At 70.3% G+C, this 52,456-nt stretch carries 48 protein-coding genes and 1 tRNA gene (1 of these 49 only partly in view); 27 read left to right on the forward strand and 22 right to left on the reverse strand.

Going from position 1 to position 52,456, the window contains the following annotated elements; translation table 11 throughout:
• The 20 genes from D7X30_RS37155 to D7X30_RS37250 form a co-directional block, all read right to left on the reverse strand.
• A protein-coding gene (locus tag D7X30_RS37155) for a chemotaxis protein CheW (RefSeq protein WP_120567719.1) crosses the window boundary here: on the reverse strand, positions 1–455 show its 5' portion. The gene continues 73 nt to the left of window position 1, outside the view; 455 of the gene's 528 nt are visible here — the first part of the coding sequence; its start codon is at positions 453–455; its stop codon lies off the left edge, out of view.
• Positions 452–1,015 (reverse strand): chemotaxis protein CheW, encoded by a 564-nt coding sequence (locus tag D7X30_RS37160; protein ID WP_120567720.1) that lies wholly within the window; start codon positions 1,013–1,015, stop codon positions 452–454. Before D7X30_RS37160 ends, D7X30_RS37155 begins: the two co-directional genes overlap by 4 nt.
• 34 nt (positions 1,016–1,049) lie before the next feature.
• Entirely contained in the window at positions 1,050–3,299 is a 2,250-nt protein-coding gene (locus D7X30_RS37165) for a chemotaxis protein CheA (RefSeq protein ID WP_120567721.1), read from the reverse strand.
• Positions 3,296–3,670 carry a response regulator gene (locus D7X30_RS37170; protein ID WP_120567722.1) on the reverse strand — a complete coding sequence of 125 codons (375 nt, stop codon included), beginning with the start codon at positions 3,668–3,670 and terminating at the stop codon, positions 3,296–3,298. The genes D7X30_RS37165 and D7X30_RS37170 overlap by 4 nt, the downstream gene beginning before the upstream one ends.
• 54 nt (positions 3,671–3,724) lie before the next feature.
• Positions 3,725–4,216, reverse strand: coding sequence for a M17 family peptidase N-terminal domain-containing protein (locus tag D7X30_RS37175; protein WP_120567723.1), 492 nt, complete (start codon positions 4,214–4,216; stop codon positions 3,725–3,727).
• On the reverse strand, positions 4,213–4,638 hold the full coding sequence (gene nusB, locus D7X30_RS37180) for a transcription antitermination factor NusB (RefSeq protein ID WP_120567724.1): 426 nt from the start codon (positions 4,636–4,638) through the stop codon (positions 4,213–4,215). Before nusB ends, D7X30_RS37175 begins: the two co-directional genes overlap by 4 nt.
• A 5-nt stretch (positions 4,639–4,643) precedes the next feature.
• Complete coding sequence (gene ribE, locus D7X30_RS37185; protein ID WP_120567725.1) at positions 4,644–5,144, reverse strand: 6,7-dimethyl-8-ribityllumazine synthase; 501 nt, start codon at positions 5,142–5,144, stop codon at positions 4,644–4,646.
• A 27-nt stretch (positions 5,145–5,171) separates the two neighbouring features.
• On the reverse strand, positions 5,172–5,837 hold the full coding sequence (locus D7X30_RS37190) for a riboflavin synthase (protein ID WP_120567726.1): 666 nt from the start codon (positions 5,835–5,837) through the stop codon (positions 5,172–5,174).
• Between the two features lie 40 nt (positions 5,838–5,877).
• A complete protein-coding gene (gene ribD / locus D7X30_RS37195) occupies positions 5,878–7,041 on the reverse strand; it encodes a bifunctional diaminohydroxyphosphoribosylaminopyrimidine deaminase/5-amino-6-(5-phosphoribosylamino)uracil reductase RibD (RefSeq protein ID WP_120567727.1) in 1,164 nt (387 codons plus the stop codon).
• 10 nt (positions 7,042–7,051) lie between these two features.
• Positions 7,052–7,555: a transcriptional regulator NrdR gene (gene nrdR, locus D7X30_RS37200; RefSeq protein WP_120556172.1), complete on the reverse strand. Its 504-nt coding sequence runs from the start codon at positions 7,553–7,555 to the stop codon at positions 7,052–7,054.
• Between the two features lie 9 nt (positions 7,556–7,564).
• Positions 7,565–8,821: a serine hydroxymethyltransferase gene (glyA, locus tag D7X30_RS37205; protein ID WP_120567728.1), complete on the reverse strand. Its 1,257-nt coding sequence runs from the start codon at positions 8,819–8,821 to the stop codon at positions 7,565–7,567.
• Between the two features lie 59 nt (positions 8,822–8,880).
• Positions 8,881–9,327, reverse strand: coding sequence for a ribose 5-phosphate isomerase B (gene rpiB, locus D7X30_RS37210; protein ID WP_120567729.1), 447 nt, complete (start codon positions 9,325–9,327; stop codon positions 8,881–8,883).
• Positions 9,328–9,430: 103 nt separating this feature from the next.
• Positions 9,431–10,687: a beta-ketoacyl-ACP synthase II gene (gene fabF, locus D7X30_RS37215; RefSeq protein ID WP_120567730.1), complete on the reverse strand. Its 1,257-nt coding sequence runs from the start codon at positions 10,685–10,687 to the stop codon at positions 9,431–9,433.
• 86 nt (positions 10,688–10,773) lie between these two features.
• Positions 10,774–11,022, reverse strand: coding sequence for an acyl carrier protein (gene acpP / locus D7X30_RS37220; RefSeq protein ID WP_014395452.1), 249 nt, complete (start codon positions 11,020–11,022; stop codon positions 10,774–10,776).
• Between the two features lie 106 nt (positions 11,023–11,128).
• Positions 11,129–11,878 (reverse strand): 3-oxoacyl-[acyl-carrier-protein] reductase, encoded by a 750-nt coding sequence (gene fabG, locus D7X30_RS37225; protein WP_120567731.1) that lies wholly within the window; start codon positions 11,876–11,878, stop codon positions 11,129–11,131.
• Positions 11,875–12,813: an ACP S-malonyltransferase gene (gene fabD, locus D7X30_RS37230; RefSeq protein ID WP_120567732.1), complete on the reverse strand. Its 939-nt coding sequence runs from the start codon at positions 12,811–12,813 to the stop codon at positions 11,875–11,877. The genes fabG and fabD overlap by 4 nt, the downstream gene beginning before the upstream one ends.
• Positions 12,814–12,841: 28 nt before the next feature.
• Positions 12,842–13,876 (reverse strand): beta-ketoacyl-ACP synthase III, encoded by a 1,035-nt coding sequence (locus tag D7X30_RS37235; protein WP_199724658.1) that lies wholly within the window; start codon positions 13,874–13,876, stop codon positions 12,842–12,844.
• A gap of 12 nt (positions 13,877–13,888) precedes the next feature.
• On the reverse strand, positions 13,889–14,950 hold the full coding sequence (gene plsX, locus D7X30_RS37240; RefSeq protein WP_120567734.1) for a phosphate acyltransferase PlsX: 1,062 nt from the start codon (positions 14,948–14,950) through the stop codon (positions 13,889–13,891).
• A 20-nt stretch (positions 14,951–14,970) separates the two neighbouring features.
• Positions 14,971–15,159, reverse strand: a complete 189-nt coding sequence (gene rpmF / locus D7X30_RS37245) for a 50S ribosomal protein L32 (protein ID WP_014395447.1) — start codon at positions 15,157–15,159, stop codon at positions 14,971–14,973.
• A gap of 58 nt (positions 15,160–15,217) precedes the next feature.
• Positions 15,218–15,817 (reverse strand): DUF177 domain-containing protein, encoded by a 600-nt coding sequence (locus D7X30_RS37250; protein ID WP_120567735.1) that lies wholly within the window; start codon positions 15,815–15,817, stop codon positions 15,218–15,220.
• Positions 15,818–15,945: 128 nt separating this feature from the next.
• On the opposite strand from D7X30_RS37250, the gene D7X30_RS37255 reads away from it, so the two are divergent.
• The 24 genes from D7X30_RS37255 (at position 15,946) to D7X30_RS37370 (ending at position 38,461) form a co-directional block, all read left to right on the forward strand.
• Entirely contained in the window at positions 15,946–16,875 is a 930-nt protein-coding gene (locus tag D7X30_RS37255; RefSeq protein ID WP_120567736.1) for a hypothetical protein, read from the forward strand.
• Entirely contained in the window at positions 16,872–17,360 is a 489-nt protein-coding gene (locus tag D7X30_RS37260; RefSeq protein WP_120567737.1) for a hypothetical protein, read from the forward strand. The genes D7X30_RS37255 and D7X30_RS37260 overlap by 4 nt, the downstream gene beginning before the upstream one ends.
• Positions 17,361–17,493: 133 nt before the next feature.
• Positions 17,494–18,174 (forward strand): winged helix-turn-helix domain-containing protein, encoded by a 681-nt coding sequence (locus D7X30_RS37265; RefSeq protein ID WP_120567738.1) that lies wholly within the window; start codon positions 17,494–17,496, stop codon positions 18,172–18,174.
• A 7-nt stretch (positions 18,175–18,181) separates the two neighbouring features.
• Positions 18,182–19,543 (forward strand): cell wall metabolism sensor histidine kinase WalK, encoded by a 1,362-nt coding sequence (locus tag D7X30_RS37270; protein WP_120567739.1) that lies wholly within the window; start codon positions 18,182–18,184, stop codon positions 19,541–19,543.
• A 13-nt stretch (positions 19,544–19,556) separates the two neighbouring features.
• Positions 19,557–20,507, forward strand: a complete 951-nt coding sequence (locus D7X30_RS37275) for a metallophosphoesterase (protein ID WP_120567740.1) — start codon at positions 19,557–19,559, stop codon at positions 20,505–20,507.
• 180 nt (positions 20,508–20,687) lie between these two features.
• The gene (locus D7X30_RS37280) at positions 20,688–22,283 is read left to right on the forward strand and encodes a S1C family serine protease (RefSeq protein ID WP_120567741.1); all 1,596 of its coding nucleotides are present in this window, start codon (positions 20,688–20,690) and stop codon (positions 22,281–22,283) included.
• A gap of 101 nt (positions 22,284–22,384) precedes the next feature.
• Positions 22,385–24,151 carry a chloride channel protein gene (locus D7X30_RS37285; RefSeq protein WP_120567763.1) on the forward strand — a complete coding sequence of 589 codons (1,767 nt, stop codon included), beginning with the start codon at positions 22,385–22,387 and terminating at the stop codon, positions 24,149–24,151.
• Positions 24,152–24,406: a hypothetical protein gene (locus D7X30_RS37290; protein ID WP_120567742.1), complete on the forward strand. Its 255-nt coding sequence runs from the start codon at positions 24,152–24,154 to the stop codon at positions 24,404–24,406. It abuts the gene before it with no gap.
• A gap of 96 nt (positions 24,407–24,502) precedes the next feature.
• Positions 24,503–25,366, forward strand: coding sequence for a sulfite exporter TauE/SafE family protein (locus tag D7X30_RS37295; protein ID WP_120567743.1), 864 nt, complete (start codon positions 24,503–24,505; stop codon positions 25,364–25,366).
• Positions 25,363–25,818 carry a DUF1634 domain-containing protein gene (locus D7X30_RS37300; protein ID WP_120567744.1) on the forward strand — a complete coding sequence of 152 codons (456 nt, stop codon included), beginning with the start codon at positions 25,363–25,365 and terminating at the stop codon, positions 25,816–25,818. The genes D7X30_RS37295 and D7X30_RS37300 overlap by 4 nt, the downstream gene beginning before the upstream one ends.
• A gap of 65 nt (positions 25,819–25,883) precedes the next feature.
• The gene (locus D7X30_RS37305) at positions 25,884–26,363 is read left to right on the forward strand and encodes a histidine phosphatase family protein (protein ID WP_120567745.1); all 480 of its coding nucleotides are present in this window, start codon (positions 25,884–25,886) and stop codon (positions 26,361–26,363) included.
• A gap of 195 nt (positions 26,364–26,558) precedes the next feature.
• The gene (locus tag D7X30_RS37310) at positions 26,559–26,945 is read left to right on the forward strand and encodes a hypothetical protein (protein ID WP_147443412.1); all 387 of its coding nucleotides are present in this window, start codon (positions 26,559–26,561) and stop codon (positions 26,943–26,945) included.
• A gap of 299 nt (positions 26,946–27,244) precedes the next feature.
• Positions 27,245–27,934 (forward strand): response regulator, encoded by a 690-nt coding sequence (locus D7X30_RS37315; RefSeq protein WP_120567764.1) that lies wholly within the window; start codon positions 27,245–27,247, stop codon positions 27,932–27,934.
• 109 nt (positions 27,935–28,043) lie between these two features.
• Complete coding sequence (locus D7X30_RS37320; protein ID WP_120567747.1) at positions 28,044–28,868, forward strand: phosphate ABC transporter substrate-binding protein; 825 nt, start codon at positions 28,044–28,046, stop codon at positions 28,866–28,868.
• Between the two features lie 58 nt (positions 28,869–28,926).
• Positions 28,927–29,922 carry a phosphate ABC transporter permease subunit PstC gene (gene pstC, locus D7X30_RS37325; protein ID WP_199724659.1) on the forward strand — a complete coding sequence of 332 codons (996 nt, stop codon included), beginning with the start codon at positions 28,927–28,929 and terminating at the stop codon, positions 29,920–29,922.
• A complete protein-coding gene (gene pstA / locus D7X30_RS37330) occupies positions 29,919–30,830 on the forward strand; it encodes a phosphate ABC transporter permease PstA (RefSeq protein ID WP_120567748.1) in 912 nt (303 codons plus the stop codon). Before pstC ends, pstA begins: the two co-directional genes overlap by 4 nt.
• Before the next feature lie 43 nt (positions 30,831–30,873).
• A complete protein-coding gene (gene pstB / locus D7X30_RS37335; RefSeq protein WP_233592040.1) occupies positions 30,874–31,617 on the forward strand; it encodes a phosphate ABC transporter ATP-binding protein PstB in 744 nt (247 codons plus the stop codon).
• A gap of 29 nt (positions 31,618–31,646) precedes the next feature.
• On the forward strand, positions 31,647–32,330 hold the full coding sequence (phoU, locus tag D7X30_RS37340; protein WP_120567750.1) for a phosphate signaling complex protein PhoU: 684 nt from the start codon (positions 31,647–31,649) through the stop codon (positions 32,328–32,330).
• Positions 32,331–32,417: 87 nt separating this feature from the next.
• Positions 32,418–33,605 carry a ceramide glucosyltransferase gene (locus D7X30_RS37345; RefSeq protein ID WP_120567751.1) on the forward strand — a complete coding sequence of 396 codons (1,188 nt, stop codon included), beginning with the start codon at positions 32,418–32,420 and terminating at the stop codon, positions 33,603–33,605.
• Between the two features lie 61 nt (positions 33,606–33,666).
• Entirely contained in the window at positions 33,667–34,518 is an 852-nt protein-coding gene (locus D7X30_RS37350) for a metallophosphoesterase (RefSeq protein WP_120567752.1), read from the forward strand.
• Between the two features lie 95 nt (positions 34,519–34,613).
• The gene (locus tag D7X30_RS37355; RefSeq protein WP_120567753.1) at positions 34,614–34,997 is read left to right on the forward strand and encodes a response regulator; all 384 of its coding nucleotides are present in this window, start codon (positions 34,614–34,616) and stop codon (positions 34,995–34,997) included.
• An 84-nt stretch (positions 34,998–35,081) separates the two neighbouring features.
• Positions 35,082–36,365 carry a hemolysin family protein gene (locus D7X30_RS37360; RefSeq protein ID WP_120567766.1) on the forward strand — a complete coding sequence of 428 codons (1,284 nt, stop codon included), beginning with the start codon at positions 35,082–35,084 and terminating at the stop codon, positions 36,363–36,365.
• 121 nt (positions 36,366–36,486) lie between these two features.
• Complete coding sequence (locus D7X30_RS37365) at positions 36,487–37,584, forward strand: glycosyltransferase family 4 protein (RefSeq protein WP_120567754.1); 1,098 nt, start codon at positions 36,487–36,489, stop codon at positions 37,582–37,584.
• Positions 37,585–37,591: 7 nt separating this feature from the next.
• The gene (locus D7X30_RS37370; protein ID WP_120567755.1) at positions 37,592–38,461 is read left to right on the forward strand and encodes a DUF3626 domain-containing protein; all 870 of its coding nucleotides are present in this window, start codon (positions 37,592–37,594) and stop codon (positions 38,459–38,461) included.
• Positions 38,462–38,477: 16 nt separating this feature from the next.
• Here the strand turns inward: D7X30_RS37370 and D7X30_RS37375 are convergent.
• Positions 38,478–38,551 (reverse strand) — tRNA-Arg (locus tag D7X30_RS37375).
• A gap of 192 nt (positions 38,552–38,743) precedes the next feature.
• Here D7X30_RS37375 and D7X30_RS37380 point away from each other — a divergent pair.
• Complete coding sequence (locus D7X30_RS37380; protein WP_120567756.1) at positions 38,744–39,280, forward strand: hypothetical protein; 537 nt, start codon at positions 38,744–38,746, stop codon at positions 39,278–39,280.
• Positions 39,281–39,291: 11 nt separating this feature from the next.
• Here D7X30_RS37380 and D7X30_RS37385 read toward each other — a convergent pair whose 3' ends face one another.
• Entirely contained in the window at positions 39,292–40,455 is a 1,164-nt protein-coding gene (locus D7X30_RS37385) for an alpha/beta fold hydrolase (RefSeq protein ID WP_120567757.1), read from the reverse strand.
• Positions 40,456–40,632: 177 nt separating this feature from the next.
• On the opposite strand from D7X30_RS37385, the gene D7X30_RS37390 reads away from it, so the two are divergent.
• The gene (locus D7X30_RS37390) at positions 40,633–41,463 is read left to right on the forward strand and encodes a mechanosensitive ion channel family protein (RefSeq protein ID WP_120567758.1); all 831 of its coding nucleotides are present in this window, start codon (positions 40,633–40,635) and stop codon (positions 41,461–41,463) included.
• A gap of 363 nt (positions 41,464–41,826) precedes the next feature.
• A partial coding sequence (locus D7X30_RS37395; RefSeq protein ID WP_120567759.1) for a non-ribosomal peptide synthetase occupies positions 41,827–52,456 on the forward strand: 10,630 nt, incomplete at its 3' end.

The raw sequence follows: 52,456 nt of genomic DNA on the forward strand, positions 1-52,456 counted from the left end.
CGCAGCCGCTCCGGCGGCCCGCACACACCCACCACGAACGGCGTGCGGCCCCCGGCCATGAGCGCAGGCGCGGGCTTGATGTCACACCGGCGCACACGCAGCACCTCCGCCACGCGGTCCACCCGCGTCACCACGCGCCGCGTCCCCAGCCGGCACACGAGCAGCCGCGTGCGCCGCGTCTCCTGCGCGGGCTCCCCCAGCAGGCGCCGCCGCAGGTCCACCACGGGCAGCATCGCGCCGCGCAGGTGCAACACGCCCTCCACGAAGGCGGGCGCGTGCGGGATGGGAATCACGCGCTGGGGCGGGAGGATCTCCTCCACGCGCATGATGTCCAGGACGTACTCCTCGTTGCCCACGAAGAAGGCGCACAGCTGCACCTCCGCGTCGGCCGTGGGCGTCTCGGGGGCCCGCTCACCGCGCGGGCGGCGGGCCAGCAGGTTCACGGGGTCCGTCATGGGGCGAGCGCCTGCTCTGGATCCAACAGGATGTAGAGCTGCGAGCCCTTGCGCCCCAGCCCCGCCACGCAGTCCCTGTCTCCACGGATCCCCGCGGGCGACAGCTCCACCATGGACGGCTTGAGCCGCACCACGCCCGCCACCGAGTCCACCCATACGCCCGCGGGACCGTCCGCTGTCCTGAGCACCAGGATGCGCGCGGCCCGGGGCGGCAGGCCCGCGTCCGGCCCCGCCACCACCGGCGGCTCGTCCGCCAGCCGCAGCCGCAGCTTCACGTCGTAGACGGGCAACAGCTCCCCGCGCAGGTTCATCACGCCCAGCAGCTGCGGCTCCGCGCGCGGAATCTCCGTGAGCAGCGGCACCTTGCAGATCTCCCTCACCGCGAGGATGGGCACCGCGTAGCACTCCGCCTCCAGGCGGAAGGCCAGGTACTCGACGGGCTCCTCCTCCAGCTGCGGCTGCGCCAGGTCGTCACTGCCCGCGGCGAAGTCCAGCAGGCCGCCGACGTCCTCGTCCGGGCGGTAGAAGAACGCGTCGAGCAGGGCTTCGAAACGGGACACGCCCGGGAGGATAGCAGCCCCCGGCGCGGACGCCTCAAGCGCGGCGGCGCTCCTGCGCGATGCCCTCTTCCAGGAGTTCCGCGACATCCAGCACCAGGACGGTGCGGCGGTTGCCCAGGTCGGTGGCGCCGGAGATGCCCTTCACGCGGCTCAGCCGGCCGCCCAGGGGCTTGGTGACGATGTCCTGCTGGCCGAACAGCTCGTCCACCGCGATGCCCAGCCGCTGCTGCGCCAGGCCCACCACGACGACGAAGTGGCGGCTCACCTCGCGCTCCGGCAGGTGGAACAGGCGCCCCAGCCGCAGGAAGGGCAGCGTCTGTCCGCGCAGGTCCAACACCTCGCGCCGCTCCACGGTGCGGATGTCGCGCGGCTGCACGGACAGGATCTCCAGCACGCTGTTGAGCGGCACCGCGTAGGTGCGTCCGCTGACGCCCACCACCAGCGCGCGCACGATGGCCAGCGTCACCGGCAGCGTCAGGTGGAAGGCCGTGCCCTTCCCGCGCTCGCTCCACACGTCGATGATGCCGGAGAGGTTGCCCAGGTTGTTCTTCACCACGTCCAGGCCCACGCCTCTTCCAGAGAGCGAGCTGACGCTGGAGCGGGTGGAGAAGCCCGGCAGGAAGATGAGGTTGAGCAGCTCGCGCCGCGTCATCTCACTGACCTGCGACGACGTGACGAGCCCGCGCGACAGCGCCACCTCGCGCACGCGCACCTCGTCGATGCCCGAGCCGTCGTCGGACACGCTGATGACGACGTGGTTGCCCTTCTGCTCCGCGCGCAGCCGGACCGTCGCGCGCCGGGGCTTGCCCGCGCCGAGCCGCGCCTCCGGGCCCTCCGCGCCGTGGTCGATGGCGTTGCGGATGAGGTGCATCAGCGGATCGCTGAGCTCCTCCACGATGAGCTTGTCCAGCTCCACCTCGCCGCCGGAGCTGACGAAGTCGATCTCCTTGCCGGCCTCGCGGGCAATCTTCCGCACCAGCCGCGCCAGCTTGTCGAAGACCTGGCCCACCGGGACCATGCGCGCTTCGAGCAGCCCCTCCTGGAGCGCCTCCAGCTTGCGCTCCAGCTGCCGCGTCTCCCGCGACAGCTCCTGACCAAAGAGCTTGGACAGCGCGAGGGTGCCGTCCTGCCGGGACGTCTCCGCCAGCCGCTGGAGGTTGGCCTTGATGAGCAGCAGCTCGCCCACCATGTTGATGAGGCCGTCCAACCGCCCGATGTCCACGCGCACCGTCTGCGTGAGCGAGCGCAGGGACGTCTCTTCCGCCTTGGGACGGCCCGCGGGAATCGGCGCGGACGCGGCGGCCTGGAGCCCCACCACCGTGACCGGAGGCGTCACCGCCCGCATGCGCGGAGGATTTGCCCCCGGGTGCGCATGCACGGTCGCGAGGCTCGTGGTCTCCACCGGCGACTCGGCGTCCTCGTCGCCCCCGGCTTCGTCCGCGTCAGGAGGCAGGACCTCGACGTCCTCGCGCACGGCCGCGGCATCGCGAGGCGCAGGCGCGTCGAACGCGGGCCCCGTCGAGCCCACTTCCGGCGGCCGGACGGACAGCGGAGCCAGCTCCGCGGGCGAGCCCCGGAGGCCATCCTCCAGCGCCAGCGCCCCCACCTTCGCGCCAAAGATGAGGTCGAACGCGATGCCGTTGAGCCCCCCCGGCCGCGACGAAGGCAGCGTGCTGATGACCTCGCCCAGGGGCTTGAGGCGCGCGTTCAGGTCCGCGAGCCCCTGGTCGAAGTCCGTGAGGTCGAACGCCGCGCGCACCCGCCACAGCGCCACCCCGCGCCGCACGTTCTCGCGCAGCCGGTGCTCCTCGTACTCGGTGAAGACGGCGCGCACCGCCGCGTCCAGCTCCAGCCGCTCCAGCGGATCCTCTTCCACGGCGGGCGGGGGCGACCCCAGCCGCGCCATGCGGTCCTCCATGTCGCGGGTGCGCTGGGAGAGCTCGGGGCCCTCCTCGCTCCGGGACGCCTCTCCGAGCAGCGCCTGGAACGTGTCCAGCGCGTCCACCAGCGTGTCCAGGACCTGGTCGTCCAGCGTCAGCCGGCCCAGCCGCAGCCGGTCCAGCAGGTCCTCCGCCGCGTGCGCCAGCTGGCTGATGCGCTCCTGGCCGAAGAGGCCCGACAGGCCTTTGAGCGAGTGCGCCGCGCGGAAGATGCCGTTGATGTGCTCGGGGTCCGCCTCCAGGCCCCGCGCCTCGTCGAGCGCCAGCAGGTCGCGGCCCAGCGCATCCAGGATCTCGGTGGCCTCGGCGACGAACTCCGCGAGCGCCTTGCCCCCGGGTGTCACAGCGGCTTCAGGAAGCGCCGCAGGAGCGCCTCCAGGTCCGCCGGCTGGAAGGGCTTCACCAGGTAGCCGGCGGCGCCCAGCGCCATGCCTCGCGAGCGGTCCTGCTCACGCCCCTCGGTGGTGACGATGATGAGCGGCACGTCCCGGTAGTTGGGGTTCTTCTTGACGAAGTTGATGAGTTCCAGCCCGTTGATGTCGGGCATGTTGATGTCGGTGATGATGAGGTCGAAGCGCTGGCGCGGCAGCAGCTTCAGCGCCTCGAAGCCGCTGGCCGTGGTGACGGCCTCGACGCCGTCCACGGCCTCCACGGTCGCGGCGATGTGCTCGCGCGACACCTTGGAGTCCTCGACGATCAACACCTTGAACTTCATCGCGCGCGCCTCAAGGGCTGGATGCTAGCAGAACCCCTGTCTGGCCGCTGCGCGTCAACCCTTCCGGGATGACAGCGACCCGACAAGGCCCTTGTCCGCGAGGAGGGACACCCGTCCCCCCTTGAACGCGGGCAGGAACTGCCGCTGGTACGCCTCCGCACGGGCGGAGTCGCTCAGGGAAGACCCCTGGGGCACCTCCAAGGCCACCGACTCCACCTTCGCGCGGCTCAAGACCTTCGCCGCGCCCGCCAGCGCCTCTCCCAGCGAGGCCGCGTCCAGGCGCTTCCGGGAGCCCAGCCCCACCACGAAGATGCGCGGCACGGTCAGCTTCCCGTCCGACGGCAACAGGAGCCAGTCGTCCTTCACGCCGGTGAAGAACCCACCCTGGAGCACGCGCGACAGGGCGCCGCACAGCCGCCAGTCCACGTAGCCGGCGGAGGACGGCAGGGGGCGGTCGTCCTCGGCCACGAAAAGGCAGAGGGCGTCCACCCCGTTCAGCGCGTCCAGGCCCTCCAGGCCCACGTCCAGGGTCTGCGTCTGGCTCACGGCTTCCCGAGCGCCACCGCGACGCGGTCCAGGAGTCCGTTGACGAAGGCGCTCGACTCCTCGTTGCCGAAGTTCTTCCCCAGCTCCACCGCCTCGTTGATGGTGACCTTGCGGGGGATGTCCGGGCGGTACTTCAATTCGAAGATGCCCAGCCGCAGGACGTTGCGGTCGATGCGGGACATGCGGTCGATGCGCCAGTTGTGGCTGTGGCGTTCGATGAGCCCGTCAATCTCCTCGCGGTGGGCCTCCACGCCCTCCACGATCTCCTTGGCGAACTTCACCGCGTCCGGCTCCGGGGTGCCGTCCTCCGCGGAGGCAGCCCACGCCGCGTCCAGGGCCTCCCGCGTGGTGGCGCCCTGGGTCATCTCCAACTTGTAGAGCGCCTGCAGCGCCCGCTCTCGTGCCGTTCTGCGCGCGCCCATCGCGGTTAGCCCTTTCGCTCCGCGCCAGACATGCGCGCGAAGAGGTTGACCATCTCGATGCAGGCCAGCGTGGCCTCCGCGCCCTTGTTGCCCGCCTTCACGCCCGCCCGGTCGATGGCCTGCTCCACGGTATCGCACGTGAGGACGCCAAACGTCACCGCCGCCGGCTTCGTACCGGACGCCGCGCTGAACGCCACCGAACCAATGCCCTTGGCGCACTCGCCCGCCACGTAGTCGAAGTGGGGGGTGCCGCCGCGAATCACCGCGCCCAGGACGACGATGCCTGCGTACTGGCCACCCTCCGACACGCGGCGGGTGAGGCCGGGCAGCTCATAGGTGCCGGGGCAGCGGTACACGTCGATGGCGTCGTCCTTCACGCCATGGCGCACCAGGGTGTCCACGGCGCCCTTCAAGAGCTCCTCCGTGATGAAGCTGTTGAACCGGGACACGCAGATGGCGAACCGGCCCTGGGGGGGGAGGAAATCCCCTTCGAAATAGCGAGGCATGGCGCGCTCCTTACACCACCTGCGCCCCTACCCGCGAGGGCTGAAACCCGCCGCCCGCACCACCGCCTCCGTCAACCCCGCCCCCTGGGCGGCGGCCTCCGGGGCGCCCCGGAGGGCGTACAGCCGGGCCACGTACTTGCCAATGAGGTCGCCCTCCAGGTTCACCCGGGCCCCGGGCCCCTTGCCGTGCAGGGTGGTGCGCTCCTGGGTCTCCGGAATCAGCTGCACCCGGAAGCGGTCCGTCTCCACCGCGTTCACCGTGAGGCTGATGCCGTCGATGGTGACGGAGCCCTTCTCGATGAAGCAGGGCGCCAATTCCGGGGGCAGCCGGAACACCATCACCCACGAGCCGCCCTCCGCGTACGTCTCCAGCACTTCACTGACGGCGTCCACGTGGCCCGACACCAGGTGTCCGCCCAGCCGGTCCCCCAGGGCGAGCGCCCGCTCCAGGTTCACCCGGTCGCCCGTCTTCCGGGCCCCCAGGGTGGTGCGCCGCAGCGTCTCCGGGGCGGCCTGCACGCGGAAGGTGTCCCCGCCCTTCTCCACCACCGTGAGGCACGCGCCGTCCACGGCGATGGATTCACCCAGGGCGAAGGCCTCCGCTCCCAGCGAGGTGCGAATCCAGAAGTCGGTCATCGCGCCGGTGGTGACGCGGGTGACGGTGCCAGTGTCCTGGATGAGTCCGGTGAACATGGCCGGAACCTTAACGGAAGCCCTGTCCGGGCGCTGGCCTTCAGAGCAGCGCGCGCAGGAGGACGTCGTCCCCCACCTTCTCCATCGTCAGGTCCTTCACGGCCAGGGCATGGGCCATGTCCTTCACGCCCAGCTCGCCCGCCCACGACAGGCCCCCGGCCCCCACCAGCTTGGGAGCGAGGAACAGGGCGAGCGCATCCGCCAGGTGCTCGCGAAGCAGCGTGCCGTACAGGCCCGCGCCGCCCTCCACGAGCACGTGGTTGAGGCCTTCCTTCTTCACGCGATTCAGGACGGCCTTCAGGTCCACGCGGTCCTGCTTCGCGCGCACGTTCCACACCTCCACGCCCTGGGCCAGGAAGCGCCGGGCGCGCCGGCCCTCCGGATCCTCCAGCGTGGCGATGACGGTGCGCGCGGGGCTGCGCTGCGTGAAGACGGTGTGTCCCGGGGACAGCTTGAGGTGCGAGTCCACCACCACGCGCACCGGGTCCTTGCCCCCGCCGCCCGGCAGCCGCGTGGTGAGCTGCGGGTCATCCATGCGCACGGTGTTCGCGCCCACGAGGATGGCGTCCACCTGGTTGCGCAGCCGGTGCACCCACGCGCGCGAAGCCTCGCCCGTCACCCACTTCGAGTCACCCGAAGGCGCGGCGATCTTCCCATCCAGCGTCACCGCGGCCTTGAGCGTCACCCACGGCAGGCCCGTGCGCATCATCTTGAAGAAGGGCCGGTTGAGCGCGTCCGCCTCGTCCTTGAGGACGTGCGTCACCACCGCCACGCCGCCGCGCTTGAGCCGGTTGAGCCCCTTGCCACTGACGAGCGGATTCGGGTCCGAGGACGCGCTGAACACGCGCCGCACACCGGCCTCCAGCACCGCCAGGCTGCACGGCGGGGTGCGCCCGTAGTGGTCGCACGGCTCCAGCGTCGTGTAGAGGTCCGCGCCGCGCGCCTTGGAGCCCGCGGCCTCCAGCGCGACGACCTCCGCGTGCGCCGTGCCGGCCTTCTTGTGGTGGCCGCGCGCGATGATGCGCCCGCCCTTCACCAGCACCGCGCCCACGACGGGGTTGGGGCTGGTGCGGCCCAGGCCCTTGGCGGCCTCCTCCAGGGCGATGCGCATGAAGAACTCGGCCACCGCGTGGTCGAAGTCCGCCGCGCGCTTGGAGCGGGGCGTCTTCACCGCCTGCAACCGTGACCGCGTGAGCAAGCGCATACCGCCCTTCCTAACCGTCCTTGGGCGGAGTCACAGGCGGCTTCGCCTTGCGCTCACGCTCCTGGTCCTCGAGCAGGTCCTTCAGCTCGTGCATGAACTCGGAGATGTCCCGGAAGCTGCGGTACACGGATGCGAAGCGCACGTACGCCACCTCGTCCAGTTGCTGTAACCGCCGCATCACGTGCTCGCCAATGGATGAGGAGGGAACCTCTTTCTCCCCCATCCCCTGGAGCATCCGCTCGATGTCCTCCACCGTCGCCTCCAGCTGCGCGGCGGACACCGGGCGCTTCTCACACGCCTTCTTCAGGCCGTTGAGCATCTTCTCGCGGTCGAAGGCCTCGCGGCGCCCGTCCTTCTTCACGATGAGCGGGTAGAGCTCCTCCACCCGCTCATACGTGGTGAAGCGGCGCTTGCAGGCCAGGCACTCGCGGCGCCGCCGGATGACGGAGCCCTCGTGCGACTCGCGCGAGTCGATGACCTTGTTCTCCGGGTCCTGACAGAAGGGGCAGCGCACGGGCTTGGGTTACTTCAACCGCGAGGCGTACAGCGGGAAGCCCTGCGCCAACTCCTTCACCTGCCCCTTGACCCGCGCGAGCGCCGCGTCGTCCTGCGCGGCGTCCAGCGCCTGGCCGATGAGCCGGCCCACCACCGCCATCTCCGCCTCGCGCATGCCGCGCGTGGTGATGGCCGGGGTGCCCACCCGGACGCCGGAGGTCGTCGTGGGCTTCTCAGGGTCGAAGGGGATCATGTTCTTGTTGACCGTGATGCCCGCCTTGCCCAGCACGTCCTCGGCCACCTTGCCGGTGAGCTTCTTGGCGCGCAGGTCCACCAGCATCAGGTGGTTGTCCGTGCCGCCCGAGCACAGCCGCAGGCCCGCGGACTTCAGCGCCTCCGCCAGCGCCTGCGCGTTGGACACAATCTGCTTCTGGTACGTCTTGAACTCCGGCGACAACGCCTCCTTGAAGGCCACCGCCTTGCCCGCGATGGCGTGCATCAGCGGGCCGCCCTGGATGCCGGGGAAGATCTGGCTGTTGATGGTCTTCGCGAAGGCCTCACGGCTGAGCACCATGCCGCCACGCGGGCCGCGCAGCGTCTTGTGCGTGGTCGTGGTGACGATTTCGGCGAAGGGCACCGGCGACGGGTGCACGCCCGCGGCCACCAGGCCCGCGATGTGGGCCATGTCCACCAGCATGGCGGCGCCCACCTTGTCGGCGATCTCCCGGAACTTCGCGAAGTCGAGCGTGCGCGGGTACGCGCTCGCGCCCACCACCAGCACCTTGGGCTTGTGCTCCAGGGCCAGCGACTCCACCTGCGCGAAGTCGATGGTCTCCGTGTCGCGGGACAGGCCGTAGTGGACGACCTTGTAGAGCTTGCCGGAGAAGTTGAACGACGCGCCGTGGGTGAGGTGGCCGCCGGAGTTCAGGTCCAGCGACAGCATGGTCTCGCCCGGCTTCATCAGCGCCATGAAGGCGCCCATGTTGGCCTGGCTGCCGGAGTGCGCCTGCACGTTCACCGCGTCCGCGCCGAACAGCTCCTTCGCGCGCGCGATGGCCAGGGTCTCCGCCACGTCCACCACCTCGCAGCCGCCATAGTAGCGCTTGCCGGGGTAGCCTTCCGCGTACTTGTTGGTGAGCACGGAGCCCACCGCCTCCATCACCGCCGGGGAGACGAAGTTCTCCGAGGCGATGAGCTCCAGCCCCTCCTCCTGACGCTCCGTCTCGTGCCGGAGCACCTGGGCGATTTCAGGATCCACCTGGGACAGCGTGCGGGTGTTCTCCATGGTGTTGCCTCCTGGCGTACGAACGAAGGGGACTGCTTGAGGGACGCCTGCGAAGCCCGTCAGCGCTGCTGGGCCTCGACGTCGCGAATCTTCTGGACGCGCTTCTCGTGGCGGCCGCCCTCGAAGGCGGTGGAGAGGAAGGCCTCCAGGATGCCGCGCGCCACGCCCGCGCCCACCACGCGCTGGCCCAGGCACAACACGTTGGCGTCGTTGTGCGCGCGGGTCATCCGCGCCTCGAACTCGGTGGTGCAAAGGGCCGCCCGGATGCCCCGGTGCTTGTTGGCCACGATGCTCATCCCGATGCCGGTGCCGCACACCAGCACACCCAGCGTGCCCTCTTCCGCCACCACCTGGCGGGCCACCTGCGAGGCGAAGTCCGGGTAGTCCACGGACTCACGCGTCTGGGGGCCCAGGTCCTGGAAGTCGGCGCCGCGCTCCTTCAGGAGCGCCACCAGCTCCTGGCGCAGCTCGATGCCCGCATGGTCGGAGGCGAGGATGACTTTCACGGCCGGACTCCGGGAGGCGGGGCCCGCGCCGTGAGGGCGGGGCCGGGAAGGAGGGCCCCTGCCCGCCGCTGCCCGTCACCGGGAGCAGCGGGCCGGATGGCCGTCAGGCGAAGCGCTTGAACACCAGCACCGCGTTGGTGCCGCCGAAGCCGAACGAGTTGCTCATCACCGCGTCGACGCGGGCGTCGCGCGCCGTGTTGGGCACGTAGTCCAGGTCGCAGTCCGGGTCCGGCGACGTCATGTTGATCGTGGGCGGCAGCACGTTCTTGGTGAGCACCTGCACGCTCACCACCGCCTCCGCGCCACCCGCCGCGCCGAGCATGTGGCCCGTCATGGACTTGGTGGACGACACCGCCAGCTTGCGCGCGTGGTCGCCGAACACGGCCTTCAGGGCCTTGGTCTCGTTCGCGTCGTTGAACGGCGTGGACGTGCCGTGGGCGTTGACGTAGCCCACCTCGTCCGGCCGCATGCCCGCGGACGCCAGAGCCAGGCGCATGCAGCGCGCCGCGCCCTCGCCCTCCGGGGCCGGCTGGGTGACGTGGTACGCGTCCGAGTTGGCGCCGTACCCCACCACCTCCGCCAGGATGTTGGCGCCGCGCTTCTTCGCGGCCTCCATCTCCTCCAGGATGACGATGCCCGCGCCCTCGCCCATCACGAAGCCGTCGCGCTCCTTGTCGAAGGGACGGCTGGCGCGCGCCGGGTCGTCGTTGCGCGTGGACAGGGCCTTCATCACGGAGAAGCCGCCCATGCCCAGGGGCGTGATGGCCGCTTCCGCGCCGCCGGCGATGGCCGCGTCCGTCTCACCCAGGCGGATGGACTTCCAGGCCTCGCCGATGGCGTGCGCGCTGGTGGCGCACGCGGACACCGGGGCCCAGTTGGGGCCCTTGCAGTTGTAGCGCATGGAGATGAGCCCAGGCGCCATGTTGACGATCATCTGGATGATGAAGAAGGGCGACAGCCGGTCGAACCCCTTCTCCAGCCCCTTGCGGTGCTGCTCCTCAAGAGAGGAGATGCCGCCGATGCCGGAGCCCACGATGACACCCACGCGCTCCGGGCTGTAGCCATGGGGCGCGTCCGGGCCGATGGGCAGGCCCGACTCCTTCACCGCCATGTCGGCCGCGGCCATCGCGTACTGGGCGAACAGGTCCATCCGGCGCACTTCGCGCCTGTCGATGAACTGCTCGGGCTGGAAGTCCTTCACCTCGCCCGCGATGCGCGCGTCGAGCTTCCCCAGGTCGAAACGGGTGATCGTGCTGATACCGGACTGCCCGGCCAGCATCGCCTGCCAGTTCTTCTCGGTGCCGGTGCCCAGCGCAGAAATGATGCCGGTGCCGGTGATGACGACTCGACGGTTTGACACTGTTCTTCTCCGCTGACCGCGATGGGGCGTGGAAGCGCCGGTGAGGACGCTCCCCCAGGCCCCGGACTTCCGGGTGTCGCGACTGCCTACTTCTTGTGGGTCTTCACGTAGTTCACGGCGTCGCCGACGGTCTTGATGTTCTCCGCCTCGTCGTCCGGAATCTCGACCTCGAACTCCTCTTCCATCGCCATGACCAGCTCGACGATGTCGAGGCTGTCCGCGCCCAGGTCTTCGATGAAGGACGACTCGGGCTTGATCTCATCCTCACCCACACCGAGCTGGTCGGCGATGATGGACTTGATCTTGGTTTCCACGTCGGTTGCGGTGGTGGACATACGTGCAGAACCCTCCAGCTACAGATGGGGCCCGCCGTTTTGAGTCGCGGGCCGTCTTCAAGGCGGGCGCGGTATATCCCACGCCCGGCGGCAATCCAACCTTGGCTTACATGTACATGCCGCCGTTGACCTTCAGGACCTCGCCGGTGATGTAGGACGCCGCATCACTCGCGAGGAACACCACGGCCCCGGCGACCTCCTCCGGGTTGCCCAGGCGGCCGAGCGCGATACCGCCCACCATCTTCTGCCGCAGCTCGTCGTCCAGGTGCGACGTCATGTCGGTCCCGATGAACCCGGGGGACACGGCATTGACGCGGATGCTCCGGGTGGCCAGCTCCTTGGCCACCGACTTGGTCAGGCCGATGAGCCCCGCCTTGGCCGCCGAGTAGGCCGCCTGGCCCGGGTTGCCCATCTCCCCCACGACCGAGGTGATGTTGATGATGGCGCCAGAGCGCTGCTTCATCATGGGGCGGCTGGCGGCGCGGATGAGCGCGAAGGCGCCCCGGAGGTTGGTGTCCAGCTGCCGGTCCCAGTCCTCGTCCTTGACGCGCATCACCAGGCCGTCAATGGCCATGCCCGCGTTGTTCACCAGCACATCCAGCCGGCCGTGCGCCTTGACGACGCCGTCAATGGCGCCCGCGCACGCGGCGGTGTCCGCCAGGTCGAACTTCACGGCCTCCGCCTTCGCGCCCGCCTGCTGGAGCAGACCCACCGTCTCCTGCGCGGCGGCCTCGTTGCCCACGTAGCTGATGACCACGGTGGACGCGCCCGCCTTGGCGAAGGCCTGCGCGCACGCCCGGCCGATGCCGCGCGAGCCGCCCGTCACCAGCACCACCTTGTCCTTGAAGCCGCTCATGCTGCCCCCAACGCGGCGAGCACCTTCTCCAGGGTCGCGGCGTTCTCGACGTTGAACGATTCGATGTCCTTGGTGATGCGCTTGATGAGCCCGCCCAGCACCTTGCCCGGCCCCAGCTCCACCACGTGCGTGACGCCGTTCGCCTTCAGCGACTCCACGCACTCAATCCAACGCACCGGCGCGCTCACCTGCTCCAGCAGGAGCGGCACCACGCGGGAGGCGTCCGCGTTGGGCCTGGCCTCCACGTTGCTCACCACCGGCACGGACGGCGCCTGGATGCGCACGCCCGCCAGCACCTCCGCCAGGCGCGGCTTCACGGGGTCCATCAGCGAGCAGTGGAAGGGCGCGGAGACGGGCAGCGGCATGACGCGCTTGGCCCCGGCCTCCTTGCACTTCGCGCCCGCGCGCTCCACCGCGGCCGCGTGGCCCGCGATGACCGTCTGCTCGGGCGAGTTGTAGTTGGCCGGGGAGACGACCTGCCCTTCCGCCGCGGCGTCGCAGGCGGCCTTCACCGCGTCCGGGGTGAGGCCCAGGATGACGGCCATGCCGCCCGTGCCCACGGGCACCGCCTCCTGCATGAAGGTGCCGCGCGCGCGCACCGCCCGCGCCGCGTCCTGGAGGTCCATGGCGCCCGCGGCCACCAGCGCGGAGTACTCGCCCAGCGAGTGGCCCGCGACGAACGCGGGGGCCGGGCCGCGCTTCTGGAACACCGCGTGAACCGCGGCCGACACCGTGAGGATGGCCGGCTGGGTGTTGGCGGTGAGCTTCAGCGCCTCTTCCGGGCCCTCGAAGCAGGAGGTGGAGAGCTTCTCGTGCAGCGCGTCGTCCACGGCGTCGAAGACGGCCCGCGCTTCGGGGAACTGCTCGTAGAGGTCCTTGCCCATCCCCACGGCCTGACTGCCCTGCCCGGGAAACACGAACGCGACCTTCGCCATGTTGCGGTCCTTCCTTGTGTCGTCCTGCCTACCAGCGCACCACCGCGCTGCCCCACGCCATCCCCGCGCCAATGGCCATCATCGCGATGACATCCCCGCGCTTGAGGCGGCCGGCGCGCTGCGCCTCATCCAGCGACATGGGCAGCGAGGCGGACGACGTGTTGCCGTACTTGTGCAGGTTGAGCCAGCATTTTTCCTTGGGAATCTCCAGCCGTTCCATCACGGCTTCCAGGATTCGCAGGTTCGCCTGATGGGCGATGACATGGTCCACCTGCGTCGTATCCATTCCGTGGGCCCCCAATGAAGCCTGGGTGGATTCCACCAACGCGCGCACCGCGAAGCGGAACACTTCCTTCCCGTTCATCTTGAGCTTGTGAAGATTTGCATCCACGTTGTCCGCGGTGACGGGGATCCGCGAGCCACCGGCGGGGATGCAGAGCAGGTTCGCGAGGTCGCCGTCGGTGCGCAGGTGGGTAGAGAGGATGCCGCGCGGCGCCATGGCGTCTTCCTCCGCGTCCTGTTCCGCCGCCAGCACCAGGGCGCCCGCGCCGTCCCCGAAGAGGACGCAGGTGTTGCGGTCCGTCCAATCCACCGCGCGGGTGAGCAGGTCCGCGCCCACCACGAGCGCGCGCTTCACCTGCCCCGAGCGCACGAACTGGTCCGCCACGCTCAGCGCGTACAGTCCACCGGCGCACGCGGCGGACACGTCGAAGGCGAAGGCGCGCTTCGCGCCCAGCTTCGACTGCACCAGCGCGGCGCAGGACGGCATGGGCATGTCCGCGGTGACGGTGCCCACGATGATGAGGTCCAGGTCGCCGGGCGCCACGCCCGCCATCTCCAGCGCGTGGCGGGAGGCGTTCACCGCCAGGTCGCTCGTCGCCTCATCAGGGGCGGCCTGCCTGCGCTCCTGGATGCCGGTGCGCTCGCGGATCCACGTGTCGCTGGTGTCCACCATGCGCTCCAGGTCCTGGTTGGTCAGGACCCGCGCGGGAGCATAGGAACCGGTTCCGATGATGTGCGTGCGTGCCAACGAGGCCTCCGGAGTCGTCGGAGTCCAACGCATGGCCGGCGCGCTCTAATCGGCCCCTTCGTCCCCGTCCGCCTTCCTTCCCCGCTGGTGGGGAGGAAGCCAGGCGGCGGCGTTGGCAATGCAGCGCGTCAGCTCTTCCTGCACGCCCGCGCGCACATGCTGCAGCGTGGTGACGAGCGCGTTGTGGATGGCGCGGGGGGAGGAGCGGCCGTGCGCGACGACGCCCACTCCCTGGAGGCCCAGGAGCGGCGCGCCGCCGTATTCGGCGTAGTCCATGACGCGGCGCAGCCCCAGCAGGGTGGGCTTGAGCAGGAGCGCGCCCAGCTTCTCCGGCAGGCCGCCGCGCTTCTCGATGGCGGAGCGCAGGAGGCCGGTGATGCCCATGCCCACGCCCTCGGAGGTTTTCAGGACGATGTTGCCGGTGAAGCCGTCCGTCACGACGACCTCCACGTCGCCGGAGAACAGGTCCTTGCCCTCCACGTAGCCCACGAACTCCAGGTCCGAGCGGCGCAACAGGGCGCTCGCGTCCCGCGTGAGCTGCGTGCCCTTGGAGTCCTCTTCGCCGTTGGAGAGCACCGCCACCCGGGGGCGCTTCACGCCCAGGCGCGTGCGCGAGTAGGCCTCGCCGAGCACGGCGAACTGGGCCAGGTGCGAGGGGCGACAGTCCACGTTGGCGCCCGCGTCCAGCAGCAGGCAGCGGCCTTCGCCCTTGAGGGCCGGGAACAGGGCCGCGATGGCCGGACGCTCCACGCCGGGAATCCGGCCGAGCGTCAACATGCCACCGGCCATTACCGCGCCGGAGTTGCCCGCCGACACGAAGGCGGACGCCTCCCCTTGCCGGACGAGCTCGAAGCCCACCCGGAGCGAGGAGTCCCGCTTGCGCCGGAACGCGGCGGTCGCGGGGTCGTCCATCTCCACCACTTCGGACGCGTGGTGGAGGTGGATGTTGGGAGGCGAGCCGGCGCGCTCCAGGACAGGGCGTACACGCGTGGCGTCCCCGACCAGCACGAGTTCGTGCCCGGGATACGCTCGCGCGAACAGCACGCCCCCGTCCACGACGGCGTCGGGGGCGTGGTCGCCACCCATCGCGTCGAGGACGAGCCGCACCGGCAGCCTTCCGCTTTCAACTACTCCGCGGCGGTCGCGATGACCTCACGGCCACCGTAGTTGCCACAGGCCGCGCAAGCGCGGTGCGGCATCACGGGCTCCTTGCACTTGGAGCACTTGATGACCTGCACGGGGGTCCGCAGGTTGTTGTTGCCGGCCCGACGACGGTCCCGGCGCATCTTCGACGTCCGCTTCTTGGGAACTCCCACGGCTCACCTCGGCATCGGACCCGTCCCCCCTCGCGACCTGCGAGGGGCATAGGGACCGTCAGTTCAGCTTGATGTTCTTCAGCGGCGACAGTCGAGGGTCCACGACCTTCGGCTCGCAGCCGCACTTCTTTTCATTGAGGTTCTGGCCGCATTGCGAGCAGAGCCCCTGGCAGTCTTCCCGACAGACCGCGCTCATCGGGAGCGCGAGCAATACCTGTTCCCGGACGATCGGATCCAGATCGATCGTCTTGCCATTGAAAACCTGCTCGTCCGTGTCGTCCAGTTCGAAGGTGCCCCCGGATTCACCCTGGGTGCGTTCCTTCTTCTCCATGACCTTCTCGTCGTCGTCCTTGAAGTCATCCCCCCGGGCCAGGGACTCCGGCACCAGGTTGATGGTGAAGGACACGGGCAGGTCCAGCTTCACGTCCGCGAGGCAGCGCTTGCAGGGCGCGCCCAAGTGGACGGTGAAGTTGCCCTTCAGCAGCACGCCGCCGCTGAGCTTGCGCAGGGTGGCGTGGAGCGTGGACGGAGCGGTCGCCTGAAAGCCGGTGTCCTCGCCGGACCCCGGGCCTTCCAGGGCCTCCTTGAGGAGGCCAGGAGCGATGGGCTCGTCGAGCGTCAGCCCCGCTTCTTTGATTTGTTCAATCTTTACGACCATCTACAAGGCTTCCCGGCAAAAGGGCGCGCAACATAGAGGGACTCCCCCCTTCAGTCAACACGCCGGGTTGGACTCGCGAGCCGTGCCGCGTGGATCCACTTAACACCGCTCTGCTAGCTTTCCATCTGATGCGCACCCCCGCCCGAGGTTGGCGGGGCGCACTCTGCGTCTGGGGGCTCGGGCTGACGCTCGCCCTGCCGGCGCAGGCCCGTGTGCCCCCTCCCCCGTCCCCCCTCCTCTTCCAACTGGGCCCGACGAACCCCGCCATCGACTCCGCGAAGGAGCTGCTGGAGGCCGGCCGCTTCCAGGAGGCCCTGGGCGTGGTGCAGGGCGGGCTGGATGCGCCCGACGTCACGGACGACGAGCTGGTGGAGCTCTACCGCCTGCAGGGGCTCACCGCCCTCTACCTGGGCGACGAGGCCCTGGCGCGCGGGGCGTACGAGAAGCTGCTCCAGGCCCGGCCGGACTTCGAGCTGTCCCGCTCCGCGCCGCCGAAGGTCCGCGGCCTCTTCGCGAAGCTGAAGGAGGACCTGCGCCACCGCCGCGTCCACCCCGTCACCCTGGAGGTGGACCCCATCCCGGACCCGGCGCCAGGAGACCGCGTGGAGGTGGATGCCGTCCTCCGGGACATGGCCCTGGGCGCACGGGCCCGGCTCTTCTACCGGCGCGCCGGGGCGCAGGGCTTCTCGTCGGTGGACTTCGTGCGAGACCGCTCCCGGGCCGAGCACTACGTCGCGGTGCTGCCCGCGTACGAGCTGCCGGTGGAGTCCACGCCCTATGAGGTGGAGTACTACTTCGAGGTCGTGGACGCGGCGCAGCGGCGGCTCGCCGGACGCGGGGACCCGTTCCATCCGCTCCTCTTCCAGGTGGCGTCGCGGTCCGCGCCCGCCACGGCCCTGACGGAAGGGATGAGCCGCCCCTGGTACAAGAGCCCCTGGCTCTGGGTGGCCGTGGGCGCGGTGGCCATTGGGGGCACGGCCGGCGTGGTGGCCCTGTCCTCTTCGGAGGAGCGCGGCCGGGTGCCCATCACCATCCGCGTGGAGGACGCCGCGCCATGAGACGCCCCACCCTGCTGATGCTCGCGCTGCTCTCCGGCTGCGGCCCGGACGCCGCGCCGGAGGCCCTGCCGCTGGGCCTGAACATCACCTTGAGCCGCGCCGTCGCCAGTCAGGTGGGCGCCTACCAGGTGGCGGTGCTGAAGGACGGCACGAAGCGCAACTGCACGGAGCTGCAGCGCACCTGCCTGTCCTCCCAGGTGTCCCCGGACGACCTGCTGGAGTTGAAGGACGTGGACGGCAACACGGGGCGCACGCTGCGCTTCGCCTCGGCCCCCGGTGGCGCGGCCATGGGGCTCTCGGTGGACGTGCCGGTGGGCCGCGACTACGCGCTCGTCATCGAGGCGCTGACGGCCGACACGCCCACCCGCTTCCTGGGCAGTTCCTGCAACTACCTGCGCGTGGTGAACTCCGGCACCAACGCGACCCTCGTGGCGGCTCCCATCGAGCTGACCGCGCAGTCCTGCGACCCGGTGTTTCCGCGCTGACGCCCCAAGCGCTGGCCCCCTGGCGGGGAGGCGGGCGGACATGGTGCATGGATGTCACATGGATGTCCCGGGCGTGCCGGAACGAATCTGTTACGGGACGCCACGCATTCCATCCCTTCGCGGGAGCACCTTCATGGCGCGCATCCTCATCATCGAGGACGAGCAGGACCTGGCCGGACTCGTCGACTACAACCTCCGCGCGGCGGGCTTCGAAACGGACACGGCGAACACCGGCGCGGGGGGACTGGCCCGGGCGCGGGCCCACCCTCCGGACCTGGTGCTGTTGGACTTGATGCTGCCGGACGTGGCGGGCGGTGAAGTCTTGCGCATGCTCAAGAGCGACGCGGAGCTGAAGAAGGCCGCGGTCGTCATCGTCAGCGCCAAGGGCCAGGAGGCCGACCGCATCCAGGGGCTGGAGCTGGGCGCGGACGACTACGTGGTGAAGCCCTTCTCCGTGCGCGAATTGCTCTTGCGCGTGAAGGCCGTGCTGCGCCGCGCGGACGCGGAGGAAGGCCCCGCCGCGGTGCTGGCCGCGGGCGACATCAGCCTGGACACGTCGCGCCACCAGGTGCGGGTGAAGGGCGAGGAGATCATCCTCACCGCGCTGGAGTTCCGCCTGCTGCGCACGCTTTTGGAGCGAAGCGACCGCGTGCAGACGCGCGAGGTGCTCCTGTCCGACGTCTGGGGCATCCAGGCCGAAATCCACACGCGCACCGTGGACACGCACATCAAGCGCCTGCGCGAGAAGCTGGGCCCCGCGGGCGACATCATCGAGACCGTGCGCGGCGTGGGCTACAAGCTCAGCCCTCCGTGAGGCCGCCATGCCCCTGCGCTTCACGCTCCTGGCCCTGCTCGTTCCTCCCCTGCTGGTCGCGACGCTGCTCGTGCTCTTCGGGCACCCGGCGGGCGCGCTCGCCGCGGGGCTCGTCACGCTGGCGGGCTCCGCGCTGGCCCTGGGCACCAGCCGCGTGGCCATGGAGCGCCAGCTTCGCGCGCTGACCCAGAAGACGCAGTCGCTGGCGGCGGGCGTGGACGTGGCGCCGCCCGCGGGCCTGGAGCGCACGGACGACCTGGCGCAGCTGGAAGACGCCATCGACACGCTGGACGACAAGCTGTCCATGCGCGCCGCCGCGCTCAATCAGGAAGCGCGCATCCTCACCGCCGTGCTGGATGGCATGGCGGAGGGGCTCTGGGTGACGGACGCGGAGGGCACCGTGGTGCGCCACAACGACGCGCTCGCGGAGATGCTCCTGCCCGCCAACGGCGCCATCGTGGGCCAGCGGCCGCTCGCGCTCATCCGCAACGAGGCCCTCAATGACGCGGTGGCCCGCGCCTGCCATGAGGGCGCCTCCACGCGGCTGGAGCTGACGCTCGAGGGGCTGTACTCCCGCACCCTGGCCGTGCGCGTGACGCCCGTGGGGCGGGATTTGCCCGGCAGCGCCGCCGTCTTCCACGACGTCACGGAGCTGCGCCGGCTGGAGAAGGTGCGCAAGGACTTCGTGGCCAACGTCTCCCACGAGCTGCGCACGCCCATCACCGCCATCCGCGGCTACGCGGAGACGCTCCAGGGCGGCGCGCTCCAGGACACCCAGGTGGCGCCGAAGATGGTGGAGATCATCCACCGTCAGTCCGAGCGCCTCTCCGAGCTGGTGGAGGACCTGCTGGAGCTCTCCCGCCTGGAGGCGCGCGAGATGACCTTCCAGCGCACGGAGGTGCCCCTGGCCCTGGCCGTCTCCCGCGCCGCGGAGGGCGTGCGCCCCAAGGCCGAGGGCAAGAACCAGCAAATCGGGCTGCACGTGCCGCCGGAGCTGGTGGCCATGGGGGATGGGCGAGCCATCGAGCAGGTGCTCCTCAACCTGCTCGACAACGCGGTGAAGTACACGCCCGCGGGCGGCAGGGTGGACGTGGACGGAGCGTACGAGGCCGGCCGGTGTGTCGTGCGCGTGCGCGACACAGGCGTGGGAATCGAGCCCAAGCATCTTTCCCGGATTTTCGAGCGATTCTACCGGGTGGACAAGGGCCGCAGCCGGGACATGGGGGGGACGGGACTGGGCCTTTCCATCGTGAAGCACCTGATGGGCGCGATGAATGGCGAGGTGAAGGTGGAGAGCCAGCCGAACGCGGGCAGTACCTTCGTCATTTTTCTACCCGCGGCGGCTGGCCCGACGGCGGCGACGGGCTAGGATGGGGGCGGCCATGCGGGTCGCCATCCTCGCGGACATTCACGGGAACCTTCCGGCCTGCGAGGCCGTGCTGGACGACATCACCAAATCGGTGGCGCCGGATTACATCGTCGCGGCCGGAGACCTGGCCCTGCGCGGCGCGCACCCGCGCGAGACGGTGGAGCTGCTCTTCAGCAAGTGCCACGCCCTCATCATGGGCAACACGGACGCGTACCTCGCCGGCAACTACCTGGGCGGTGCGTACCGCGAGCGCGACCACTGGAAGACGGAGCTGTTGCGCTGGACGCGCGACCAGCTGGGCGACACGCTGCTCCACCAGCTGGGACAGATGCCCTTCTCCCTGCGCTACACGCCGCGCAAGGGACAGGACCTGTTCATCTGCCACGCGAATCCCCGAAACCTGGAGGAGTCGCTGGACCCCACGCTGGACGACGTCGCGGTGCGCCGCTTCTTCACGCACCTGGACGCGGCCGCGTGCGCCTTCGGGCACCTGCACTTCCCCTACCGCCGGCGCGTGGGCCGGATGCTCATCGCGGACGTGGCCAGCGCCGGCATTCCTCGCGACGGCGACCTGCGCCCCGCCTACGGCGTCTTCACCTTCACCCCCAAGGGCTGGCGCGTGCAGATCCGCCGCGTGCGCTACCCGGTGCGCAAGGCCACCCAGGCCCTCACCGCGCGCCGCGTGCCCGGGGGGCCGCTGCTCATCCACAAGCTCGTGGAGGCAAGGTACCGCCACCACAACGCCCTGATGGAGGCCGCGCGGCGGCACTCGGGGCTGCCTCCTCCGGGGCCCGTGCTGCGTCCGCCTCCGGGTACAGGTGGCGCTCGCCCCACGGTCGCCGCGCCCTTCGAGAACAGCCCTCCGCCAGAGGTCGATCCGTCCACGCTGCCCCTGGACCTGGACGGCACGGTGACAGGCGCCTCGCCGCTGCCGCCCGACGCGCTCAACGACCTGGACGGGTGAGGCCCACGCCCACCGTGTGCGTAGGGCCGGCCCGTCCGGGAATGGACAGGCCCGCCGTCACTTCTGACGGACAGCGGGCTTTTCGCACCACGAAATCCGCTCGGCCTCCCGCACGCACAGATGCACGTGGGCGCGCCGGGACTTAGCAACACCTGAGGCGACGACAACGCGGGAGGGGCCATGGTCGGGTGGATGGTCGGACTGTCGGTGGTGGCGGTGTCCCTGACCGCCGCCGGAGCAGAGGCTCCCCCTGCGACTCCGCCGCCCACGGTGGAAGCGCCACCACCCGCGCCGTACTGCGAAGGCGAATACGCGGACAGCTACGCCGCGCTGTCCCCCAAGGCGCGGGCCTTCGAGCAGGCGATGAAGAAGAAGTACACGTACTGCGTGCGCAGCACCGCCGTGTACGAGTGCCTGTCCTACGGCGCGGAGGGCAACGTGCGCCGCACGCGCACGCCGGTGTCCGCGCACGGCACCGCGTTCGCGTACAAGCAGCAGGCCGGGGAGACGCTGCTGCTCACCAACGAGCACGTCGTGGAGTGGCCGGACGTCACCAGCGACGCGCGCCCGGTGGACGGCGTGGCTTCCGGCTGCAAGCGCGTGAAGGACGCCCTGAGCATCGTGGAGAACGAGGCGGACCACTACGACCGCGATGACATCCCGTTGTCCAAGGCGGTGGTGGATCCGCAGCTGGACCTGGCCGTCATCAAGTCCAAGGCGCCCTTGACGGTGATGCCATGGAAGGTGGGCCGGAGCGCCGCCGTGCGCGAGCGCGACGTGGTGGACGTGCGCGGCTTCCCGCTGGGCGTCTTCAACGCCACCAACATGGGCAAGGTCATCTCCGCCTACGACCGCGACGAGTACAAGGAGTGGTACCACGACGACTTCGTCATCGACGCGCTCCTGTCGCAGGGCAACTCGGGGTCGCCCGTGCTCGCCATCTCCTGCAAGACGGGCGAGTTCGAGCTGGTGGGCGTCTACCACGCGGGCTACTCGCGAGGCAGCGCGCTCAACGTGGTGGTGGGCATCGACCAGGCGCGCGACCTGATGAACAACCTGCGCCGCACGCCCAAGCGCGCCATGGAGGACACGACGCCGCTGGACGCGCTGGCCCGCGCCCGCGTGGCGAAGCGCGCGGAGGTCTCCGCCACGCCCTTCTTCCCCTTCGGCTCGCGCACCGCGGCGGTGTTCCCTCGCGCGGACGGCACCCTGCTCTTCGCGCTGTATGAACAGGACTTCCCGCGCCGCGTGCACCCGCTGCTCGTGCTGGAGGACCTGCCCGTTCCTTCCGCGGACGAGGGCTTCGGGAAGGTGGGGCGCGTCTGGTTCGGGGGCGAGCGGGGCCTGCTGGAGCGCCCTCGCGCGGAGCAGGACGCGGAGCTGCAACAGCAGCTGGCCCGCCTGCTGGATGCGCTGCGCCGGGACGCGACGCTGACGTTCTCGTACCAGGACTCGCTGCCGGGCTCGGACGAATCCCGGCAGACCTTCGACACGTCGGCCCGGCTGGGCAAGACGCTGGAGCGCACCATCGTCGCGCACCGCGAGCTGAGCGACGCCGTCGCGGAGCTGGCGGACCGCTTCGCGCCGGACGACACGGAGCCCGCGACGCGCACGGAGTCCGTGCTGAAGAACCCTCCGCCGCCCGGCATCCACCTGGGCCTCACGGGTGAGCCGGCGGGACAGGCCCCCGCGAGCGCGCCACCCCGTGACTCCGGTGCGCGCCAGCCCGCGAAGAGCACGCAGGGGAAGGCGGCCAGGACCCCGTCGGGCCGGTAGCCCGTCCGAGGGGCAGCCAGCCGGGCGGGAGCCGCCGGAAATCAGAGCGCGGTCTCGGGAAGGCCCTTCCCGCCTCCGTACATTGGACAGGTGTGGAGGCCATGCCCGAACCCGCATCCGGAGCCGTTCATCCCGACCTGAGGACGGGGGAGCCCTCGCCCTGGCTGCGGCGGATCCTCCGGGGCCTGTTGGGACAGGAGCGGCGCTTCTGGGTGCTGGTGGTGGGCGTGGGCCTCATCTCCGGCCTGGGCGCGGTGGCGCTGCTCGCCGTGCTGCGCTTCACCCAGCACCTGTTCTGGCAGACGAGCTCCGAGCACTTCCTGGAGGGGGCGCTCGCGTCGCCGGGCTGGCGCCGGTTCCTGGTGCCGGTGCTGGGCGGCGCGCTGGTGACGCTGGTGTCGCTGGTGGTGGGCCAGCCCCTGCGAGGCCACGGCACCGCGGGCATCATCGAATCCATCTGGGTGAAGTCCGGCCGGCTGCCCTTCCCTCGCGCATTGTTGCGCGGCTTCGTGTCCATCCTCGCGGTGGCGCTGGGGGCGCCTCTGGGCCGCGAGGGCGCGCTCCTCCAGACGGGCGCGGCCAGCGGGTCCGCACTGTCCGGGTGGCTGAGGCTGGGGCCGGGCCAGGCGCGCGTGCTGGTGGCGTGCGGTGCTTCGGCGGGCATCGCGTCCGCGTACAACGTCCCCATCGGCGCGGCCCTCTTCGGCCTGGAGGTCCTGCTGGGCAGCTTCGCGCTGGAGCTCTTCGGTCCCATCGTCGTGTCGTGCGTGGTGGCGACGCTCGTGTCGCGCACCCTCATCGCGGACCACCCCAGCTACGTCATCCCCCACTACGCCCTCACCCACCCGCGGGAGCTGGTGCTGGCGCTGCTGCTCGGCGTGCTCGTGGGTGGGGCCTCCGCGCTCTACGTGCGCGGCATCAACTTCACGTCGGACCTGTTGGACAGGCTGCCGTCGTGGCTCACCCCGTTCATGCCGCTGGTCGCCATGACGGTGGTGGGCGCCACCGCCATCGCCGGGCCGTACCTCATGGGCAACGGCTACGACTCCGTGAACATGGCGCTGCACGGGACGCTGCCCCTCACGCTGCTGCTCATCCTGCCGCTGGCGAAGCTGGCGGTGACGTCGCTGTGCGCGGGCGCGGGGGTGCCGGGCGGGCTCTTCACCCCGTCCCTCTTCTTCGGCGCGCTCCTGGGCGGCGCGTTCGGGATGCTGGTGGAGCGGGCGCTTCCGGGTGGCGCGGCGCCCAGCGGGGCCTACGCGCTGCTCGGCATGGGCGCGGTGCTCGCGGGCACCACGCATGCGTCCGTGTCCGCGGTGCTGATGATCTTCGAGATGACCGGCGACTACGACCTCATCCTCCCGCTGATGCTCGCCGCGGTGGTGGCCGCCGTCGTCAGCCGCCGGCTTGAGCCGGAGTCGCTCTACACGTCCGTGCTCGCGAAGCGCGACGTGCGTGTGCCCGCCTCCGTGCCGCACTGGCTGCGCGAGGAAGGCGTGCGCTCGCTGCTGTCACCGGCTACGCAGCGGGTGCCTCCCTCCGCGCCCTTCAACGAGGTGGTGGTGCTGCTGCTGGAGCAGCCCGCGGGCGCGGACCTCTACGTCACCGACGCGGAGGGGCGCCTGCTGGGCGTCATCACCCTGGACGCGCTCAAGGGCCACCTGCCGGACCACTCGCTGCTCCAGGCCACCGTGGCCGCGGACGTGATGGACACCGGTGTGCAGCCCATCACCCCGGACCTGTCCCTGGCGGAGGTGGCCGCGCGGTTCGGCCACACGGAGTTGGATCGGCTGCCCGTGGTGGACGGACGACGGCACCTGCTGGGTTCGCTCTCCAAGGGCGACCTGCTCAAGCGGGGGCGCTTCTAGATGGAGCTGGAGCCCCGCACGCGCGCGTGGAGCATCGTCGCGATGAGCCTGCTGTGCGTCGTGCTGGCGTGGGTGCTGCTGCGCACGCCACCGCACCCCGGTCAGCGCCTGGAGCCAACGGAACCCACGGAAGAACCCACCCGGGGCAATCCCTACCGGGGCTGGCCGCTCTTCCAGGGTTGGCCCATGCCGCAGCCCCCGGACACGCCTCCGTCACACGACACGAAGCCGTCCGACGCGCCCCGGCAACGTTGAAGGCCCACCGTCCGCTCGCACTGGGGGGACGGTCCAGGGCGGGCAACCAGGCGGGCTGTGCGTGAAGCGCTTGCATGCGGGAGGGCCGGGAGGAAGATGGCCGCCGCCGTGGATGCCACTCCGTTCAACTTCGTCGCCATCGTGCTGTGCGTCTCCATTGGAGCGGGCCTGCTGGGTTCGCTGCTGGGCCTGGGCGGTGGCCTCATCCTCATCCCCGTCCTCACGCTCGTGCTCAAGGTGGACATCCGCTACGCGGTGGGCGCCTCCATCGTGTCCGTCATCGCCACGTCCAGCGGCGCGGCGGCGGCGTACGTGCGCGACGGTCTGGCCAACATGCGCGTGGCCATGTTCCTGGAGCTGGCCACCGTGGCGGGCGCCGTCACGGGCGCGATGCTCGCGGGCGCGGTGGGTGGCCGCGCGCTGTACTTCCTCTTCGGCGCGGTGATGGCCTATTCGGCGCTCGCGATGCTGCGCAAGCTGCGCGAGGACGGCAGACCCCGGGAAGAGCCGCCGCCGGATGCCCTCGCGGACCGGCTCGCGCTGCACGGCAGCTACTACGACATGTCCACCGGCGGCGAGGTGGCGTACCGCGTGCACCGGCCGCTCATGGGCCTGGGGCTCATGTACATCGCGGGCACGGTGAGCGGGCTCTTGGGCATCGGCTCCGGCGCGCTGAAGGTGCCGGCCATGGACCTGGCGATGGGGCTGCCCATCAAGGTCTCCACCGCCACCAGCAACTTCATGATTGGCGTCACGGCGGCGGCCAGCGCGGGCATCTACTTCGCGCGCGGCGACATCGACCCGTTCATCGCCGGCCCCGTCTGCGTGGGCGTCACGCTGGGCGCGTTCGCGGGCTCGCGCTACCTCACGAAGCTCAAGAGCGGCTCCCTGCGCAGGCTCTTCGTGGCCGTGCTGCTGTGGGTGTCCTACGAGATGCTGTCCAAGGGAATCCACGGATGAGCTTGGAATCCGCCGAACGTCCGTCTCCTCGGGAGACGGCAGCCACCACCACCGCCGTCACGGAGCAGGAGGTGGTGCCGCTCACGCCGGAGCTGCTCATCAGCCAGCTGTTGCGCGGCGGCGTGCTGCTCAGCCTGTCGCTCGTCGTGTGCGGCATGGTGATGACCTTCTTCCGGCACCCGGACTACTTCTCGTCCTCGGACGCGCTCCAGCGCCTCACCTCGCCGGACGACGCGCCGCACCAGCTGACGGACGTCTTCGAGGGTGTCATGGCCGTGCGCGGCCAGTCCTTCGTGATGGCGGGGCTCCTGGTGATGATCACCGTGCCCGTGCTGCGCGTGGCCCTGTCCCTGGGCATCTTCCGCGCGCAGAGGGACCGCGCCTTCGCCGCCATCACCACCGGCGTGCTCGCGCTGCTCCTGATCGCCTTCCTCCTGGGCGGTGTGGAGTAGTCCACTCAGCAGTCCACCCGTTCGTCACATCCCCACGGGCGCGAAACGCACTACAACGCGCGCCCATGGCCGAACGCGATCTGCCCCTCCTCCTCGTGCGCCACGCCGTGGCCGAGGACTCCCACGCCCTGGGCGACGAGGCCCGTGCCCTCACTCCCCAGGGCCGCGCCGCCTTCCGTCAGCACGCGAAGAAGCTCACGCGCCTCACGCCGCTCATGGGCGTCATCACCAGCCCCCTGGTGCGCGCGGTGCAGACCGCGGAGCTGCTCGCGGACGCGCTCGGCCTGTCCCACGTGGAGGTCCACCCCGCGCTCGTCCCCATGAAGGGCGCGGCCCGCCACGTGCTCAAGCTGGCGCGCGACGTGGGCCCGGGCTGGGCGCTGGTGGGACACAATCCCTCGCTGGAGCGCGCCGCCGCGCTCGCGCTGGGTCATGCCCTGCCGGACAAGCTCCGCAAGGGCTGCGCGGTCGCCCTGCGGCCCGAAGGGGGCGAATTCACCCTGCAGTGGATGGCGGCGCCGGGGCGTTCCCTGCGGCGCCCGTGATCACCCTCGCGGGTTTGGAAAGATGCGGTTTCCCCGTACGGGGGCTTGCGAAGCACCCCCGTCGCATGCAGGAGTACACGCTCCGTCAGGATGTTCGTGCTCCAGCGAGACATGCGTTTTTCCCAGGCCACAGCCCTCGCGGTTCCCGGCGCCGGAAACGGCCTGGGGCACGCGCGCGCGTCGGTCGTGGCACGCGTGAGCAGCCTGCTGAAGCTGCTGCTGATGGCACTGGTCGTCATCGGACTCGGGGTCCTGCCCGGGGTGATGGCGCCTTCGAAGCCCTTCACGCCCATCGTCCCGATGAGCCAGGGGCAGGCCAACCAGGGCCCCTTCGAGGAAGACCACCACCGTGCCGACGTTGGCATCAAGGTCTTCGCGGAGAAGCACCGCCGTTCGGGCGGCCTGTTCATCGAACCGGTCCCCACCGGATGCGGCCTGGCCGCGTTCCTTGCCTCGCTCCAGCCCGCGTTGCGCGGCGTGGCCTCCGTGGCCCCGCCTGACGCTCCGGATGAGCAGGGCATCGCGCTGCGCCGCAAACAGCTGCCGCGCCGCGGTGGCCTGGACGAAGCAGCCGCCGTCTGACGTCCGCCGTCCCCCGCGCCTCAAGCCCATGAGCCGCGCGGCGTGGACGCCGCCATGCGGGGGGTGCCCAACAGAAAGAATGGCGGCGGCCACGGCGCGGATGCGCTGGACCGCACGCCGAAGGTGGCCTCGCGCAACCCGGGCGAGGACAAGCGGCGCGGACGGCCCCGTCCCCCTTCTCCCCGGGGCCCGTCCGCGCCCGTCGTATTTCGCGCACACCTTCCCGTGACGGACGTGACGCACTTGTTGCCGGCGCGTCACGTAGGCGCGAAGCGATGCGCGCACAGTACGTGCCCGCCATGTCCCACGTACTCATCGTCGACGACGAGCGCGACCTAGCGGAGCTCATCGACTTCAACCTGCGCGGCGCGGGCTTCACCACCCGCGTGGCCTTCACCGGGGAGGCGGCGCTCACCGCCGCGCGGGAGCAGACCCCGGACGTGGTGCTGCTGGACCTGATGCTGCCGGACCTGTCCGGCATCGAGGTCTGCCGCCACCTGCGCGCCAACCCCCGCCTGCGTGACGTGCTCATCGTCATGCTCACCGCGAAGAGCGAGGAGGCGGACCGCATCCGAGGCTTCGAGGTCGGCGCGGACGACTACGTCGTCAAGCCCTTCTCCGTGCGCGAGCTGGTGCTCCGGCTCAAGGCCATCCTCCGGCGCGCGTCCTCGCCCCAGGAGGGCAACCCACCCCTGGCGCTGGGCCCCCTGCGCCTGGACGTCACCCAGCACCGCTTCTTCGTGGAGGAGAAGGAGACGCCCCTCACCGCGCTGGAGTTCCGCCTGCTGGAGTACCTCATGGCCCGGCTGGGCCGGGTGCAGACCCGCGAACAGTTGCTGGAGCAGGTCTGGGGACTGTCCAGCGCGCTGGAGACGCGCACCATCGACACGCACGTGATGCGCCTGCGCGACAAGCTGGGCCCTGCCCGCGCCCTCCTGGAGACGGTGCGCGGTGTGGGCTATCGCATCGTGGACCCGGCAGCCGGGTAACCAGGGGCCCGCTACCGTTACCCATTTGTCACGCAAGGGCCGTCAAACGGCCACATCGGGTCCATAGATCGTCACGTGGCCTCGACACCCTTCGGGGAGGAGACACCTCATGAAGAAGACTCTGCTCTCAAGCTTCGTCGCCTTCGGGCTCGCCGTCCTCCCGCTGACCGCCCAGGCAGGCACGGTGACGGTGAAGGGCTCGGACACCATGGTCATCCTCGCCCAGCGCTGGGCGGAGGCGTTCATGAAGAAGAACCCCGCCACGAAGATTCAAGTGACGGGCGGCGGCTCCGGCACGGGCCTGGCGGCCCTGCAGAACGGCACCACCGACATCGCCATGTCCAGCCGGGAGATCAAGGAGGCGGAAGCCGCGAAGATCCGCGCCCGCAACAACACGCCGCCCACCGCGCTGTCCGTGGCCAGGGACGGCGTCACCTTCTACGTCAACGACACCAACAAGGTGGAGGCGCTCTCGGCGGAGCAGCTCAAGGCCATCTACCTGGGCGACACGACGAACTGGAAGGACGTGGGCGGGCAGGACGCCCCCATCGTCCCGTACTCGCGTGAGAACTCCTCCGGCACCTACGTCTTCGTGAAGGACCACGTGCTGGGCGGCGAGGACTTCGCCCCGGAGGCGCAGACGCTCCCCGGCACGGCCGCGGTGGTCAACGCGGTGGCCAAGGAGAAGAACGGCATCGGCTACGGCGGCGCCGCCTACGGCAAGGGCATCAAGGAGCTGAAGGTGAAGAAGGGCAACGAGACCTTCGCCCCTAGCGCGGAGAACGTGAAGAGCGGCAAGTACCCGCTGTCGCGCGACCTGTTCTTCTACCTGGGCAAGGCGCCCGCGGGCGAGGTGAAGGCGTTCATCGACTTCGCGCTGTCCGCCGAGGGCCAGGCCATCGTCACCCAGGTCGGCTACTTCCCTGTGAAGTAGTTGGCGTCACGCGATTGTCACCCGGCGCGGGGTTCCCATGTTGGATAGACAGGCCGTCATGCAGGAGCAGGACCTCGCGCCCCCAGTGGCGCTGCCCATGCTGTCGCCCGCGGCACGCCGGCGCCAGCTGAAGGAGAAGGCCATCGCCGGCCTCATCACGGCGGTGGCCTTCACGGGCATCGCCGCGCTGGTGCTCATCCTCGTCTTCGTGGCGAAGGAGGCCCTGACGCTCGTGACCGACGCGGCGGCGCGCGAGGAGGCCAGCTTCTCCAAGATGTTCCTCCCGCAGATGGTGCGGAAGGGAAAGCCCCTGGGCTACGTGTGGCAGCCGGTGTCCAACGTGCCCAAGGTCAGCATGATTCCGCTCTTCATTGGCACGCTGAAGACGACGGCCGTGTCCATGCTGGTGGCCGTGCCCCTGGGCATCTTCGGCGCGCTGTTCGCCGCGGAGTTCGCCCCGCGCCGCCTGCGTGAGGTGCTCAAGCCCACCATCGAGCTGCTCGCCGGCATCCCGTCCGTGGTGCTGGGCTTCTTCGCGCTGATGGTGATGGCCTCCTTCCTCCAGGAGGCGTTCGGCTTCACGTCCCGGCTCAATGCCGTGGTGGCGGGCCTGGGCCTGGCGCTGGCCATCGTGCCGGTCATCTTCACGGTGACGGAGGACGCGCTCACCGCCGTGCCGCGCAGCTACCGGGAGGCGTCCCTGGCGCTGGGCGCCACGCCCTGGGAGACCGCGTGGAAGGTGGTGCTCCCGGCGGCGGCCCCCGGCATCCTCGCCGCGTGCGTGCTGGGCTTCGGGCGCGCCATCGGCGAGACGATGATCGTCCTCATGGCCTCCGGCAACGCGGCCATCGTGTCCTGGAACCTGGGCGACTCCGTGCGCTCGCTGTCCGCCACCATCGCCGCGGAGATGGGCGAGGTGGTGGTGGGCAGCCCGCACTACGCGCTGCTCTTCTTCATTGGCGTGGAGCTGTTCATCTTCACCTTCGTGCTGAACATGCTCGCGGGGGTGTGGACGAAGAAGGTCATCCAGCGGCTCAAGGGAGGTGCGGGGTGAAGCACGCCACACGCAAGGTCGTGGGCCTGTCGCTCGTGTCCCTCACGGGGCTGGCCGCGTTTGTCATGGTGGCGATGCTCGCCCTCATCCTCCTGGACGTCGTCCGGGGCGGATGGAGCCACCTGTCCTGGCAGTTCCTCTCCCAGGCGCCCACGGACGGGATGATGGGCGGCGGCATCTTCCCCGCCCTCTTCGGCACCGCGGCGCTCACGCTGCTCATGACCCTGGCGGTGATGCCGGTGGGTGTCCTGACAGCGGTGTACCTGCACGAGTACGCACCGCCCTCCAGCTTCCTGGCCCGCGCGGTGCGCGTGGCGGTGGCGAACCTGGCGGGCGTGCCGTCCATCGTGTTCGGCCTCTTCGGCCTGGGCTTCTTCATCCTCTTCGTGGGCAAGGGCCTGGACCACGCGCTGGGCTACGAGGAGCTGCACTGGGCCCAGCCGGGCATCCTCTGGGCGTCGCTCACGCTGGCGGTGCTCACCCTGCCCGTCGTCATCGTGTCCACGGAAGAGGCGCTGCGCGCCGTGCCTCAGGAGCAGCGCACCGCGAGCCTCGCGCTGGGGGCCACCCAGTCGCAGACGCTGGCGCGGGTGGTGCTGCCGGGCGCGCTGCCGGGCATCCTCACCGGCGCGGTGCTGGCCGTCTCCCGTGGCGCGGGGGAAGTGGCCCCCATCCTCTTCACCGGCGCGGCGTACTTCCTGCCGGACCTGCCCACGAGCCTGAACTCGCAGTTCATGCACCTGGGCTACCACACCTACGTGCTGGCCACGCAGTCGCCGGACGTGGAGGCCACCCGCCCGCTGCTGTACGCGACGGTGCTGGTGCTGCTGCTGCTCACCTTCGCCCTGAACCTCGTCGCGGTCCTCATCCGCACGCGCACGCGCCGCAAGGCCGCGGCCGGCCACTGACGCTCATCCCATGCCCCTCTCCTCCGCCACGCCGCGCAACAAGATGGAAGCCCGCGAGCTCACCCTGCGCTACGGCAGCAAGGTGGCCATCAAGCAGGTGAGCCTGGCCATCCTCGAGCACAAGGTGACGGCGCTCATCGGCCCGTCCGGCTGCGGCAAGTCCACCTTCCTGCGCTCGCTCAACCGGATGAACGACCTCATCCCGGGCGCGAACCACGACGGCAGCGTGTTCCTGGACGGCCGCAGCATCCACGACCGCGCCCTGGACGTGGTGGACCTGCGCCGTCGCGTGGGCATGGTGTTCCAGAAGTCCAACCCCTTCCCCAAGTCCATCTTCGAGAACGTCGCCTATGGCCTGCGCGTGGGCGGCCTCAAGGACAAGGCGAAGCTGGCCGCCCGGGTGGAGAAGTCCCTGCGCGGCGCGGCGCTGTGGGACGAGGTGAAGGACCGGATGGAGGAAAGCGCCCTGGGCCTGTCCGGCGGTCAACAGCAGCGCCTGTGCATCGCGCGCGCGCTGGCGGTGGAGCCGGAGGTGCTGCTGATGGACGAGCCCGCGTCCGCGTTGGATCCCATCGCCACGGCGAAGATCGAAGAGCTCATCCACGAGCTCAAGGCCACGTACACCATCGCCATCGTGACCCACAACATGCAACAGGCCGCGCGCGTGAGCGACCGGACGGCTTTCTTCTACATGGGGGAATTGGTGGAGTGCGGTCCCACGGAGCAGATCTTCACCAACCCCCACGAGAAGCGCACGGAGGACTACGTCACCGGGAAGTTCGGCTGAAGCCCTCCCGCGCGACGGAACAGGACGACATGGCGGCCACGCACACCGACAAGGCATTCGAGCAGGACCTGCGCAACCTGCGCGAAAAGCTGCTCGCCATGGGGGCCAAGGTGGAGGCCCTCATCTCCCAGAGCACCCGCGCCCTCACCGACCGCGACTCGGCGCTGGCGGAGCAGGTGGTAGGGGCGGACCGCGAAGTGAACCGGCTGGAGGTCGACATCGACGACCTGTGCCGCCGCATCCTCGCGCTGCGCCAGCCGGCCGCCTCGGATTTGCGCCTCATCACCACGGCGCTCAAAATCGTCACCGACCTGGAGCGCATTGGCGACCTGGCGGTGAACATCGCCGAGCGCGCCATGGACCTGAACCAGGCGCCGCCGCTGGCGCCGTACGTGGACACGCCGAAGCTGGCGGAGCTGGCGCAACAGCAGGTGAAGAAGGCCCTGGACGCGTTTGTGTCCGGGGACGCGGCCAAGGCGGAGGACGTCCTCAAGGGTGACGACCTGCTGGATGCCCTCTTCCTTAAAATCTTCAACGAGCTCCTGGCGTACATGATGGAGGACTCGCGCAACATCCGCCGGGCCACGGCGTTGATGTTCATCGCGAAGCACCTGGAGCGCATTGGCGACCACGCGCTCAACGTGGCGGAGATGGTCATCTACATGGTGCGCGGCAAGGACGTGCGCCACCCGCGAAGCCGCGACCTGGAGTAGGCGGCTTCACCGACGTGTCACGGCGAGTTGGCCGTCCCGCCGCCCCGCCGCCCCGGTCCCGCCTTGTGGGACCTCTAGGGTGGCGACATGCTCATCGCCTCCAGCCTCCTCCTGGCCGCGTCCGCAGTGGGCCTCCTGGCCCTCCTCCTCCAGGCGCTGTTCGTGCGCCGCCACCGCCGCGCCGTCCCCGCTGGCCCCACGCACAAGCCCGGCCTGTCCATCCTCAAGCCGCTGTGCGGCGTGGATGACGACCTGGAAGCCAACCTCGCTCAGTTCGCGCGGCTGCCCTACCCCCACTACGAAGTGCTGCTGGGTGTGAAGGACACGCGCGACCCGGCCTGGGCGGTGGCGCGGGCGGCGCAGGCGAAGTGGCCCCACGTCATGCGCGTGGTGCTCCAGGAGGGCGAGCCCGGCCTCAACCCCAAGGTGAACCAGCTGGTGACGCTGTCGTCCGAGGCCCGGTTCGACCTGTGGGTGGTGAGCGACAGCAACACCCGCGTGGGGGACGGCTACCTGGAGGAGATCGCCGCCGCCTTCGAGGACCCCACGGTGGGCTGCGTGACGCACCCGGTGGCGGGGGTGGGTGAGAAGAGCTTCGGTTCGCTCCTGGACAACCTGCACCTGTCCTCCAGCGCGGCGGCGGGGATGATCGCCGCGAAGCACGTGGCGGACCGCGACATCGTGGTGGGCAAGTCCATGGCGCTGCGCCGCGAGGACGTGGAGTCGCTGGGCGGCTTCTTCTCCGTGAAGGACGTGCTGGCGGAGGACTACGTCATTGGCCAGTGGGTGACGCGCAAGCTGGGCAAGCGCGTGGTGCTGGCGCACGCCCCTGTCTTCAACGTGTCCCTGCGCAAGAGCGTGGACGCCTTCTTCCAGCGCTACCTGCGCTGGAGCGTCATCCACCGCACAGCGGTATCGCCCTCGACGTACATGGCGCAGGCGCTCCTCAACCCGGCTCCGCTCGCGGTGCTGGGTGCGTTGATCCACCCGTCCGCGCTCACGGGCCTGGCGGCGCTGGCGGTGGCGCTGGGCAAGGTCTGGGTGGACGTGGCGGTGTTCCGCTCGCTGCGGCCCCAGCCGGTTTCCTTGCGCGCGGTGCCCGCGGTGCTGGTGAAGGACGCGCTGCTCTTCGCCGCATGGTGGCACGGCGCGTTCAGGCGCACGGTGGACTGGCGCGGCACGCGGTTGCGCGTGGTGTCAGGCACGCGCCTGGTGCCGATGCGTGCTCGTGGCACTCCCGCGACGGAGTGGATCCCCAGCAACGGGGTGGGGTGAACGACGCTGGCCCAACTTTTGACGAACCTTCGTACAGCAACCCTCGCCGCTCGAAGAGTCGATGCCTATCTCCTTCAACATGCCCTCCCTGAAGCTGGCGCATCTTTCGGATCTTCACCTGGACATGAGCCGCGAGAGCGATGCATCCGCGTCCTCATTGGTGAAGGCCCTGACGGCGCAGGAGGTGGATCACGTGGTGGTGACGGGAGACCTCACGCACCGCGGCTCCCACGCCGAGTTCCAGCGCTTCCGTGAACACTTCTCTCCCTGGATGGAGACCGGACGCCTCACCTTCATCCCCGGCAACCATGACCGGCCCGGCGAGGATGTGGGCAGCGCCTTCATGGAGGGACGCAAGGTCCACACGGTGGAGAAGGCGGGCCTCTTCCTGGTCTGCGTGGACTCCACCGGTGAGCACAACCGCAACTATTTCCACAGCCACGGCGAACTGACGGAAGGCGTCGTGGAGGAAGTGGACCGCGCGCTGGTGCAGGCGCCGAAGGACACGCTGGTCGCGGTGCTGCTGCACCACCACGTGATGCCGCTGCCGCTGGAGAGCTTCCCGGAGTGGGTCGCCACGAAGTTCGGGCTGCCCCACGCGTCGGAGCTCGCGTTGGGAAGCCGACTGCTGGAGCGCGTGGGGGGCAGGGCGGACCTGGTGCTGCACGGCCACCGGCACATCCCCAGCGAGGCGGACCTGGGCACCCCGGGCGAGCGCTCCTTGCGCATCTACAACTCGGGCAGCAGCACGGACCTGGGCCGCTTCCGCGTCTTCAGCCACATGGCCGGCCAGCTGGTGGGTGAGCCCGCGTGGTGCCAGGCGTCGGAGCCCGCGAAGCCGCGCACGGCGGTCCACAACGTCAGGCCCGCCCTCCAGTACCTGGTGGGACAGCTGGGCATGGCGCTGTTCTAGGGCCTGCCCGGCTGCCTGCTGGAGGCTGTCCCTGAGTACAAGTGCCGCGAATGCCAGCGGGGCCCCGGAAGGTTCTCCTCAAGTCAGGAGGATGCTTGGGGCGACTCGCGCTGGATGATGGGGCTCGGAAGGTCCTGGTCGTGGATGACGACGCGGACTGGAGGGAGTTCCTCCGGGTGAGCCTGGAGGACCTCGGCTATGAGACCACCGAGGCAGCGGACGGACAGGAGGCGCTCGACTCGCTGCGGCGGGGCGAGCGCTTCGGCGTCATGCTGCTGGACCTGAACATGCCAGGGATGAGCGGCCTGGAGGTGGTGGAGAAGCTGCCACGCGCGTCCACCAACCCGCGCATCGTCTTCCTCACCTCCGCGGCTGCGCAGGATGTGGGCAGCGCACTCATGTCCGGTCCCCACTACTACTTGCCCAAGGGAGCGAGTCGCGACCAATTGTCGCTCCTCCTGCAATCGCTGGGGGTGTAGGACTGGAGGCGTCACCCGCCTCCAAGAGGCGGGGTGGGTCCAGCCGGGAGGTCCGCCATCGTCACGGAGCTCGTCATCATCCTCTTGCTGGTCCTGGCCAATGGCGTCTTCGCGGGCGCCGAGCTGGGCCTGCTGTCCGTGCGCAAGACGCGGCTGAAGGAGCTCCTGGAGCAGGGCAGCAAGTCCGCGAAGGCCGTCGCGGCGCTGCGGGATGATCCGGAGCGGCTGCTCGCCACGGTGCAGATTGGCATCACGGTGATTGGCTCCACGGCGGCGGCCTTCGGCGGCGCGAGCATCGCGCAGCGGCTGGCGGGGGTGCTGGCGGGGCTGGGCGTGCCGGAGGCCACGGCGAGCCAGGTCGCGTTCGCGCTGGTGGTCGCGCTGGTGTCGTACCTGTCGCTGGTGCTGGGGGAGCTGGTGCCCAAGTCCCTGGCGCTGCGCTACTCCGAACAGTACGCGCTGACGCTGGGCCGGCCGCTCAAGGCGTTGTCGTGGGTGATGCGGCCCCTGGTGTGGTTCCTCACCGCGAGCTCCAACGTGGTGCTGAAGCTCTTCGGGGACAAGACGAACTTCTCCGAGTCGCGCCTGTCGCCGGACGAGCTGATGCAGCTGGTGGAGGAGGCGTCGAAGCAGGGCACGTTGGATCCGCGCGCGGGGGAGATTGCGTCGCGGGCCTTCGAGCTGGGGGATTTGACGCTGGGCGAGGTGATGGTGACGCGCGAGCACATCGTCGCGCTGCGCCGGCACTCGAGCAACGAGGAGATCCGCCAGGTGCTGCTGGAGCACGGGCACTCGCGGATGCCGGTGTACGAGGGCACCATCGACAACGTGGTGGGCTACATCGTGGCCAAGGACCTCCTTGGCGTGGCCTGGGAGGGGAACCTCATCGTCCTGGAGGACGTGCTGCGCCCGCCGCTGTTCCTGGTGGAGTCCATGCGCGCCATCGCGGCGATGAAGGAGCTGCAGCGCCGGCGGATGCAGCTGGCGGTGGTGGTGGATGAGCACGGCGGCGTGGTGGGGCTGGTGACGGTGGAGGACCTGGTGGAGGAGCTCGTGGGGGACATCCTCAGCGAGTCCGAGACGCCGGAGGTGCTGGTGCGGCGCGAGGGTCCCACCCTCGCGGTGGTGCAGGGCGAGGCGAGCCTGCGCGAGGTGAATCGCGCGCTGGGGCTGGAGCTGGAGGAGAGCGAGGACTACTCCACCGTCGCGGGCCTGTGCATCGCGCTCGCGGGAGGCGCCATCCCGGAGCCGGGCACGAAGCTGACCATGCCGGACGGCACGGTGCTGGAGGTGGTGGAGGCGTCGCCGCGCCGAGTGCGCGAGGTGCGCTTCCACCTGCCGGAGCAGCCCGTGCAGTCGGAGGCGTGACAGCGGTCCCTCCCCTTCGTGTGAATCCGGACGGGTGCCCTGGGGTGCCGTTGGTGATGCCGCACCGGGCACCTATATGCCCGGGAGGGGCACCCCGGCCCTGGGGAGGCGCGCGCAGCGGATGCAGTCCTCAGCCCCACGCATCGCGTTCGTCATCGAGACGACGCTCGGCAACGCGGTGTTCCTGGACAACCTCAAGCGGGCCATGGGGCGTCGCACCGACATCACGCCGGTGTGGCTGCCCATCGACGAACACGCGGATGACCTCTGGGAGTACCTGCCCATGGTGCGCTCGCGGCTGTCGATGCGCGGAGGGCTGCGGGCCCGCGTCGCGCTGAACCAGGCCTCCTCGCGGGAGCCGGTGCGGGCCGCGGTGGTGCACACGCAGCGGCTGGCGCACCTGTCGCACGACTTCATGCGCCGCGTGCCGAGCGTCATCTCCACGGACGCGACGCCCAGCGGGCTGGAGGAATACCTGCGCTACTACGGCCTGCGCACGCAGCACGCGGGCTGGCTGGGCCGGGCGAAGAACGTGCTGCACCGGCGCACGTACGCCATCGCGAAGGGGATGCTGTCCTTCTCGGAGTACACCAAGCGCTCGCTGGTGGAGGAGTACGGCGTGCCCGGCGCGAGCGTGCATGTCGTGTGGCCCAGCGTGGACACGACGCTGTGGCGCCCCGCGCCGGAGAAGAAGCCCCGGGACGGCGTGGTGCGGCTGCTCTTCGTGGGAGGCGACCTGGGGCGCAAGGGCGGCCAGCTGCTCTTGCGCTGGGCGCGGGAGACGCGGCGGAGGAACTGGCGGTTGGACCTGGTGACGACCACGCCCTTCGAGGCGCCGCCGGGAGTGCGCGTCCACGTGGGCGTACAGCCGAACTCGCCGGAGCTGATTGGCCTGGCGCAGGCGGCGGACCTCTTCGTGTTGCCGACGATGGCGGACATGTCGTCCTGGGCCATCGCGGAGGCGAAGGCCGCGGGCCTGGCGGTGGTGTCGACGCCCGCGGGCGGCGTGGGCGAGCTGGTGCGCGACGGCGTGGACGGGCGCATCGTGCCGGCGGGGGACTACACGGCGCTGGCGCACATGTTGGACGCGCTGGTGCAGCGCCCGGCTACACTGGAGGCCATGGGACTGGAGGCCCGCCGCATGGCCGAGGCGCACATGGACCTGGACACGACGTGTTCGCGGATGCTCGCGTTCATCCGTCAGGTGACGGGCGTCTGAGCGGGACATGCGTTCGCGTCATCCCGCCCTGGAGCATGTCCACCAGCAGGCCCGGGGCGGCCCCATGGATCGCCAGCTCCGGGTCACCCTGCACTTCCATCCGGATGTCCTCTTCGAGGGAGACGGCATCCTGACCGCGATGCGGCGGGACGGCCGGTACCGCTCCCAGTTCGAGACGCGCACGAGCAACGGCGGCCTCACGGCGTTTCCCGACGGAGCCCGCTGGCGGTGGGAGAGCCGTCTGTTCAATGGCTTCTATGACACGCGCCACGGCAGCGAGCGCCCCAAGTACGGCTCGCTGAACTTCCGCGGCGATGCCCATGGCGGTTCGCCGCGCTTCGGCTCCAGCTACTTCCGGCTGACGGAGGCAGCGCTGGACCGCTCCAGCTTCTGCTTCCCGGACAGCGTCTTCGAGCCCACGTGCTTCGGGACCTCCGAGCGGATGGCGCTGATTGGCCTGGCGGAGGCCACGCCCTTCGAGGATCCGCTGGACTGGTACGTCGAGGCCCACGTCCATGGAAACCTCCGGATTCCGGAGGACATCGAGGCCCTGGTGCTCGACCCCAGCTACCAGGGAACCCCCATCGAGGATGAAGCTCTCGCGCTGGGCGTCCGCGTGGAATGGCATCCGGGCCATGCCGTCACACTGGACGAGTTGCGTCCTCACGCGAGCTCCCGGGGTGAAGACATCCTCCGGCTCGCGGAGCAGCTCGCGGACGATGAACGCCTCACGCCGTTCATCATTGGACGGGCGCGCGCGGACGCGTCGGTGGATCCCCAGGCCCTCAAGAAGGTCTGGCACTGCCTGGCGCGCTTCGGACGGACCTGGGAAGGGCCCAAAAGCAAAGGCCCGGAATCCCTGGGTTTTCCCCAGTGATTCCGGGCCTTTACAGCGCGCGATGCAGGATTCGAACCTGCGGCCTTTGGCTCCGGAGGCCAACGCTCTATCCAGCTGAGCTAATCGCGCAGAACCACTTTCCGGTGTCGGAGGAGTAACCGAAGTCCCCAGACGACGCAAGCACGCAATCCTGACATGCCATGGACTAGACCCGGGGACATGAACCGCGCTCCCCTGCTATCCGCTTGTCTCCTCGCCGCCTGCCTGGCCTGCACGGAGTCACCCCGGACGCCCGCGGCGTCCCCTGCCCCGAGCCCGACCATGCCCACCCCGCCCAAGCCCGCCCCTCCCCCTGCCCCGCCTGCCTCCAAGCCGAGCGCCCCGGCCGCGGCGTCGTGCTCGGCGAGCCGGCTGAGCCCCATCCCCAAGCCCACCGCGAAGCCCCTGCCCCCGGCCGTGGCGTCCATGCGCGAGCGCATCATCAAGGCCGCCGTGGCGTGCGACTACGCGGGCCTCCAGAAGCTGGGCGACGAGAAGGGCCCGAGCGTGCGCTTCTCCTACGACCCCGACCAGGACATGGCCACCACCTGGCGCATCCAGGAGGAGTGGAAGGACAGCCCGCAGCCGGTGCTGGCGCGGCTGGTCCACGTCCTCAACCTCCCCTTCTACCAGGAGGGCAATCTCTACTGGTGGCCCACCGCCTTCCGTGAAGGCGCCACCGAGGCGGACTTCGCCCTGCTCAAGGGCATCTATCCGGACTCGATGATCACCGACATGCGCAAGGAGAAGAGCTACATCGGCATGCGCGTGGGCATCTCCGCGGACGGCGACTGGCAGGCCGCCATCCAGGGCGACTGAGCCGCTCCGCCTCAGTCGCCGGTGACGAAGCGCGCGACAGCCTCCTGGACCTCCTCGTCGCCCATCATCCCCACGTGGTCCGCCTGCGTCTCCAGCCGGTCCACGTGGAGCGGCGGCGGCGGCAAGGCCCGCGCCGTCAGGACCGAACCATCTCCGTCCGCGAGCACCGGATCCTCGAACGTGGGCTTCCCGTCGATGATCCGGAACGACTTGATCAACGGATGCCCCACGCCCACCACCGCCAGCGTGCGGAAGGGCGGCGGCGGTCCATCGTTCTCGGCGAGGGCCCGCGCCAGCTCCGAGCGCGCCTTGAGCATGCGCTCCAGCCACTGGCGATACGCGGGCAGCTTTTGCACCGCCGGGTCCTGGAACACGCCCCACCCGCCGTCGACCCACGCGTCCGGTCGGTAGGCATCGAACGTCACCGGCTGGCCGCTCGCGTCGACGAAGAAGTCGCTCTCCGCCGGCAGCAGTTGGAACGCGGACGCGAAGGTGAAGAGCGCCTCCGGTGACAGGAGCGCCCGGTTGCGCCCCACCGGCGTGCCCAGGGTGAAGTCGTCGAACATGCCCGGCGCGCCCCGGAACGGCGTGCCCAGGAACACCACGCGCTTCACGTGCCGGGCGCCCGCCCACGTGGGCTCGCCCGTGTCGTCCCCGGTGCCGTAGCGCAGGCAGTGCAGGGTGATCAGCCCGCCCATGCTGTGCGCCACCAGGTTCACCTTCACCCGGCCGCCCCGCGCCTCCGCGAGCGAATCCAGCAGCGCGCACAGCCGCTTCGCCGTCTCGCGGTTGTCCTGCCGCCAGTCGTAGTCGAAGACGATGAAGCCCGGCAGCCGCTCGCGCGCGAACTCCAGGAAGCCCTTGTAGACGTCGTAGCGCGCCACCCACGGCAGCACGGTGAAGCGCGTCACCGGTCCGTCCGCCTCGAGCGGCCCGAAGCCCGGCGTCGCCCGCTGCCCGGGAAACGGTAGCGCCAGCGACCGCTCACCGCGCGTCAGCACGTCACCCACGGACACCCAGGCCCGCTCGTGCTCGCCGTCCGCCGTCGCGAGGAACGACCCGCGGTACCCATGGACGAAGACCGTCACCTCCTCGCCCGGGGCCGGAGGCACCGCGACGCGGGAGGCCGTGCAGGCACTCAGGAACAACGAGACCGCGACCGGGAACAGGCGCATGCGCCGCAACGTCGGCCTCTCGGTCCCTCCACGCAAGGCCCGGGCATCACGACCCCGGGCGGGTCAGGACGGCCCTCCTGGAAAAATGTGGATTCAAGGCAACCCGGCTTGCATGGCCCGGCCGGTCCCGTGCAAAAGGCACGCGCACACCCGGTCCGGGTCAAGGGAGTTCGAGCCATGGATGAAATCGTCGTTCAATTGAAGTCACTTGCCCTGACCGAAGCGCTCCCGCTGCTGCTCAAGGTCATTGGGGCGCTGTTCATCTGGTTCATCGGGCGGACGATCATCGCCGGCTTCCGCAAGGTGCTGGACATGGGCCTGCAGCGGCGGCAGCTGGACGCCACGCTGATCCGCTACGTCGGTTCGCTGTTCACCGGCACGCTCACGTTGATGCTGATCGTCGGCATCCTGGGGGTGATGGGCGTGGAGACCACGTCCTTCGCCGCGTTGATCGCCGCCGCGGGTATCGCCATCGGCGCGGCCTGGTCCGGGCTGCTGGCCAACTTCGCCGCGGGCATCTTCCTGCTGGTGCTACGCCCCTTCCGCGTGGGCGAGGAGATCGAAGCCGGCGGCGTCGTGGGCATCGTCCAGGAGATCGGCCTGTTCGTCACCACGCTCGACACGTCCGACAACGTGCGGATCGCCGTGGGCAACAACCAGATGTTCAGCGACAACATCATCAACTACAGCCACCACCCGTACCGAAAGATGACGGTCAAGTTGCCGCTGATGCATGGCGTGGACGTGACGGTGCTCCAGCAGGCACTGGTGGATCGCATGGTCACGGTGAAGGGCGTCCAGGAGAAGCCCGTGCCGCAGGTGGAGATCGCGGAGTTCACGCTCCAGGGCCCCGTCCTGGCGGTGTGCATCTTCTGCAAGCCCACCGAGTACAACGACACGCAGGCCAACGTCAGCGACGCCATCGCGGAGATCCTCCTGGCCGTGGGCTACACCGTGCCCACGCCAGCCGTGCTGGCCGCGCCGCCGCCACTGGCGAAGGTGGGCTGAAACGCAGTCGCTGACCGGTGGCGAGCAGGCCAACCCCAGGCCTGCTCCCACTCCATGCGGGAGGACGACCCCGCGAGCAGGTTCCCCTCTGAGCGACACCGTGAGTCCTTCCGGTGATGAGTTCGGGGATCCAGCCTCTTCCCGCAAATGCTCGAATTCACTCGGCCTTCCGGCTGGGCGCCCCCATGACAGCTCGGTTGCCCACGGAATAGCGTGGCCAGTGCGGATTTGACCCACCCCCTGCTTCTCAAGAGAGAGCGGTCCAGGGCGGCAATCCGGAATCAGCAGCAGGTCTGACTTCTCGCGAATGCCACTGCCCCGAGTGGCGCTCGCGATGGCGTCCCCGAGCGCGGAGTACACAAGATGAGCCAGGAGCTGTCGAAGCGGATCGCGAACCTCTCACCGGAGAAACGCGCGGAGCTGCTCAAGAAGATGGCCGCGCAGAAGGCCATCGCCGGCAACTCCGTCCAAGGCCTCATCCCGGTGCGGGAGCGCACGCGCCCGCTGCCCCTGTCCTTCGCCCAGCAGCGCCTCTGGTTCATTGATCAGCTGCAGCCCGGCACGTCCCTCTACAACGTGCCCATGGCGGTGCGCCTGGAGGGCGCGCTCGACGTGGCCGTGCTGGAGCGCGCGCTGCGCGAAGTCGTGCGCCGTCATGAAGTGCTCCGCACCACCTTCCGCGAGGACGAAGCCGGCCCCGTGCAGGTGGTGTCGACGGAGCCGGCGCTCGCGCTGGAGCATCACGACCTCACGGGCTCGCCGCCGGAAGCAGCGTGGCGACTGGCGCGTGAAGTCGCGGCCCGGCCCTTCGACCTCGCGAAGGGCCCGCTGCTGCGCGCGCTGCTGCTGACGTCCGCGTCGAAGGAGCACCTGCTCGTGGTGGTGGTGCACCACATCGTCTCCGACGGTTGGTCCATGACGTTGCTGGTGCGTGAGGTGGCGCTCCTCTACGGCGCGCTCGCACGCGGACAGGCCGTGCCCCTGCCGCCGCTGGGCATCCAGTACGCGGACTTCGGCGTCTGGCAGCGCGAGTGGATGCAGGGCCCTCGGCTGGAGAAGCAGCTCGACTACTGGAAGCGCCAGCTGGCCGGAGTGCCCTCCGCGCTGGAGCTGCCCACCGACTTCTCCCGCCCCGCGGCCCGCAGCGGCCGGGGAGCCCGGCATGAGCTCCTGCTGGCTCGTGAGCTGACGGACGCGCTGAAGGCCCTGGCGCAGCAGGAGGGCGCCTCGCTCTTCATGGTGCTGCTGACGGGCTGGCAGGTGCTGCTGTCGCGCTACGCGGGGCAGGAGGACGTGACGGTGGGCTCGCCGGTGGCGGGCCGCACACGCGGCGAGGTCGAAGGCCTCATCGGCCTGTTCGTCAACACGGTGGTGCTGCGCACTCAGGTGGAGCCCTCCGCGTCCTTCCGCGCGCTGCTGCACCAGGTGCGCGAGACGGTGCTCGCGGCGCATGAGCACCAGGACTTCCCCTTCGAGCGGCTGGTGGAGGAGCTGCGCCCGGAGCGCACCCAGGGGCGCACGTCGTTCTTCCAGGTGATGCTCACGCTCCAGGCCTCCTTCCGCGGCGCGGCGTCCGTGGAGGGCGTGAAGCTGGAGGCGATGGAGCTGGACACGCTGACGTCGAAGTTCGACCTGATGCTCCAGGTGCTGGAGACGGAAGCCGGCCTCAAGGGCTTCCTCGAATACGACTCCGACCTCTTCACCGCGCCCACGATGGCGCGCATGGCGGAGCACCTGCGCGTGTTGCTGGAGGGCGCCGTCCGCCGTCCGCACGAGGCCGTCTCCCGTCTGCCGCTGCTCACCAACGCCGAGCGCCACGAGGTGCTCATCGCCTGGCAGCCGCCCCGCCCCGCCCCGCTGCCGTGGAGCACACAGCACGGCGCCTTCGAAGCCCAGGTGGACCTCACGCCGGACGCGGTCGCCGCCACGTTCGGGGACCAGTCGCTCACGTACGCGCAGCTGGAGGCACGGGCCTCGCGGCTGGCGCGTCACCTGCGCCGGCAGGGCGTGGGCATGGAAGTGCGGGTGGGCCTGTGCGTGGAGCGCTCGCTCGACATGCTGGTGGCGGTGCTCGCCGTGCTGAAGGCCGGGGGCACCTACGTGCCGCTCGACCCTGCGTTCCCCACGGACCGCCTGGCGTACATGGTGGAAGCGAGCGGGATGCCGGTGCTGGTGTCGCAGCGCTCGCTGGAGTCCATCCTGCCGCCGCACGCGGCGCGTGTGGTGCTGCTGGACGGGGACGCGGAGGCCATCGCGGCGGAGGACGGCTCGCCGCTGCGCGACGCGGTGCCGCCGGAGGCCGTGGCGTACGTGCTCTTCACCTCCGGCAGCACCGGCCGTCCCAAGGGCGTGCAGGTGCCGCACGGCGCGGTGGCGCGCTTCCTGGCGGCACTGCGTGAGACGACCGGCATGTCCTCGAAGGACGTGCTGGTGGCCGTCACCACGCTGTCGTTCGACATCGCGGTGCTGGAGCTGTTCCTGCCGCTGTCGGTGGGCGGGCAGGTCGTCATCGCGTCGCGGGACATCGCCGTGGACGGCTCGCGGCTGGCGGGCCTGCTCCGGCAGTGCGGGGCGACGGTGCTCCAGGCCACGCCGAGCACCTGGCGGCTGCTGCTGGAGACGGACTGGCGGGGCCCGGAGCTGACGGCCCTCACCGGCGGCGAGGCCCTGCCGCGCGAGCTGGCCGAGTCGCTGCTCCCGCGCTGCCGCGTGTTGTGGAACGTGTACGGCCCCACGGAGACGACGGTGTGGTCCACCGCGCACGCGGTGGCCTCGGGCACGGGCGGCGTGCCGATTGGCCGGCCCATCTCCGGCACGCAGGTGTACGTGCTGGACAGCGGGCTGAACCCGGTGCCGCGCGGCGTGCCGGGCGAGCTGTTCATCGGCGGCGAGGGCGTCACCCGGGGCTATCTCCACCGGCCGGACCTCACGGCGGAGCGCTTCATCCCGGACGCGTACGGCGGCGTGCCGGGCCTGCGCGTGTACCGCACGGGCGACCGCGTGCGGTGGGCCGCCCACGGCGTGCTGGAGTACCTCAACCGCGTCGACCACCAGGTGAAGCTGCGCGGCTACCGCATCGAACTGGGAGAGATTGAAGCGGTGCTGAGCCAGGCCCCGGGCGTGCGCGACGCCGCCGTGGTGGTGCGCGGCGGCGGGGCCGACGCGCGGCTCGTGGGCTACGTGGTGGCGCGGCCCGGACAGACGCTGGAGTCCCAGGCCCTGCGCGCGCTCATGAAGGAGCGGCTGCCCGAGTACATGGTGCCGTCCGCGCTGGTCGTGCTGGACGCGATGCCCCTGACGCCCAACGGCAAGGTGGACCGCAAGGCGCTGCCCGCGCCGGATGTGTCCACGGAGGCCGCGCGCGAGTTCGTCGCGCCGCGCACGCCGATGGAGGCCCAGGTCGCGGAGCTCTACGCGTCGCTCCTCCAGGTGCAGCGGGTGGGCGCCACCGACAGCTTCTTCGAGCTGGGAGGGCACTCGCTGCTGGCCACGCGGCTGACGTCGCGGTTGCGCACGGCGTTCCAGGTGGACCTGCCCCTGCAGGCGTTGTTCGAGTCCCCCACGGTGGCGGACCTGGCGGCGCGCATCGCGGCCTCGGCGAAGGAGCCGCGCTTCGAGGGTCCGCCCCCGGTGGTGCCGGTGCCGCGCACCCAGAAGCTGCCCGCGTCCTTCGCGCAGCAGCGCCTCTGGGTGCTGGAGCAGCTCGATCTGGGCTCGGCCGCGTACAACATGCCGTTCTCGCTGCGGCTGACCGGGGTGCTGAACCTGGAGGCCCTGCGCCGCGCCCTGGAGCTGGTGGTGCACCGTCACGAGGCGCTGCGCACCACCTTGCGGCCGGACACCGGCGCGCTCGTGCAGGTCATCGCACCGCCCGAGCCGCTGGTGCTGCCGGTGGTGGACCTGCGCGCCCTCTCGCCGGAGCAGCGCGACGCGGAGGTGAAGCGCCGCTCGGAGCTGGAGGTGCGGCTCCCGTTCAACCTGGAGGCGGGACCGCTGCTGCGCGTGTCGGCGCTGGTGCTGGATGCGCAGGAGCACCTGGTGCTGCTGACCCTCCACCACGCCGTCTTCGACGGCTGGTCCATGAGCATCCTGATGCGGGAGCTGTCGGAGGCCTACCGGGCCCTGGTGGCGGGGACGCAGCCCGTCCTGCCCGCGCTGCCCTTCCAGTACGCGGACTTCGCGGTGTGGCAGCGCCAGTGGCTGTCGGGCGCGGAGAAGGAGCGGCAGCTCGACTGGTGGCGCCAGCAGCTCGAGGGGATGCCGTCCGTGCTGGAGCTGCCCACCGACCGTCCGCGAGGCCTCCGCGAGGCGCATCCCGGCGCCCTGATGCAGGTCGCGTTCCCCCTGGAGCTGACGCGGGCCTTGGAGGCCCTCTGTGTGCGCGAGGGCATCACGCCCTTCATGTTCCTGCTCGGCGCGCTCCAGGTGTTGATTGGCCGCTACTCCGGTCAGGACGACGTGAGCATCGGGTCCTCCGTGGCGGGCCGGAACGACGCGCAACTGGAGGGACTGCTCGGGTTCTTCATCAACACGCTCGTGCTGCGCACCCGGATGGGCGGCGAGCCCACCGTGCGGGAGCTGCTGGGCCGCGTGCGCACCACCACGCTGGGGGTGCTCGCGAACCAGTACGTGCCGTTCGAAGAGCTCCAGCCGATGCGCGACCTGCGCGGGTCGCCGTTGTTCAACGTGCTGTTCCTCATGCAGAACATCCCGGAGGTGGACCTCTCGCTCGCGGGCGTGAAGGTGCAGGTCGAGGAGCGCACGGGCGCCTCCGCGAAGTTCGACCTCACGCTGTCGCTCGCGCGGAGCGAGGACGGCTTCACGGGAGAGCTGGAGTACGACACCGACCTCTTCGACAGGTCGACCGTCGTGCGGATGATGCGGCACCTGCGGCTGCTCGTGGAGGGCTTCGTCGCGCATCCGGACCGCCGCGTGTCGTCGCTGCAGTTGCTCGCGGGGGAGGAGCGGCAGCAGGTGCTGGTGGAGTGGAACGCCACGCGCGCGCCGTTCCCCGAAGCGTGCATGCACTCGCTCTTCGAGGCGCAGGTGCTCCGCGCTCCGGAGGCGGTGGCCGCGATTTTCGAAGGAGCGCAACTGACGTATGCGCAGCTGGATGCGCGCGCCAATCAGCTTGCGCATGCGCTGCGCCGTCGTGGCGTGGGCCCGGAGGTCCGCGTCGCCCTCAGCGCCGAGCGCTCTCTCGATATCGTCATCGGGTTGCTTGGCATCCTGAAGGCCGGTGGTGCCTGGGTCCCGGTGGATCCGCTCCTGCCTCGTGAGCGCCTGGCCTTCATGCTGGAGGACAGCGCGGCCCAGGTGCTCGTCACCCAGCAGCCACTGGTGGACCGGTTCCCCGAGGCGCTGCATGCCCGCGCGCTCTGCCTGGACACCGAGCGCGGCGCTCTCTCCGCTGAGCCGACGGATGCGCCCGTGACGGGCGTGACGCCCGCCAACATGGCGTACCTGCTCTACACCTCGGGCAGCACGGGTACACCGAAGGGCACGGCGGTGGAGCACCGCAGCGTCGCCAACCTCGTCACCCACGAAGCGGTGGCGTACGGCATCGGCCCTGGCAGCCGAGTGTTGCAGTTCGCCAGCCTCAGCTTCGACCTCTCCGTGGAGGAGATTTTCACCACGCTCTGCAACGGCGCCACGCTGGTGCTCGCGCCGCTGGAGAAGCTGATGCCGGGCGCACCGCTGCCCGTGCTGTTGCGTGAGCAGGAGTTGAGTGTCGTCAGCCTCACCCCCGCGGCACTGGCGGCCACGCCTTCCGAAGGACTGCCCAAGGTGCGCACCGTCATCTCCGGCGGCGAAGCCCTGCCCGCGGACGTCGTCGCGCGTTGGGCCCCGGGGCGGCGCCTGCTCAATACGTACGGCCCCACAGAAGCCACCGTCATCGCCACCTTCGGTGAGGTAATGGCGGATGGGAACGTGCCGTCCATCGGCAAGCCGCTGGCGAACGTACGTGTCTACGTGTTGGACGAGCACGGGCAGCCCGTGCCCGTGGGTGTACGCGGCGAGCTGCACATTGGCGGCGTCGGCGTGGCGCGTGGATACGCGGGACGGCCGGGCCTCACCGCCGAGCGCTTCGTGCCGGATGCCTTCTCCGGTGAGGAGGGGGCTCGCCTCTACCGCACGGGCGACGTGGTGCGCTGGCGTACGGATGGCCAGTTGGACTTCGTTGGCCGCATCGACGCCCAGGTGAAAGTGCGCGGCTTCCGCATCGAACTGGGCGAAGTCGAGAACGCCCTGCGCGCCGCCCCTGCCGTGAAGGACGCCGTCGTGCTCGCCCGCGAGGATTCGCCGGGCGACAAGCGCCTCGTCGCCTACGTCGTGGGTGAAGCCCTCGACATCACGGCCCTTCGCGCGCACCTCAAGCAGCACCTGCCTGAGTACATGGTGCCCGCGGCCTTCGTCTCCATGGAGACGCTGCCACTGACGTCCAACGGCAAGGTGGACCGCAAGGCCCTCCCTGCTCCGGATGCGAGCCTGCTCCGGGCTTCGCACGCCTACGAGGCCCCGGCGACGCCGCTGGAGGAGAAGCTCGCGGCACTCTGGAGCGAAGTGCTTCGTGTGCCCACCGTAGGCCGCACGGACAACTTCTTCGAGTTGGGTGGCCACTCGCTGCTCGCCACGCAGTTGGTGGCCCGCGTGCGCGCGGCGTTCGACGTGGAGCTGCCGCTTCGCGCCCTCTTCGAGGCCCCCACCATCGCCGCGCTCGCGGAGAAGTTGCAGCGCGTCCCTACCGGTACGCGCCTGCCGCCTCTGACTCGCACGCGCACCGAAGGTCCCCAGCCTCTCTCCTTCGCCCAGCAGCGCCTCTGGTTCCTGGACCAATTGGTGCCGGATGACGCGTCCTACAACCTCCCCGTCGCGCTGCGCCTCCTGGGCCGCCTGGACGTGGAGGCCCTGCGCCGCGCGTTCGAGGCGCTGGTGGCGCGGCATGAAGCGCTGCGCACCACCTTCTTCGAAGAAGAGGGCCAGCCCTTCCAGCGCATCCACGCCCCGGCGACCTGGGCTCTCCCCGTGGAGGACCTGTCCGGCCTGGAGGAGTCCGCGCGCGAGGCGGAGACACTACGGCTTGCCGCGCATGAGGCCCGGCGCTCCTTCCACCTCGTCCACGGGCCCCTGCTGCGCACGGCTCTCTTGAGGTTGGCGGAAGAGACGCACGTCCTCCTCGTGACGATGCATCACATCGTCTCCGACGGCTGGTCCATGGGCGTCCTCGTGAAGGAGTTGGCCACGAGCTACGCCGCCTTCTCGGCGGGCCGTGAGCCGTCGTTCGCACCGCTGCCGGTGCAGTACTCGGACTTCGCCCTCTGGCAGCGCCAGTGGCTTCAGGGAAAGACGCTGGAGTCGCAGCTCGGATACTGGAAGCAGCAGTTGGCCGGTGCCCCCGCCGCGCTGGAGCTGCCCACGGACCGTCCTCGTCCGGCCGTGCAGTCCCGGCGCGGCGCCACGGTGCCCGTGCACTTCCCCTCGGAGTTGACGGACTCGCTACGCAGTCTCGCTCAGCGTGAAGGTGCTACGCCCTTCATGCTGCTGCTCTCCGCATTCCAGTTGCTGCTCTCGCGCTACTCCGGCCAGGACGACGTCTCCGTCGGCTCCCCCATCGCCGGCCGTACTCACGCCGAGGCCGAGGGCCTCATCGGATTCTTCGTCAACACGCTGGTGTTACGTGCCCGCGTGCGCCCGGAGGAGTCCTTCCGCCAGCTGCTAGCCCAGGTGAAGGCCACCACCCTCGCCGCCTACGAGCACCAGCACGTGCCCTTCGAGAAGCTGGTGGAAGTCCTCCAGCCCTCGCGCGACTTGAGCCGCAGCCCTCTCTTCCAGGTGATGCTCGTCCTGCAGAACGCACCCGCGGAGGCGCTGCGTGTGCCGGGCATGGCCTTCCAGCCCATTCCCCTGGAGGGCAACTCCTCCCGCTTCGATTTGGCCCTCACCCTCTTCGAGGTGCCCCAGGGCCTCACCGGCTTCCTCGAGTACAGCTCCGACCTCTTCGACGCCGCCACCGTCCAACGCCTCATGGGCCACTTCGGCGTCCTCCTCTCCTCCCTCTCCTCCCAGCCGGATGCCCGCGTGTCCACGCTGGAGGTGATGACGGCGGAGGAGCGGAAGCAGCTCCTCGTCGAATGGAATGAGACGGACGTCTCCTTCCCTCGCGACACCTGCATCCACCACGTCGTTGCCGAGCACGCCCGACACACGCCTGACGCCGTCGCCGTGCGCCTGGGTGAGAGAAGCGTCACCTACTCAGCCCTCGACGCCTGGGCTCACGGGCTGGCCGTCCAACTGCACGCGGCGGGTGTCTCCCGTGGCAACCGCGTCGCTGTCCTCGCGGAGCGTTCCCCGGAGCTGGTGGCGGGATTGCTGGGCGCCCTCAAGGTGGGTGCCGCTTACGTCCCCATCTCTCCCGGTGTCCCGCCGGAGCGTCTGGCCTTCATGCTGGAGGATTGCGGCGCTTCCGTCCTCCTCACCCAGCAGCACCTGCGTGACTCGCTGCCCTCTCTCTCCGCGCGCGTCCTCTCGCTGGAGATGGAAACGGGTGCAACGCAGCAGCCGCTGCCGGTGGCTCCCGTGGGCCCGGAGGACCTGGCCTACGTCATCTACACCTCCGGCAGCACCGGCCGTCCCAAGGGCGTCGCCGTCCACCACCGCGCGTTGATGAACCTCGTCTCCTGGCACCAGCGCACCTATTCGCTGTCGCCCCAGGACTCCACCGCACTCACCGCTGGCGTCGCCTTCGACGCTTCCACCTGGGAGGTGTGGCCCTCCCTCGCCTCCGGCGCCAGCCTCGTCGTCCCTCCCGACGCCGTGCGCGCGGAGCCCTCCCAGCTGCTTCAGTGGCTGGCCCGCGAAGCCATCACCACCTGCTTCATGCCCACGCCCCTGGCCGAAGCCGTGCTGCGTGAGGAGTGGCCCCGTCCCATGGCCCTCCGCGCCCTGCTGACGGGCGGAGAGGCCTTGCACCACGGGCCGCCGCCTTCGGTGCCCGCCTCCCTCTTCAACCACTACGGGCCCACCGAGAGCACCGTCGTCGCCACCTTCACCGCCGTCATGCGCGACGACGGCACGCGGCCTCCCATTGGCCGCCCCATCGCCAACACCCGCACCTACGTCCTCGACGCCCACCTCCAGCCCGTGCCCGTGGGTGTCCCCGGTGAGCTCTTCCTCGCCAGTGAAGGCCTTGCCTGGGGCTACCTGGGCCAGCCCGCGCTGAGTGCCGAGCGCTTCATCCCCCACCCCTTCTCCTCCACGCCGGGCGCCCGCCTCTACCGCACCGGCGACGTCGTGCGCTGGCGGGCCGACGGGCAGCTGGACTACCTCCAGCGCCTCGACTTCCAGGTGAAGGTGCGTGGCTTCCGCATCGAGCTGGGTGAAATCGAGGCCTCCCTCCTCGCTCACGCCACCGTGCACGAAGCCGTTGTCCTCGCCCGTGAGGACGCTCCCGGTGACAAGCGCCTCGTCGCCTACGTCGTGGGCAAAGCCCTCGACGTCTCCGTCCTCCGTGCCCACCTCAAGCAGCACCTGCCCGAGTACATGGTGCCCGCCGCCTTCGTCCCCATGGAGGCACTGCCACTGACGTCCAACGGGAAGGTGGACCGCAAGGCCCTCCCCGTCCCGGATGCCTTGCCCCTCGCGGACTTCGTCGGCCCGCGCAATCCCACCGAAGAGAAGCTCGCGGACGTCTTCGCCCAGGTCCTGCGCGTGGAGCGCGTGGGCATCCACGACGACTTCTTCTCTCTCGGTGGCCACTCGCTGCTGGCCACCCAGCTCGTCTCCCGCATCCGCGCGTCCTTCGGTGCGGAGCTGCCCCTGCGCTCCCTCTTCGAAGCCCCCACCGTCGCCGCGCTCGCTGAGCGCCTGCGCACCGCGACCTCCGGCCCGCGACTGCCACCGCTCATCCGCGTCGCGCACGCAGGCCCGCCTCCCCTGTCCTTCGCACAGCAGCGGCTGTGGCTGTTGGATCAGCTCCAGCCGGGCAGCGCCGCGTACAACATCCCCGCGGCCCTTCCCCTGGAGGGGCAGGTCGACGTCGAGTCCCTGCGCCGTGCCTTCGAGGCCCTCGTCGCCCGCCACGAGACGCTGCGCACCACGCTCGTCCAACACCAGGGCCAGCCCGCGCAGTGCATCCACGCGCCCGCGACGTGGACGCTGACCCTGCTCGACGTGTCCTCACTGCCGGAAGCGCAGCGGGAAGAAGAAGCGCGGCGCCTCGCGAACGTGGAGGCCCGTCGTCCCTTCGACCTGGAAGCCGGCCCACTTCTCCGCACGTCCCTGGTGCGCCTGGACGACGCGGAGCACCTGCTGCTGGTGACGATGCACCACATCGTCTCCGACGGGTGGTCCATGGGTGTCCTCGTCCGTGAGCTCACTGCGCTGTACGCGGCGTTCCACGCGGGGCAGGTGCCGGCCCTCGCGCCGCTGCCCGTGCAGTACGCGGACTTCGCCGTCTGGCAGCAGGAATGGCTCCAGGGCGAAACACTGGAGACCCAGCTCGCCTACTGGAAGGAGAAGCTCTCCGGAGCGCCCGCCGCGCTGGACCTGCCCACGGACCGTCCGCGTCCGCCCGTGCAGTCGCACCGTGGCGCCACGGTGGACATGCACCTCCCTCCGGAGGTTTCGCAAGCACTCAAGGCCCTGGCCCAGCGCGAGGGCGCGACGCCCTTCATGCTGCTGCTCGCCGCCTGGCAGTTGCTTCTGTCCCGCTACTCCGGCCAGGACGACATCAGCGTGGGTTCCCCCATCGCCGGCCGCACGCAGGCGGAGACCGAAGGCCTCATCGGCTTCTTCATCAACACCCTGGTCCTGCGCGCGCGCGTAGAGCCCCGGGCGACGTTCCGCCAGCTGCTGGCCCAGGTGCGAGGGACGACGCTCGCGGCCTACGAGCACCAGCACGTGCCGTTCGAGAAGCTGGTGGAGACCCTCCAGCCCGTGCGCGACCTGAGCCGCAGCGCCCTCTTCCAGGCGATGTTCTCCCTGCAGAACACGC

The sequence above is a fragment of the Corallococcus sp. AB011P genome (assembly GCF_003611605.1).
Classification (GTDB): Bacteria; Myxococcota; Myxococcia; order Myxococcales; family Myxococcaceae; genus Corallococcus; species Corallococcus coralloides.

Coding starts and splice junctions, on each gene's coding strand:
- D7X30_RS37170 (WP_120567722.1), bottom strand. CDS start 3,670: ATGAAGTTCAAGGTGTTGATCGTCGAGGACTCCAAGGTGTCGCGCGAG.
- nusB (WP_120567724.1), bottom strand. CDS start 4,638: ATGGGCGCGCGCAGAACGGCACGAGAGCGGGCGCTGCAGGCGCTCTAC.
- ribE (WP_120567725.1), bottom strand. CDS start 5,144: ATGCCTCGCTATTTCGAAGGGGATTTCCTCCCCCCCCAGGGCCGGTTC.
- D7X30_RS37190 (WP_120567726.1), bottom strand. CDS start 5,837: ATGTTCACCGGACTCATCCAGGACACTGGCACCGTCACCCGCGTCACC.
- ribD (WP_120567727.1), bottom strand. CDS start 7,041: ATGCGCTTGCTCACGCGGTCACGGTTGCAGGCGGTGAAGACGCCCCGC.
- glyA (WP_120567728.1), bottom strand. CDS start 8,821: ATGGAGAACACCCGCACGCTGTCCCAGGTGGATCCTGAAATCGCCCAG.
- acpP (WP_014395452.1), bottom strand. CDS start 11,022: ATGTCCACCACCGCAACCGACGTGGAAACCAAGATCAAGTCCATCATC.
- fabG (WP_120567731.1), bottom strand. CDS start 11,878: ATGAGCGGCTTCAAGGACAAGGTGGTGCTGGTGACGGGCGGCTCGCGC.
- fabD (WP_120567732.1), bottom strand. CDS start 12,813: ATGGCGAAGGTCGCGTTCGTGTTTCCCGGGCAGGGCAGTCAGGCCGTG.
- D7X30_RS37235 (WP_199724658.1), bottom strand. CDS start 13,876: ATGCGTTGGACTCCGACGACTCCGGAGGCCTCGTTGGCACGCACGCAC.
- D7X30_RS37250 (WP_120567735.1), bottom strand. CDS start 15,817: ATGGTCGTAAAGATTGAACAAATCAAAGAAGCGGGGCTGACGCTCGAC.
- D7X30_RS37255 (WP_120567736.1), top strand. CDS start 15,946: ATGCGCACCCCCGCCCGAGGTTGGCGGGGCGCACTCTGCGTCTGGGGG.
- D7X30_RS37260 (WP_120567737.1), top strand. CDS start 16,872: ATGAGACGCCCCACCCTGCTGATGCTCGCGCTGCTCTCCGGCTGCGGC.
- D7X30_RS37265 (WP_120567738.1), top strand. CDS start 17,494: ATGGCGCGCATCCTCATCATCGAGGACGAGCAGGACCTGGCCGGACTC.
- D7X30_RS37270 (WP_120567739.1), top strand. CDS start 18,182: ATGCCCCTGCGCTTCACGCTCCTGGCCCTGCTCGTTCCTCCCCTGCTG.
- D7X30_RS37275 (WP_120567740.1), top strand. CDS start 19,557: ATGCGGGTCGCCATCCTCGCGGACATTCACGGGAACCTTCCGGCCTGC.
- D7X30_RS37280 (WP_120567741.1), top strand. CDS start 20,688: ATGGTCGGGTGGATGGTCGGACTGTCGGTGGTGGCGGTGTCCCTGACC.
- D7X30_RS37285 (WP_120567763.1), top strand. CDS start 22,385: ATGCCCGAACCCGCATCCGGAGCCGTTCATCCCGACCTGAGGACGGGG.
- D7X30_RS37290 (WP_120567742.1), top strand. CDS start 24,152: ATGGAGCTGGAGCCCCGCACGCGCGCGTGGAGCATCGTCGCGATGAGC.
- D7X30_RS37295 (WP_120567743.1), top strand. CDS start 24,503: ATGGCCGCCGCCGTGGATGCCACTCCGTTCAACTTCGTCGCCATCGTG.
- D7X30_RS37300 (WP_120567744.1), top strand. CDS start 25,363: ATGAGCTTGGAATCCGCCGAACGTCCGTCTCCTCGGGAGACGGCAGCC.
- D7X30_RS37305 (WP_120567745.1), top strand. CDS start 25,884: ATGGCCGAACGCGATCTGCCCCTCCTCCTCGTGCGCCACGCCGTGGCC.
- D7X30_RS37315 (WP_120567764.1), top strand. CDS start 27,245: ATGTCCCACGTACTCATCGTCGACGACGAGCGCGACCTAGCGGAGCTC.
- D7X30_RS37320 (WP_120567747.1), top strand. CDS start 28,044: ATGAAGAAGACTCTGCTCTCAAGCTTCGTCGCCTTCGGGCTCGCCGTC.
- pstC (WP_199724659.1), top strand. CDS start 28,927: ATGCAGGAGCAGGACCTCGCGCCCCCAGTGGCGCTGCCCATGCTGTCG.
- pstB (WP_233592040.1), top strand. CDS start 30,874: ATGGAAGCCCGCGAGCTCACCCTGCGCTACGGCAGCAAGGTGGCCATC.
- phoU (WP_120567750.1), top strand. CDS start 31,647: ATGGCGGCCACGCACACCGACAAGGCATTCGAGCAGGACCTGCGCAAC.
- D7X30_RS37345 (WP_120567751.1), top strand. CDS start 32,418: ATGCTCATCGCCTCCAGCCTCCTCCTGGCCGCGTCCGCAGTGGGCCTC.
- D7X30_RS37350 (WP_120567752.1), top strand. CDS start 33,667: ATGCCTATCTCCTTCAACATGCCCTCCCTGAAGCTGGCGCATCTTTCG.
- D7X30_RS37365 (WP_120567754.1), top strand. CDS start 36,487: ATGCAGTCCTCAGCCCCACGCATCGCGTTCGTCATCGAGACGACGCTC.
- D7X30_RS37370 (WP_120567755.1), top strand. CDS start 37,592: ATGCGTTCGCGTCATCCCGCCCTGGAGCATGTCCACCAGCAGGCCCGG.
- D7X30_RS37380 (WP_120567756.1), top strand. CDS start 38,744: ATGCCCACCCCGCCCAAGCCCGCCCCTCCCCCTGCCCCGCCTGCCTCC.
- D7X30_RS37385 (WP_120567757.1), bottom strand. CDS start 40,455: ATGCGCCTGTTCCCGGTCGCGGTCTCGTTGTTCCTGAGTGCCTGCACG.
- D7X30_RS37390 (WP_120567758.1), top strand. CDS start 40,633: ATGGATGAAATCGTCGTTCAATTGAAGTCACTTGCCCTGACCGAAGCG.